We start from the raw sequence: 56,609 nt of genomic DNA on the forward strand, positions 1-56,609 counted from the left end.
GATGAACTTGGTCTGCACGACCTTCAGCCCGGTCGCCGCGTGGGTGAACGTGCTGCGCCAGTGACTGGGCGTCTGCGTACGGGAGTCGACGTCCTCGCGGAGGGTGAGCCGTTCCCCGTCCACGACCAGGTCGACCGTGTACGCGGACCGGTTGTCGATGCTCTCCCAGTACGCGACCTTGCCGCCGAAGCCGAGCGGGGCGGGGTCGTGCTCCTTCATGAACACCGCCCGGCCCCGGGTGAACAGCCAGTCCCCCGCCGGGTCCTCGCCCTCGCGGGCCAGCATCCGGTCCATCCAGAAGTCGGTGCCGTTCCCGGCCCTGCGGTCCGCGTCGTACTGGGCGCGCATCGTGCGGCGGACCGTGAAGCCGGCGGGCAACTCCGGTACGGGATCGGCCGATCCGGTGTAGACCGGGTACCCGACCGCCGGGTTGTCCGCCTCGGCCGGAACGGCGGCGGCGAGGCCGACGAGCACCCCGACGGCCAGCGCACCGGCCAGGGTCGCGCGCCACCGCCGTCTTCGGGGTCCGCGCACGGTCACCTCGCCTCCCCCGTCGGCAGCCACACCCGCATGGTGGAGGGCCCCCGTTCGGCCCAGGAGTGATAGGGCACGAGGACGATCTCGGCGGGCTCGGCGGGCTCGGCGGGGCGCTTCAGGGGTTCGTACGGCCAGGCCGCCTCGTCCCGTTCCGCGCGTGCGGCGATCTCCCCGGCGACGACGACCGTGCCGCCCGTGCCCTCGGCACCACCCGGCCCGTCCGCCGGCTCGACCGAGGTGTCCACCCGTACGGCGTCGACCTCGTGCCCCGCCGGGAGGTCGACGGACTCGGCGCAGTACACCAGCGGGCCGCGCTGGACGGCCACCGTGCCGCGTACGGCGTCGATGCGGGGGTCTGCGTGGATCCAGCGCGGGGCGACCGGGAGTTCGAGGCGTATCTCGTCGCCGGGCCGGAAGACCCGGGTGAGGGACGCCGTGCCCGGGGCGGCCGGGCGGTGGGTGCCCTCGGGGTCGGTCAGCCGGGCGGGAGCACCCGCCGCCCAGGCGGGCACGCGCAGCGACAGGGTCCAGGGGGCGGCCGGGGAGCGGACGATCCGGACGGTCACGGTCCCGTCGGACGGGTAGTCGGTGCGGATCCGCAGGGCGACGCCCCGGCCGCCGGTGAGGGTGGTGGCGATGTCGGCGTCGGCGTACTGGTGGAGCTGTACGCCCTCGTCGTCCGCCGTCGCGAGGTAGGCCGGGAGCTGGGCCAGGGTGCGGGCCACATTGGTCGGGCAGCAGGACACCGCGAACCAGGGGGCGCGCATCCCCGAGTCCGCGCGCGGGCTGTCGGCGTCCGCGCGCGGCGTGCTGCCCCGGTGCCGCCGGTGCAGGGTGTTGGCGTAGAAGAAGGACCGGCCGTCCTCGGCCGGGGAGGTGGCGACCACGTTGAACAGGGTCCGTTCGACGAGGTCGGCGAAGCGGGGTTCGCCGGTGGCCAGCAGCAGCCGCCAGGCGAGCATCACGGAGGCGACCCCGGCGCAGGTCTCCGAGTAGGCGCGGTCGGGGGGCAGGACGAAGTCGGCGCCGAAGGACTCGTCGCGGTGGTGCGAGCCCATGCCGCCGGTGAGGTGGGTGCGGCGGGCGACGGTGGCCTCCCACTGCCGTACGACGGCGGCGAGCAGTTCCTCGTCGCCGGTCTCCACGGCCACGTCGACCGCCCCGGCGGCGAGATAGAGGGCGCGGACGGCGTGGCCGCGCAGGACGGTGGCCCGGCGGACCGGGATGTCGTCCTGGAAGTAGGCGGCGCCGAACTCGCCCTCGGTGAGGGTGCCGTGGCCGCGTCGCTCGACGAACAGGGCGGCCTGTTCCAGGTAGCGCTGCCGGCCGGTGAGCCGGGCCAGTTCCACGAGGGCGGACTCGATCTGGGGATGGCCGCAGAAGGACTCGACGCCGCCGGGGCCGAAGGTGGCGCAGACTTGGTCGGCGGCCCGCTCGGCGATCTTCGCGAGTTCGCCCCCGCCCCGGGCACGGGCCTGGGCCACCCCGGCCTGGATCAGATGGCCCTGGCAGTACAGTTCGTGGCCCTCTTCGAGGTCGCTGTAGCGGGCCGGCTGCCCCGGTCGGCCGAAGGCGGTGCTCAGATAGCCGTCCGGGTCCTGGGCGGGGGCGACGAGGTCGGTGAGGGCGGTGACATCGGCGTCCAGCGCGGTGCCGTCGCCGTTCGCGGCCCCCCAGGACATGGCTTCGAGCAGCTTGTAGATCTCGGAGTCGGCGAACTCCCTTCCCCGCCGGTCCTGTTCGATCCTGCCCTCGACGGCGGCCCGGAAGTTCCCGGTCCAGCCGACCCGGTCCATCCAGTCACGGCAGTGGCCGAGCGTGGCGGTCGTGTTGGTGTGCCGTCGCCGGGCCCAGAAACCCCCGGTGATCCTGACCTCGTCGAGGCCGAGCGGCCTGAGCCGGCCACGGGTCGGCGCCACGGGCAGGACGGATGACGTCACCGCGATCTCCCTCACCTGTTCATGCCTTCGGTTCGTCCCTTCGGTCGGTGATCGGTGCAGGTCGGAGGTGCCCGGGGACACCGTGCCTCAGCCCTTGAGCGCGCCGGACATGAAGCCCCGGACGTAGTGCCGTTGCAGAAGCAGGAAGAGGAGCAGACAGGGCACGGCGAGGACCACCACGCCCGCCTCGGTCGCGCCGTAGTCGACGGCGCCCATGCTCTGCTGCCGCAGGTTGGCGACGGCCAGCGGCAGCGGCGCCTTCTCGCTGTCGGAGACGAGGATCAGCGGGGCGATGAAGTCGTTCCAGGCGGCGAGGAACGCGAACAGCCCCACGGTGATCAGTCCCGGCCGTACCGCCGGGAGGAGCACCCGGCGCAGCGCGCCCGCCGTGCCGCAGCCGTCGACGAGCGCCGACTCCTCCAGCTCACGCGGCACCGCCTCGAAGGAGATCCGCATCATGAAGGTGGCGAACGGCAGCTGGAACATGGCCAGCACCAGGCTCAGCCCGATCAGCGAGTTCTGCAGCTGCAGTCTGCCGAGCAGCACGTAGAGCGGGATGAGCAGGGTGGCGTACGGGACCATCAGGATGGCCAGGGTCAGCAGGAACAGCAGGTTCTTGCCGGGGAAGTCGAAGCGGGCGAAGGCGTAGCCGCCGAGCAGGGACACCCCGAGGGTGAGGGCGACGGTCAGTGCGGAGACGACCGTGCTGTTGAGCAGGTACTGCCACAGGCCCGCGTCGTACTCCAGCAGCGTCCGGTAGTTGCCGAGCCCGTACCCCGCTTCCTGCGCGGTGCCGGGCTGTGGGCTGACCGAGGCCCAGGTGTTCCACAGCAGCGGGAAGAGGAAGATGACGGCCAGTCCTCCGGCGACGACGTGGTACGGCGTACGGCCGAGGGCGCGGGACAGCACGGCGGATCCCCTCTCATCAGGTCTCATTGCTCGTCGGCGCGGCGCAGACCGCGGAACTGCAGGGCGTTGAGCAGGAGCAGCACGGCCAGCACGATGATCGACAGGGCGGCGGCGGTGCCGAGGTCCAGCCGCTGGAAGGCCTCGCGGTAGATCAACTGCACGACGGTGACGGTGCTGTTGTCGGGGCCGCCCTTGGTGAGGATGAAGAACTGGTCGAAGGCGAGCAGCGATCCGGTCACGCACAGGAGCAGGGTGAGCGCGAGGGACGGGCGCAGCAGGGGCAGCGTGATCGAGCGGAAGATCTGGGCGCGGCTCGCGCCGTCCATCCGCGCCGCCTCGTACACCTCGTGCGGGATTCGCTGCAGGCCCACCAGCAGGATCAGCATGTAGAACCCGGCGAACTTCCAGACGATCAGGAACACCGTGGACAGCAGCGCGGTGGTCGGCGTACCGAGGAAGGACACCTCGTCGTCGGCGAGACCGAGTGCTCGCAGGAGGTCGCCGAGCGGGCCGGTGGTCGGGCTGTACAGGCCCCAGAAGAGCAGGGAGGCGGAGGCCAGACCGAGGGCGCCGGGCAGGAAGTAGACCGTGCGGTAGAAGCCGGCGCCCGGCCGTGACTCCTGGACCAGCAGGGCGAGCAGCAGCGCCAGGCCGAGCAGGACGACGGTGACGACCCCGGTGTAGAGGAGGGTGAAGCGGACTGCGGGCCAGAACAGCGGGGCGTCGGTGATGTCGGTGTAGTTCTCGGGGGCGTTGACGCCCCGGTCCCCGGTGAGCAGCGGCCAGTCGCTGAGCGACATCTGTCCGACGAGGAGGAGGGGCAGGACGAAGAAGACGAGGACGAACACGGCGGTCGGGGCCGCGTAGGCGAGCCCCTGGACCTTGCGGGACCGCCACCGGGGCGCCGCCGCGCGCGGCGGGCGGCCGGCCCGGCCCCGGCGCTCCGGCCGGGCCGGGTGCGCGGCCGGCGCGGACTCCGCCACCTTCACCTGCATGCCTCTCCTCCGTCGACGGTCGCGGGATCCGTGCATGGGGTCTGCGCCGGCCGGTGGGACCTCAGTCGGCGAGGGACTTGCTGACGGCGTCGTTGTCCTTGTCGACGGACGTCCCGTCGCCGAAGACCGCGTCGCGCATCAGGGTCAGCCAGGGCCCGTTGGGGTCGTTGAAGGTCTGGCCGAACTTCAGCGCGTACGGGGTCCGTCCGTCGGCGACGAGTTCGTTGATGGTGACGAGCCGGGGGTCGGCGTCGGAGTACTTGTTGGACGCCAGGTCGGTGCGGGCCACGACGTCCTTGTGCGCGGCGACGACGTCGACCTGGGCCTTGTCGCCGAGGGTCCAGGCGAGGAAGTTCCAGGCCTGGTCGGCCTGCTCGCTGGTCGCGGAGATACCGATGGCGTCGCCTCCGACGAAGGTGGACCTGCCGCCGTCGGGGCCGGGGATGGGGGCGACACCGAGGTCGAGATCCTTGGGCATCAGTCCGAGCGTGGTCGACGGCATCGGCATCACCCCGACCTTGCCCTTGGGGAACACCCCGGTCCACGTCGTGCCCGTCTCGTCCTTCGCGCCGGGCGCCACGATGTCGTCGTCGACCCAGCCCCGGTAGGTGTCGTACACCTTCTTGGCGGTGGCGGAGGCGAGCAGCGCCTCGGTGCCGTCCTCGTCGAGGACCTCCTCGCCGCCGGCCCAGATGGACGGCCACCAGGTGAAGACACCGCAGCCGCCGCAGTTGCCGCCGAAGAAGGTGCCGTCGACGCCCTTGCCGAGCGCGTCCACCGCGCGGGCCTGCTGGTCCCATTCGGCGAGGGTCGTGGGCGGCTTCTCGGGGTCGAGCTTCGCCTTCCGGTACAGGTCCTTGTTGTAGAAGAGCACCGACAGGTCGAGGGTGTGCGGCACCACGTACTTCTTGTCCTCGTACGTACCGGCCTTGATGTGCGACTGGGCCAGTTTCCCGGCGAAGGGCAGGGCGTCGACGCGTTCGGTGAGGTCGGCGAAGAGGCCGCTGGAGGTGTAGTTGGGGACGAAGACCACGTCGGAGGCGAACAGGTCGGGCAGGTCCTTGGAGCCGGCGGCGGCGCCGACCTTGGCCTGGTAGTCGTCGGTGGGGACGACGGTCAGCTCGACCTTGTTCTTGTGGCTCGCGTTGTACGCCTTGACCAGGGCCTCGCTCTGCGGCCGGGTCGCGGCGCGGGTCCACATCGTGAGCGTGGCGCCGTCGTCGGCGCCGGTGGCGTTCGCCGCGCCGCCGCCTCCGCCGCCGTCCGAACCGCCGTCGCCCGAACCGCAGGCGGTGACGAGGCTCGCGGCGGCGAGCAGTGCGACGGCCCCGGTGGCGAGGCGGCCCGCGCGGCCATGTGGTCCGACCGTGCTCCCCATGTTCGATCCCCCTTGTTTCGCGGCAGGCCGTGCGGGGCCCGCCGGTCGGGACGGTGATGTGGTGGCACTGAACCGAGAGAAGGGAACGAGAAGAGCTGGAAGAACGGGAACGAAAAGAAACCGAAAAGGCTTTCTGAGACGCTAGGACGCACTCGAACACCCGTCAATCCCCTTGCAGAGAGCGGTTGTCGGCGACTCTGCCGGTGCCGCACAGAAACGCGTGGCAGCATCGTGACCGAAACGTTTCCCGTAAGCTTCGGGGTGGCGCGTGTCATCCTCGGCGAGGTCGGCACGTGTGGCGAGACAGGAGATCACCCATGGCACAGGCCACCGGCCCCTCTCGTTCGCAGCCCGCCACGCTCGGCGACGTCGCCCGGCTGGCGGGCGTCTCGATCGCCACGGCGTCCAAGGCGCTCAACGGCCGCAGCCAGGTCCGCGCGGAGACCAGGCAGCGGGTCGTCGAGGCCGCCGAGCGGCTGTCGTTCCGCCCGAACCAGGTCGCGCGCGGGCTGCTCGCCGGGCGCACCGGCACGGTCGGGCTGATCACCAGCGACCTGGAGGGCAGATTCGGCATACCGATCCTGATGGGCGCCGAGGACGCCTTCGGCGCGGGCGAGGTCGCGGTCTTCCTGTGCGACGCGCGCGGCGACGCGATCCGTGAACAGCACCATCTGCGGGCCCTGTTGGGCCGCCGCGTCGACGGTCTCATCGTGGTCGGCAGCCGCACCGACCCCCGCCCCTCCCTGGGCCGCGAACTACCGGTCCCGGTGGTCTACGCCTACGCACCCTCCGACGACCCGGAGGACTTCTCCGTGGTCCCGGACAGCATCGGCGCCGGGCGCATCGCGGTGGACCATCTCCTCGCCTGCGGCCGCACCCGGATCGCCCACATCACCGGCGACCCCGGCTATCTCGCCGCGCAGGACCGGGCCCAGGGGGCGCGGGCCGCGCTCGCCGACGCCGGGCTCTCCCTGATCGGCGAACCCCGGTTCGGGGCCTGGTCGGAGGGGTGGGGGCGGGCCGCCACCGCGATGCTCCTCGACCGCCATCCCGACATCGACGCCGTCCTGTGCGGCAGCGACCAGATCGCCCGCGGCGTGATGGAGGTTCTCCGCGAACGCGGCCACCGCGTCCCCGACGACATCGCCGTCATGGGCTTCGACAACTGGCAGATCATGACCACCGGCTCCCGCCCACCCCTGACCAGCGTCGACATGAACCTCGAACAGGTCGGCCGCGTCGCCGCCCACGCCCTCTTCACCGCCATCTCCGGCACGGCCCACACCGGGGTGGAGACCCTCCCCTGCAAGGTGGTGATCCGGGGGTCGACGGCACCGTTGTCGTGAGGAGTGGCGCGGGGCCGGGTCAGCCGCCTGCGGCGCCCCGGGCGACCGCTTCCGCGAGGACGGCCGCCACCCGGCCGGGGTGGGAGAGGTGCGGGGAGTGCCCGGAGGGGACCCGCACACGGTGCGCGGCCCGCGCCGCCCACTGTTCCTGGACCGAGGGCGGCAGCGCCCGGTCCTCGGTGGCGACGACGTACGTCACGGGGACGTCCGTCGGCGCGGCGCCCAGCTTCTCGGTGAAGGCGCGCGTGCCCTGCCAGTTGAGGCGCGCGACGGCCTCGGCGGTCAGAGCGGGATCGACGCCGCTGAAGACGGACTCCGCCGGGTCCCCCACTCTGACGGCGAGCCCGTCCGGCGAACGGGTCCAGGTGGGCGGGAAGTCGCCGCCCATCCATTCCGTCATCGAAGTGCCGGGGTCCAGGGCGAACGCGGCGATGAGGACGAGCCCGACGACCCGGTCCGTCGCGGCGGCGGCCCACGTGGCGGGGACACCGCCGTAGGAGTGGGCGGCGAGCACAACGGGCCCTTCGACGGCCTCGACGGCGGCACGGACGGCCGCCACGTCCTCGGTCAGCCCCTGGGCGGCGGCGCTGTCGGGGTCGCTGCTGGGCAGTCGCACGGCCCGGGAGGCGACGCCGAGCGCGGTGAGCCGTTCGCGCAGCGGGTCGAAGATCCACGGGGTGTGCATCGCGCCGTGCACCAGCACGACGGTGGGGTTCGTCAAGGGAAGTCCTCAGGTGCGGAAGGTGGGTGAACGGGTGGGCGGGCGAGCAGCGCCGTTCGGCCGGCCGGCGGGGCGCGACGCCACGGATTCCCACCCTTCCGCGCGGACCGCGCGCCCGCGAGGTGGAACCGCGACCGGCCATGGTCGAACGGCGACAGGCACCGCTGCTCCCCGCTGCCTCCGACGCAACGGGCGCCCCCTCACCGACGGGCGGGCGGCACGCCTCACTCCCGCCGGGACCCGGCCGTCCGGTGCGACCCGGCCGTCTCCCCCGCGACGTGCCGGGAGTCGCGGAACGCCCCTGGTGTGGTGCCGACCTGCCGGGTGAAGAACTTGCCGAAGTTCGTCGGTTCGGGGAAACCGAGACGGCGGGCGATGGTCGCCACCGGCTCGTCGGTGTGGGCGAGCAGCCGCCGCGCCTCCAGGGCGACACGGCCGTCGATGACGTGTTTCACGGGCTGCCCGGTGGCGGCCGTGCAGGCGCGGGTGAGGGTCTTGACGGTGTAGCCGAGGCGATGGGCGTAGTCGGCGGCTCGGCGGGTGCCGGCGTAGGAGCGCTCCAGCTCGGCGCGGAAGCGGGCGTAGACCTCGCCGCCGGCGCCCGGGGCGGCGCCGTCGTCGGAGTGGGGCAGCCGGTCGATCCGCAACAGCACGGTGGCCAGCAGGAGTTGGAGGATCTCCGGCGACACGGTCCCCTCCGGCCGGTCGTACTCGGCACGCAGCTGCCCCAGGAGGGTGGACAGGGCGGTGTACTCGGGCCCGGCGCCCAGTTGCCTGCAGACGGTGCCGTACCAGTCGTTCATCAGCCGGCCGGCGCCGCCGGGGCGGGGAGGGAAGGACGGGGTGAAGAGCAGGTGGGTGCCGTCGGTGGTGCCGGGATCGGTGAAGCGCTGCACCTGGCCGGGGCGGATCCACAACAGGGTGCCCGGACGGCAGGGATGGGTCACGAAGTCGACCGTGTGCTCCCCGCTGCCCCGGGTGATCAGAGTCAGGGTGTGGAAGCCCACCCGGTGGACGGCGTCGGGCCGGCCGCCGGGGCGCCGGCGTCGTCGGTGCAGGGTCGCCAGGTCGATGATCTCGAAGCCGGGGACCCGTTCCCGCGGCGGGTCGAAGTCGAGCCGGGGGATCGCGCCGCCGTGTGCGGGGTCTCCCGGGAGGCCGCCCGCCGGGGCGCGCGAGGAGGCGCCGCCGGGAAGGTCCACAGGGGTCACCGAGATCTCCAGATGTCCTCGTTCCACCATGCCGGGTCTTCAGCGTATCTCGCCCGCCTGCGGTTTTCCGAGGAGCCTTGAGGTCATCGAGGCGACGCACGGCCGCCTCCACCACAAGGAGCACTCGTATGAACGGCACGGTCACGGTCCTCGACAAGGGCGCGGTCCGCATCCACAGCTACATGTCTCCGGCGGACACCTTCCACACCACCACCCAGCTGATCGAGACCGCGGCACGGATCGTCGCGGTCGACGCCCAGCTGCTGCCGGCCTACGCGGACGAGGTGGCCGCCTACGCCCGGGGGCTCGGCAAGCCGCTGGACCGGCTGATCGTCACACACGCCCACCCGGACCACTACAACGGCGCCGCCCGCTTCGGCGTCCCCGTGCACGCCCTCGCCGAGGTCCGCGAGCAGATCCTCGCGCGCGGGGACAGCGTGCTGCCCACCGGCCCGGTCATCCCGGTCACCGACTTCACCCCGGACGTGGTCCTCGTCCCGGGCACCGAGGTCATCGACGGTGTCCCGTTCGTCTTCGAGGCCGTCTCCGGCGGCGAGGCCGCCGACGAACTCCTCGTGAGGCTGCCCGAGCAGGGCGTCCTGGTGGCCCAGGACCTCGTGTACCACGACGTCCACCTCTACCTGGGCAACAACGACATCGACGGCTGGCAGCGGGCCGTCGACGCGCTCGCCGCCGAGCCGGGGTACGACACGATCCTCGCCGGCCACGGCCTGCCCGCCGGTCCGGAGATCTACGACGGGGTACGCCGCTACCTCACGGACGCGCGGGAGCTGCTCGGCGACGACGGCGAGGCCTACAAGAAGGCCATCGTGGACCGCTACCCCGCGCACGTCGGCCCGTTCCTCATCGACATCGCCAACCGCTCCCTGTTCGGCGCCGAACACTGAACACCCGCCCCCGCCCGCCCGTTCGTCCCCTTCCCCCCTCCCTCACCTCACCGCCGGCCCGCGTCCGCACGGGCCGGCGGACGAAGCCCTGGAACGGACATGCCCGGAACATCCCGGACCGGCGCCGCCCCCGAAGGCGCGGCCCACCCACCAGCGCGGGACGACCGCCCCCGCGGACTGCCGCTCGTCCTGGTCCTGGGCCTGCTGACCGCGCTGGGCCCACTCACCGTCGACCTGTATCTGCCGGCCCTCCCCCAGGTCGGCGCGGATCTGGGCGCCTCACGGGCCGTCACCCAGCTCACCCTGACGGCCTTCATGCTCGGCATCGCCCTCGGGCAGCTGGTCGTGGGCCCGCTCAGCGACACCCTCGGCCGGCGCCGGCCCCTGCTGACCGGCCTGACGGTCTACGTGGCAGCGAGCGCCGCGTGCGCGCTCGCCCCGGATGCGGGCGTCCTCGTCGGCCTGCGGCTGGTGCAGGGGCTGGCGGGCGCCGCGGGCATCGTCATCGCCCGCGCCGTCGTCCGCGACCTGTACGACGGTCTCGGCGCCGCCCGGCTGCTGTCCTCCCTGATGCTGGTCTCCGGCACGGCACCGATCCTGGCCCCCGTACTCGGCGCCCAGTTGCTGCGGCTGACCTCCTGGCGCGGGGTGTTCGCCACCCTCACGTTGCTGGGCCTGGCCGTACTCGCCGCCACCGCCCTGTCGTCGGCCGAGACCCTGCCGGTCGCGCGGCGGCGCCCCGGCGGCCTGACCGACACCCTGCGCACCATGCGCGCGCTGCTCGGGGACGGGCCCTTCACCGGGTACCTGCTCACCGGCGCCCTCGGCTTCGCCGCGCTGTTCGCCTACATCGCGGGCTCGTCGTTCGCCCTGCAACAGGTCTACGGGGCCTCTCCGCAGACCTACAGCCTGCTCTTCGCCCTCAACTCGCTCGGCATGGCCGTCACCGGACAGCTCACCGGCAGACTGCTGCTGGGCCGCCTCCCCTCGCACCGCGTCCTCGCAGTGGGCCTGACCGTCCTGGGCGGCTCGGGTGCCGCGCTGGTCCTCCTGGTCGCCGTCGCGCACGCGGACCTGCCGTGGATCGCCGCCGCGCTCTTCCTCACCGCCTGCCCGGTCGGCATGATCCTGCCCACCACCACGGCCCTGTGCCTGCACCGCGCCCCGCACGCCGCGGGCAGCGCCTCCGCGCTGCTCGGCGCCACCCAGTTCCTCATGGGCTCCCTCGCCCCCGTACCGACCGGCCTCGGCGGACGGTCCACGGCGCTCCCCATGGCCGCGTCGGTCCTCGGCCTCGCCCTGGCGGCGGCCATCGCCTTCCTCACCCTCTGCCGCCCCTGGCACCCCGCCCCGGACCCGCTGGCGAGCTGACCGCCCCGAGGGCGGGCACGACCCGGCCGGGCCTAACGGGACTCGTCCAGATACTCCCGCGCCGCCTCGCCCGCACGTGTGAACCAGTCGACCAGCAGCGCCAGTTCGTCCGCCGAGTACCGGCCGAACAGCTCGGCGAGCCGGGTGTAGAACGGGCCGTAGACGGCCACCACGCGCTCGGCGGCGTCCGGGACGGCGACCACCCGGACCCGGCGCCCGTCGGCCGGGTCCGGCTGCCGGGTCACGAAACCCCCGCGCTCCAGGCGGTTGAGGACGCCCGTCACCGCGCCCGTGGTGACATGAGCCCGTTCGGCGAGATCACCGGCGCCGACCGGTTCGTCCCCGGCACCCAGGACGTACGCGAAACAGACGAGGTCCGTGACGCTCAGCCCGAGCCTCCGGGCGAACTCCTGCTGCCCGACGATCATCGTCGCGATCAGGCCGTCCATCGCACCGATCGCGTCCGGAACGGTGGGGCGGCGTTCGGCCTCCATTGATATCGCCTCCGGGGCACGCTAGATTCCTTACTTACTAAGACATCATAGTCCGACGCCATGGGCGTGGCCGCGGCATGCCGTGGTGCGCCACGGCGAGCGAGGGGAGCAGACACGTGAGCCTTCACGACGACGGCCACACCGTCGCCGGCTGGACCGGCACCGCCATCGGCACCGTCGGATCGACGGCACTGGGTCTGGGCGTCTGCGGCTGGGCCCCGGGGTTCGTCCTGGGCGCCGTCATCTGCGTGCTGGCGATCCTGGTCACCTGGGGTCTCCACCTCGGCGGCTGGGGCAAGCCGCCGGGCCCCCGCCCCCGTGACCAGTGGAGCCCCCGGGTCCGCGACCTCTCCGCCCGCGGCGGCCACGCCGACTGCCTCGGCTGCCGCCTGGCCGGCCGCCGCCGCGCCCCGGCACCCCTCCCGACCGCCTCCCTCGAAGCTCCCGCCACCGCCCCCGCCACCGCGCCCACGGCGGTCCCGGCGGGCGACGCGGCACCCTGAGCGACGCCGACGATCACAGTAAACGCTTACCCTCTCCCCGGGCTCAAGTTCCCGGCCCGCAGCCCGCGACCAGCCCTCCATGCAGTAACGTCGAACCGTGACGGTCAATGAAAACGGTCCCCGGAGCAGCGCCGAAGCCAGTGGGGCCAAGCGTCGGCGGAGCAGCGCCACGGGCGGCGAGCGGCCCAGCACGATCCGGGATGTCGCCGCGCGGGCCGGGGTGTCCGTAGCAACCGTTTCCCGCACCCTGGCCGGCAACTACCCGGTGTCCACGGAGACCAGGGCCAGGGTGATGGCGGCGGTCGAGTCACTGCACTATGTGGTGAACGTGCACGCCAAGGCGCTCTCCGGCCGGGTCGCGGGCCCGGTCGCGCTGGTCATCAAGGACATCACCGGCCCCTCCCTCGCCCATGTCGCGGCGGGGGTGGAGCAGGAGGCCGCCGACCGGGGCCGGCTGAGCCTGGTGTGCGCCACGCACGACGACTCGGCCCGCGAGGACGACCTGGTCCAGCTGATGCGCGAGCAGCACGCCGCCGCCGTCCTCCTCGTGGGCGGGGCCCGGCAGGACGAGGCGTACCGGCGGCGGATGGCCGAGTACGCGACGGCGCTGGACGCGGCGGGCTCCCGGCTGGTGCTGGTGGGCCGCCCGCCGCTGCCCGGCGATCTGCCGGTGACGGTGGTGCAGTACGACAACCGGGGCGGCGCCTTCCAGGCCGCCGACCATCTGCTGACCGCAGGGCACCGGCGGATCCTGTTCCTGGGCGGCGACCCCGGGCTCAGCACCTCCGACCAGCGCCGGGACGGCTTCCTGCACGCGCTGCGCGCCCACGGGGCCGCGCCCGCCGAGGAGTTGGAGCTGCCCGGGCCGTACACCCGTGTCTCGGGGTATCAGCGCACACGGGAGGCGCTGGCCGCCGGTCTGGACTTCACGGCGGTGTTCGCGGGCACCGACATGGTCGCCACGGGGGCGCTCGCCGCGCTGCGCGAGGCCGGTCTCGACGTCCCCGGTGATGTGTCCCTCGTCGGTTTCGACGACGTGCCCTTCGCCGCCGACCTCTCCCCCGCGCTCACCACGGTCCGGGTGCCGTACGAGGATCTGGGGCGTACGGCGGTCCGGCTGGCCCTGGAACGCGAGGAGCGTCTCGGGGGCGACGACCATGTGGTGCTGAGCACCCAGCTGGTGATCCGCCAGTCGGTACGCACCCTTTCGTGAGCGCGGCCACCGGCCGGTGAGGGCGGGGGAAAGCGGGGGACGGCGCGCTCGCGCGTCAACCCCCGCCTCCGCACGAGATCTTGACGAGGTGTCAATCCGACGTCAGGGCTGCCGTAGTCCCCGCGACACCATCAGGTCAACCGTCCCGGACTATTGACTCGGATCACCTCAGTGGCGATTCTCGTCACATCGCTTGTGCCAGCCATGACAATCGGACTATGGCGTCGTGGGTGTTCAACGCGTCCCGGAACGGTCTGGCCGATCGACCGTGCATCCCCCGACCGAGGACGTGAGTGATGACCAGGACTCCACGCGCCCACCGCAGACGCAGACCCCTCATGGTGCTGGCGCTGTTCCTCACCACGATGGGCATGCTGCTCAGCCCGTCGTCCAGTTCGGCCGCGACCGGTGAGTGGTGGCTGCCCACCTCCCGGCCGTCGCCCGACTCCCAGATCAATGTGACGGGCGAGCCGTTCAAGGGGACCACCTCGGCGGGCGACGTGCGCGGCTTCGTCGACGCGCACAACCACCTGTTCTCCAACGAGGCGTTCGGCGGCCGGCTCATCTGCGGCAAGGTGTTCTCGAAGTCCGGTATCGCGGACGCGCTGAAGGACTGTCCCGAGCACTACCCGGACGGCTCCCTCGCGCTCTTCGACTACATCACCCACGGCGGCGACGGCAAGCACGACCCGGTCGGCTACCCGACGTTCAAGGACTGGCCGGCGTACGACTCGATGACGCACCAGGCCAACTACTACGCCTGGATCGAGCGCGCCTGGCGCGGCGGCCAGCGGGTGCTCGTCAACGACCTGGTCACCAACGGGATGATCTGCTCGATCTACCCGTTCAAGGACCGCAGTTGTGACGAGATGACCTCGATCCGGCTGCAGGCGAAGCTGACGTACGACCTGCAGGACTACATCGACGCGCAGTACGGCGGCACGGGCAAGGGCTGGTTCCGGATCGTCACGGACAGCGCGCAGGCGCGTGAGGTGATCGCCGCGGGCAAACTCGCCGTCGTCCTGGGCGTGGAGACCTCCGAGCCGTTCGGCTGCAAGCAGATCCTCGACATCCCGCAGTGCAGCAAGCAGGACATCGACAAGGGCCTCGACGAGCTGTACGACCTGGGTGTGCGCAGCATGTTCCTGTGCCACAAGTTCGACAACGCGCTGTGCGGCGTCCGGTTCGACGAGCACGGTCTCGGTACGGCGATCAACGTCGGCCAGTTCCTGTCGACCGGCACCTTCTGGCAGACCGAGAAGTGCAAGGGCCCGCAGAAGGACAACCCGATCGGCGGCGCGGCGACGGAGGCCGAGGAGGACCTGCCGGCCGGGGCCGAGGTGCCGGAGTACGACGAGAACGCCCAGTGCAACGTACGGGGGCTGACCGATCTCGGTGAGTACGCCGTGCAGGGCATGATGCAGCGCAAGATGATGCTCGAGATCGACCACATGAGCGTCAAGGCCACCGGCCAGGTCCTGGACATGTTCGAGGCCGCGTCCTACCCGGGCGTGCTGTCCTCGCACAGCTGGATGGACCTGAACTGGACCGAGCGGGTCTACTCCCTCGGCGGTTTCGTCGCCCAGTACATGCACGGCTCCGAGGAGTTCGTCAAGGAGGCCGAGCGCACCGACGCGCTGCGGACCAAGTACGACGTGGGCTACGGCTACGGCACCGACTTCAACGGCATCGGCGACCACCCCGCCCCGCGCGGCGCGAACACCTCCAACCCGGTGAAGTACCCCTTCAAGAGCGTCGACGGCGGCTCGACCATCGACAGGCAGACCACCGGTCAGCGCACCTTCGACTACAACACCGACGGCGCGGCCCATGTCGGCATGATCCCCGACTGGATCGAGGACATCCGGCAGGTCGGCGGCCAGGGCGCCGTGGACGACCTCTTCAAGGGCGCCGAGTCCTACCTCGGCACCTGGGGCTCCTCCGAGGCCCACCAGGCGGGCGTGAACCTCGCCAAGGGGAAGACGGCGACGGCCAGTTCGTCCGAGTCGAACCCGGTCACCAGCTACCAGCCCGGCCGGGCCGTGGACGGTGACGGCGGCTCCCGCTGGGCGAGCGACTGGAGCGACTCCCAGTGGTGGAAGGTGGACCTCGGCACCTCGCGCACGGTCAAGAAGGTCACCCTCGACTGGGAGCGGGCGTACGGCAAGGCGTACCGGATCGACGTCTCCACCGACGGCTCGACGTGGAAGACCGTGTGGTCCACGACCTCGGGCGACGGTGGTCTGGACACGGCCGCCTTCACCGCCGTGACGGCGAGATATGTTCGAATGCTGGGGACCGACCGCGGCACGGACTGGGGTTACTCCCTCTACGAGGTCGGCGTGTACAGCGGCTGACCGCACCACCACGGGGGAAGAGAGATCCACATGGCACGCATGCCGTCGGCCGAGCGGCGCAGACAGCTCACCGAGGCCGCGATCCGCGCGATGACCCGGGACGGCGTCCCCAGGACGACGACCCGGTCCATCGCGGCCGAGGCAGGCGTGTCCCTGAGCGTCTTCCACTACTGCTTCGAGTCGAAGCAGGAGCTCCTCGAATCCGTGATCACCACCATCACCGGGCACTACGTGGCCTTGGTGCGGGAGGCGATCCGGCCCCAGGAGACGCTCAGGGAGACCGTCCGGGCCGGTTTCCAGGCGTACTGGGACCATGTGTCCGTCCACCCGGGCGAACACATGCTGACCTACGAACTGACCCAGTACGCCCTGCGCGAGCCCGGCTTCGAGCATCTGGCCCGGCGCCAGTACGAGATGTACTGCGCCACCTACACCGACCTCATCGAGCAGCTACGGCACTCGATGGGTTTCGAACTGGCCGTCCCCGTCCCGGTCCTGGCCCGCTACCTCGCCGCCATGACCGACGGCCTCACCCTCAACTTCCTGGTCCTCGGCGACGACGCGACCTGGACGGACATCCTCGACACGATCACCGACCATGTGGCGGGGCTGGTGCGCGAGGAGGTCCGTCCGTAGGGTCCCGGCGTCGGCCTCAGCGGGCCGACGCCGCGATCAGCCGGTCCAGGAGGGCGATCAGGACGTCGCGGGACGAGGTGCGTTCCCGGGCGTCGAAGAGGACCACGGGGGTGTTCTCGGGGAGGGCCAGGGAGTCACGGATGTCGTCGGGCTCGTAGGGGTGCTCGCCGTGGAAGCCGTTGACTCCGATGACGAACGGGATCTTGCGGCGTTCGAAGAAGTCGATGGCGGCGAAACTGGACTCGGGGCGGCGGACGTCGACGAGGACGACGGCGCCGAGGGCGCCGATCGCGAGGTCGTTCCACATGAACCAGAACCTCTGCTGTCCGGGCGTGCCGAACAGATAGAGGACGAGGTCCCGGCCGATGCTGATCCGGCCGAAGTCGAGGGCCACCGTCGTGGCGCTCTTCTCGGGAATGCCGTCGAGGTCGTCGACGCCGAGTCCGGCGGTGGTGAGGGGTTCCTCGGTGCGCAGCGGGACGATCTCGCTGACCGACCCGACCATGGTTGTCTTCCCGACGCCGAAACCGCCGGCGATGAGGATCTTCACCGTGTCGGGAGCCGAAATCCCCTGGGGGGTGGGGTCAGAGCCGGCCAAGGCCGTCCCTCACTTTCTTCAGCAGGTCCAGATCGGGGTTGCGGGAGATCAGGCGTGGCTGGCGCACGCTGATCCGGCCCGCTTCCAGCAGGTCGCAGAGCATGATGGCGACCACGCTGACCGGGAGGTCGAGGCCGGTGGCCAGCTCCGCCACCACGATCGGCTTGGCGCACAGCCTCAGGATCCGCGCGTGCTCCGGCTGCGGCCGGGTGCCCCCGGCCGGCTGCGGATCCACGGCGGTGACCATGGTGATGAGGGTGAAGTCGCCACGGGCGGGCCGGGTGCGGCCGCCCGTCAGGGTGAACGGGCGAACCAGCCGGCCCGCCGCGTCGCCTCCGTTCACCTCACTCGCCGCTGTCGGCCGCGACGACACCGGCGCGTGGGGCCGCGCTGAGGTGCTCGCCGATCTTCTTCACCAGCATGTTCATCTGGTACGCGACGACGCCGACGTCCGCGCCCTGCCGGGTCAGCACCGCGAGGTTGGCGCCGGGTCCGGCGTTGGTGAGGATCAGGAAGGCGTTGCCCATCTCGATGAGCAGCTGGCGGACGGGGCCGCCGCGGAAGTCCATGCTGACGCCCTTGCTGAGGCTCATCAGGCCCGAGGCGGTGGCGGCGAGCCGCTCGGCGTCGTCGCGCAGGAACGCGGTGGATTTGCTGACGACCAGTCCGTCCTCGGAGAGCACGACGGCGTGGTCGACCTCGGCGACCCGGTCCACCAGTCCGGTGAGCAGCTGGTCGAGCTGGCTGTGCGTGGCGGGGATGGGGCGTGTCATCTGTGTGTCCTTCAATGAGCGGTCTGCGTGGGGAGTCGGGGGGACGTCAGGTGCCGGAGGCGGGGATCCGGTCTCCTGGGTCCTGGGACGCGGATTCCTCCCCTGATGCGTACTCGGGTTCCGCGTCGTCGTCACGCGCCTGGAGGGTTCCGCGCTGGAATCCGGCGAGCGAGGAGGCGGCGCGTTCGGCCGTGAAGTCGTCGGTGTCGCCGTCCGGGCAGGGTCCCGACTCCTCCTTCAGTTCGGCGGCCAGACTGGTCTGCGGGATTCTGCGGGGCAGCGGCATCAGGCCGCCCTTCTTCGCGGCTCTGGGCTTCTTCGCGGCGGCCGGCCGGGTCCCGTTCATGTCCCCGGCGGAGTCGGCGGTCCGCGCGTGCGCGGCGGGCCGCTCCTGCGGCGTACGGTCCGGTTCCGGCTCCGGTCGGACGGGGCCGGTCTCCGGCTCCGCCGCGGCGGCGGCGACCCGGGCGGCCACGAGCGAGGTGCGTGACGGCAGCTCGGCCGCGTCGGTGACGTCCTCCTCGGGGTCGGGCGCCTCACGGACCACGATCTCGTCCGGGATCAGCACGATCGCGGTGGTGCCGCCGTACGGCGAGGCCCGCAGGGTGACGGTGATGCCGTGCCGGGTGGCGAGGCGGGCGATGACGAACATGCCGAGCCGGAGGTCGTCGGCGAGGGCGACCACGTCGAACTGCGGCGGCACCGCCAGCTGGGAGTTGAACGCGGCGTAGTCCTCCTCGGACATGCCGAGCCCGCGGTCCTCCACTTCGAGGGCGAGTCCCTTGGCGACGGTCGCGGCGCGGACGCTGACCGGGCTGGGCGCGGGCGAGTAGGTGGTGGCGTTGTCGATCAGCTCGGCGAGGAGGTGGATGACGTCGGCGACGGCGGGCGGGGCGATCCACACGTCGTCGTCGGCGTGCACCTCGACCCGCTGGTACTCGGCGACCTCGCCGACGGAGCTGCGCAGGATGTCGATCAGCGCGACGGGCTCGGTCCAGCTGCGGCCGGGGCGCTCGCCGCTGATGATGACCAGGTTCTCCTCGTAGCGGCGCAGCTGGCTCGCGGTGGAGTCCAGTTCGTACAGGCCCTTGAGGATCTCCGGGTCCTGGTGCTGGCGTTCCAGCTTGTCGAGCTTGGTGAGCTGGAGGTTGACGAGGTTCTGGCTCTGCCGGGCGATGCCGAGGATGACGCGCTGGAAGCCGCGCCGGGTGTCGGCGAGTTCGACGGCGGTGTGTACGGCGGTGCGCTGGGCGGCGTTGAACGCCTTGGCGACCTGGCCGAGTTCGTCGGTGCCGTAGTCCAGCGGGGCGGCGGCCTCGTCCACGTCGATCTTCTCGCCCCGGTCGAGGCGGGCGACGACGTCCGGCAGCCGGTGCTCGGCGAGGCTGAGGGTGGCCGTGCGCAGCCCGGTGAGCCGGCGGGACAGCGAGCGGGTGATGCGCCAGGACATCACGACGCACAGCAGCAGGGCGGCGAGCCCGCCGGCGCTCAGCGAGCCGGCCGTGATCAGCAGCCCGCGCGCCTCCTCGCCACTGCGGTCCAGCAGCGCCTCGGTCTGCTCCCGGATCAGCTGCTCGTACTGGACCGACAGCTTGGTCATCGACGCGTCCCAGCGGTCCTGGGCGTTCGGCAGTTCGACCTTGCGGGACTCGCCGGTGCCGGTGGTGCGGGCCGCGAGGACCTGGTCCTCCACGGCCTGGAGCCCCTGCCAGTCGCGGCCCTGGACGATCCGCTCGACCTGGATCTTCACCTCGCCGTCCAGGGAGGGGACGAGCTGGTTGTCGACGAGCCAGCGGCGGGCGCTGACCACCTGGGCGAAGCGTTCCCGGGTCGGCTCGTCGAGCCTGCCCGAGGGCCAGTTGAGGGTGAGGAGCGCGTCCTCCTGGGAGACCAGCTCGGCGGCCTGTGCGAGGGTGACGAGCGGGCCCGCCTGTGAGGTGAGGTCGCCGTCGTCGACCTGGGAGAGCGCCTGGAAGGCGTGGATCTGGCCGTCGATGATCGAGCTGTAGTGGTCGAGGATCTGCTCGGGCGTGATGTCGGTGGGGCTGTCCACCTGGTCGCGGTAGTACTCCAGGCTGTTGGATCCGCCCATGACCGAGTACAGCTGGTCGCCGATGCGGTCGGGGGCGTCCTCGATCTCGCTCGCGCGGCGGTCCAGCTTGGCGACCGCCCTGTCGGTCTCCCGGCGCTGGGCGTCCAGGGCGTCCATGGAGCTGCCGGGGGTCGCCATGTAGGCGGCGGACAGGGCGCGTTCACGCTGGAGCGCGAGGGTCGCGTCGGTTCCCATCGCGCCGGTGGACTTGCTCAGTCCGGTCTGTGTCCGCAGCCGCAGTCCCTCCGAGAACATCTGGGTCGTCGTCACACCCCAGCTCACGGCCAGCGTGACGCTGGGGATCAGTGCCAGGAGGATCAGCGAGAGACGTATGGAGCCGAGACGGCGCCGGGCGCCGGTCCGTGGGGGCATCGTCGTCCTTGGGCGGTTGGCGGGAGCGGAAGGGATCGGGGGCGGGGTGACAGGGGTCGGCAAAGGGTGGGCGGACACCTGTCAGTAAGGCGCACAGGGGATGCGCAGGATGTTATCCGCACAAGTGAACGCACGTCGCAGGGGTGGTCGGAAGTTTGGTGTCGCCGTTACACGACCGTTCCGGATACTTGGGTTCTGTGGTGCGGTCATGTCCGAACGGAGGGTTCCGTTTTCCTGTGCGGTTCATGTCAACGGGTGCCGTTCGCCGCGAACTCGGCGATTCCCTCGATGTTCTTCCTGGTGACGAACGCCGGGCCGGTGAGGACCGGCTCGACGCCGCCCCCGCTGGTGTTGCCGTTCGTCCGGTGGAGCCACAGCCCGTCGACCGCGAGATAGCCCTGGAGGTAGGGCTGCTGGTCCACGGCGAACTGGATGTCACCGCTCTTCACGGCCTCGACCAGGTCCTTGTTGAGGTCGAAGGTGGCGACCCGCGCCTTGCTGCGCGCGTCGTCCACCGAGTCCACGGCGGCGAGCGCGAACTGCGCCCCGAGGGTGACGACCTCGTCGACGGTCGGATCCTGGCGGAGCTTCGCGGCGATCGCGTCGGTCACGGCGTCCATGTCGGTGCCGTCGACGTAGAGGTTCTCGGTCCGTCCGGCGAAGGCCTTCCGTACACCGGCGCAGCGCGCCTCGATCGCGACGTTTCCGCGCTCGTGGATGACGCACAGGGCGTGTGCGGCGGAGCGGGCGTCGAGTTCGTCGCCGAGCGCGCGGCCCGCGACGCTCTCGTCCTGGCCGAAGAAGGCCAGCAGCCCCTGTGCCTTCCAGGCGTCGATGCCGGAGTTGAGTCCCACCACGGGTATGCCGGCGGCGCGGGCCTCGGCGACCGCGCCCCGCATCGCCTGCGGCTTGGCCAGGGTCACCGCGATGCCGTCGACCTTGTCGGCGACCGCGTCCCGCACCAGCTCGGCCTGGGCCTCGGCGTCGGGGTCGCTGACGAAGGTCAGCTCGATGCCGTCCTTTGCCGCCGCGACCTCCGCGCCCTTGCGGACCAGGTCCCAGAAGGCGTCCCCCTCGGCGCCGTGCGCGATCAGCGCGACCTTCATGCCACCGCCGGGAACCCCTGAGGTGCCCGTGTCCGAATCGCTGTCCGAGCCGCCGAACGCCGAGCAACCGGTGACCGTCAGACAGACGGCGGCGGCGAGCGCCGCGGCACGGACCGCCGTGCGGATCCCATGGGGTGCGGGGGGTGGGTTCATGGGGGTGCGGCACCTCGCTGTGCGACCGGGGTGGGAGCTCTGGAGAGAGCGAAGGGACCGTCAGCACCGCGTTGACGTGCGGCGACTGGCTGACTTTCGCTGGGCGGAGCCAATCGCGTGTGACGCCCGGTAGTCAAGTGAACAACGGAATCGATGTAGTGCTGTGACGACCCGGCAGTGACCAGCACACGTGTCAACTGCCGCTCCCGGGACCGGCGGAGGAACCTGGACCGTTCCACCAGGCGCCCCAGCGTCGGTTCTCGGCCACTTCCGGGCCTCGCACGCGGCCCCCGCCGACTGGCCGAAAACCGTAGGGGCAGGCGGCAACCTCCGTACCTCCGGCGGCGACTGCTCGGCTGACGACCATCCCCCGCACGGAACGGAAGCGACGCGTGAGCGACAACCACGGCAAGGCCCGCCACCGCAGAAGGAGCACCGTCCTCGTGGCCGGAGTCCCCCTGACCCTGGCCGCCGCCGGGACCCTGGCCTACGGCACGGTCTTCGGCGTCCTCGGCGAGGACGCCCGCCCCCGGGCAGCGGCGGCCACCACCGGCTGGGCGGCCGACACCGCCGACGGATTCGCCTCGGTGAACGCCCTGGGCCAGAACGGGACCCACGGCGGCCGGGACGGAAAGACGGTCACCGTACGGACCCTGGCCGACCTGGAGAAGTACGCCACCGCCGCCGAGCCGTACGTCATCGTCGTGGCGGCGACGATCGACATGAACCCGGTGGGCAAGGAGATCAAGGTCGCCTCCGACAAGACGATCGTCGGCTCCGGCACCTCGGGCCACATCGTGGGCGGCGGCTTCTTCCTCGGCTCGGGCGTCCACAACGTCATCATCCGCAATCTGACGATCCGGGACTCCTACCAGGGCACCTGGAACGACAAGGACCACGACTTCGACGCGATCCAGATGGACGGCGCCCACCACGTCTGGATCGACCACAACGATCTGCGGCACATGGCGGACGGCCTCATCGACAGCCGCAAGGACACCACCTACGTCACGGTGTCCTGGAACAAGCTCAGCCAGAACAACAAGACCTTCGGCATCGGCTGGACCACCAACACCACCGCCGATCTGACGATCCACCACAACTGGTTCCGCGAGACCGAACAGCGCAACCCCTCCACCGACAACGTGGCCCACGCCCACCTCTACAACAACTTCCTGGAGGACGTGTCCGGCACCGACATCACCTCCTCGTACGGCAACTACGCGCGCGGCAGGACCAAGATGGTCCTGGAGAACAGCTACTTCCAGGGCATGCGCAACCCGGTCACCAAGGACGCCACGGCCGCCCTGGTCCAGCGCGGCAACGTCTTCTCCGGCACCTCCGGCCGCAACGAGAGCGGCGGCACGGCCTTCGACCCGAAGACGTACTACCCGTACACGCTCGACAAGGCCACCGACGTGCCCGCGCTCCTCAAGTCCGGTGCGGGGCCGCGCGGTTCGATCGGCACGACGGGAACGACCGGGACGGGGACGGGCACGACGGGGACGGGGACCAAGGCCGCCGCGGCCACCACGCTCACCGTCGCCAAGGACGGCAGCGGCCGGTTCACCAGCGTGCAGAAGGCCGTCGACGCCGTGCCCGCGAACAACGCCTCGCGCGTGGTGATCTCGGTCGCGCCGGGCACGTACCGCGAGGTCGTCAAGGTCCCGTCCAACAAGCCGCACGTCACCATCCAGGGCTCGGGCGGCAGCCGCAAGGACACCACGATCGTCCACGGCAACGCCGCCGGGATGCAGAAGCCGGACGGCTCCGGCACCTACGGCACCCCCGGCAGCGCCACCCTGTCCGTCCAGTCCGACGACTCCCAGGTCCGCAACCTCACCGTCACCAACGACTTCGACGAGGGCGCGAACCAGTCCCTGAACGGCCACCAGGCCGTCGCGCTGCTCACCCAGGCCGACCGGATCGTCCTCGACGGCGTCATCGTCAACGGCGACCAGGACACCCTGGAGCTGGAGACCGCCGCCAAGGACAAGCTCGGCCGGGTCTACATCGCCAACTCCTATGTCACGGGCAATGTCGACTTCATCTTCGGCCGGGCCACGGTGGTCGTCGACAAGTCGGTCATCACCCTCAAGAAGCGCTGGAACGGGACCTCGGCCGGCTACATCACCGCGCCCAGCACCCCCGCGAACCGCAAGGGCATCCTGATCAACCGCTCCACCGTCAACGGTGACGTGTCCGCCGCGAGCTTCTTCCTCGGCCGCAACTGGCATCCCGGCGGCGACACCACCGTCGACCCGCAGACCACGGTCCGCAACTCCACCCTCGGCGCCGCGGTCAAGTCCACGCCCTGGTCCGACATGGGCGGCTTCTCCTGGAAGGACGACCGCTTCGCCGAGTACAGGAACACCGGCGCGGGCTCGGGGAGCGCGAGCGCCGACCGGCCGCAGCTGACCGACGCGCAGGCCGCCGACCAGGAGGTAGCGGACTGGCTGGGCGGCTGGACGCCGGGCACCTGAACCCGGCACGACGGCAACACCACGACGCACCGCCCCGGTTTCTGTTATCTCCCCGGGGCCGGTGCGTCTCCTGTTCGCGGGCATGCGCATGTGCTCACCTCCAGGCGCATGCCCGCCCCAGGCAGCCGTACCGAGATCCGAGGACCCCCCCGTGACAGCAGAGATCAGCCGCCGGAGCACGCTGAAGTTCGCCGGTGTCGCCGGCGCCGCCGCCAGTGCGGCGGGCCTGGGCATCGGCACGGGACTGACGGCGACGCCCGCCTCGGCGGCGGGCGGCGCCTTCGCCCACCCCGGTCTGCTCCACACCGGCACCGACCTCACGCGGATGGCGTCCAAGGTGAGGGCGGGCGCGCAGCCGTACACGCGGGGCTTCGCCCGGCTGACCGCCAACCGGCACGCGCAGAGCGGCTGGAAGGCCAACCCGCAGGCGACCGTGGTCCGGGGCGGCACCGGCCAGAACTACGTGACCCTCTACCGCGACATCCACGCCGCCTACCAGAACGGCCTGCGCCACCACATCACCGGCGAGGCCGAGTACGCGGACACCGCCGTGGCGATCCTCAACGACTGGTCGGCGAAGCTCACCTCGCTGGCGGGCAACGCCGACCGCTTCCTGGCCGCGGGCCTGTACGGCTACCAGTTCGCCAACGCCGCCGAACTCGTCCGCGACCACGACGACTTCGCGCTGGACCGCTTCCAGACCATGCTGAGCAAGGTCTTCGCCCCGCTCAGCGACGACTTCCTGGTGAACCACAACGGCGCGGTCGTCACCAACTACTGGCCCAACTGGGACCTCGCCAACATGGCCTGTGTCCTCGCCACCGGCATCTTCTGCGACGACCGCGCCCAGGTGGCCCGCGCCGTCGACTACTTCAAGAACGGCGACGGACTCGGCGCGGTCAGGAAGGCCGTCCCGGTCGTCCACGACGACGGACTCGCCGAGTGGCTGGAGGCCGGCCGCGACCAGGGCCACGCGCTGCTGGGCGTCGGCCTGATGGGCACCTTCTGCGAGATGGCCTGGAACCAGGGCATCGACCTCTACGGCTTCGACGACAACCGCTTCCTCAAGGGTGCCCAGTACGTGGCCAAGTGGACCATGGGCGGCCAGGTCTCCTACACGGAGAACACTCGCGCGAAGGGCGCGGTCAACGGCTGGTCCGGCCAGGAGACGGCCTCCGAGGCGGCCGGAATCGACCCGAACATGACCCGCCCCATCTGGGCCATGATCGCCAACCACTACACCAGGCGCCGGGGCCTCGACGCCTCCTACCTCACCCGTGCCGCGGCCAGGTCGGCGCCCGAGGGAGGTGGCGGCGACTACGGCCCCAACAGCGGCGGCTACGACCAACTGGGCTTCGGCACGCTGGCCTTCACCCGCGACAAGGCCACACCCGCCGAGGCGAGCGCGCCCCCGTCGGCGTCCACGAACGCGGACTCCGGCTCCGGCTCCGGCTCCGGCTCCGGCTCCGGCTCCGGCTCCGGCACGAAGAAGAGCGCGTCGTCCGCCTCCCCCTCCGCGAGCGCGCAGGGCGGCCGGGGCGAGGACCTGGCCGCGACGGGCACCTCCGACTTCCCGGCCTGGACCGCCGCGGGCGGCATCGCGGCCCTCGCGGGCGGCCTCCTCCTGCTGCGCCGCCGCAACCGCCCGGCCGCCGCCTCCCCCGCCTCAGGCGACGGGCGACAGGACTGAGGGACACGCAACGTCCTCGCAACCTGGCGAGGCGTTCACTGCGCCCATGGATGTCGTCCCGCGCGTAGAGCTGACCCCCGCAGCCGCCGATCTCGTCCGGCGGCTGCGGGCGGCCCACGGCCCGTTGATGTTCCACCAGTCGGGCGGCTGCTGCGACGGCAGCGCCCCCATGTGCTATCCCGACGGCGAGTTCCGCACGGGGAACTCCGACGTCCTCCTCGCGGAGCTGAGCGTCGACGGGATCGACGAGACCGTCGGGTTCTGGATGTCCCGCGGCCAGTACGAGGCCTGGGGGCCACACCCGGCTGATCGTGGACGTCGTACCGGGCCGGGGCAGCGGTTTCTCCCTGGAGGCACCCGAAGGAGTGCGTTTTCTGATCCGTTCCCGCGTCGTCGACGCCGGGCAACCGCCGGGCCGGTAGTCGTCTGGTGCACTTCCCCTGAGTCCTGGGACGGTTGACGAGACATCAGGGGGCACCGTGGCACGTCGTGCTGGACGGCTCAGAACGGTACTGACGGTTCTCTCGGCGTGGAGTGTGCTGGCCGGTGCGGCCCTCGTGGGGGCGGCACCGGCCAGTGGCGCGCCCGGGGCCGTCGCCGTCGCGCCCGGTGTCGAGTACACCCACTTCGACATCAAGGCGGCCAAGGGCACGGCCCACGCCCATGTGCTCACCGTCGACCTGCGCAACCCCAAGGCGAGTGTCGGACTGCTGTACCCGGGCAAGGTGGCCGCGCGGGCGACCGTGTCCCGGCTGGCGACGTCCGCGGGCGCGGTGGCCGGGGTCAACGGCGACTTCTTCAACATCACCGAGACCCAGCACCCCGGGGTCGCGGCCACGGGAGCGCCGGTCGGCCCGGCGATCGCGGGCGGACACGCGCTCAAGGCCGCCGTGCCGAAGGGCCAGCGCTTCGGCCCGGCCCTGCCGCCCGGCACGAGCACCAGGGACGTGCTCGGCGTCACGACCGACGGCACGGCCCGCCTCGACAGCATCGCCCTCGACGGTACCGTCACCACCGCCGAGGGCGATCTCCCGCTGCGCGGCCTCAACCAGTACGCCCTGCCCGTCGGTTCCGTCGGGGCGTTCACCTCGGACTGGGGCAGCGTCTCCCGGATGCGCGCGGTCTGCGGCACGGACACCGACCGGGCCGCGCCGTGCAGCACCGACACGCACGAGGTGCTGGTCGAGGACGGCCGTGTGGTCGGTTCGGTCGGCACCCCCGGCAGCGGTGCGATCGCCGCCGGGGCGACGGTCCTGGTGGGCCGCGAGGCGGGCGCCCAACAGCTGCGCAAGCTCGCCCCCGGCGACACCGTGGAGGTACGGCACCTCCTCGTCGCCTCGACCGGCACCCCGTACGCCTTCGCGCTCGGCGGCTACCCGGTCCTGCGGGGCGGTCAGCCGCTGCCGGGCCTCGACGGCACCACCTCGGCGGTACGCACCGCCGCGGGCATCGCCGACAGCGGCCACCGTCTGCTGCTCCTCGCCCTGGACGGCGGGGCGGCCTACCGCACGGGGCTCACGATCGCCGAAGTCGCCTCCACGATGCGGGGGTTGGGCGCGGTGGACGCGTTCAGCCTCGACGGTGGGGGCTCCTCCACGCTGGTCGCCCGCGCGCCCGGGGCCACCGCGGTCACCGTCCGCAATCACCCCAGCGACGGCACGGAGCGCGCCGTCCCGAACGGCATCGGCGTCTTCACCACGGCGTGAGGGTGCGTGGTCGGGTGCGGGTCCGGTGGGGGCTGGTCCTTTAGGGGCGCGGGGAACTGCGCGACCAGCCCCCACCCGCCCGCACCCGACCACGCACCCTCACGGATTCAGACCGCTCACGATGTCCGCCGTGGCCGTCAGGCCGTTGTGGATCGTCGGCGCCAGACTCGTGCTCGCCATGTAGAACCCCAGCAGCACACACACCGCCGCATGCGAGAACTTCAGCGCGCCGTTGCGCAGGAAGACCACCGTCAGGATCACGAGCAGCACCACCACAGAGATGGAAACGGCCATCGAAAACCTCCTCCGCCACGCCCACTTCGCGGCATTCGGCCGCAAGTGTGGTGTAGCGGAGGGTTCGTCCGCACGGCGGAGCCGTCCGCCGAACGAGTGGTGTCGACCGTCGCGCCTAGGCCGACCGGTGGGTATCCAGAAACGCCTCAAGACCGGCAAGGTCATCCGTGTTGAGGAGATCCACACCGGCCGCGACCAGCTCGCCCCACAGCGCCTCCCGGGTCGGTCCGGCCGCATCCGGCGTCGCCCAGAACCGCACCGCCTGCCCCCGCCCGTGCGCCGTGGAGACGATCTGCCGGAGCTTCGCGCGCTCGGCCTCCGGGAACGGACCGACGCCCTGCCAGGTGAAGTTGAGCGACCAGTTGTCGGAGATCAGCGGGATGAAGGAGGCGGGCGCGGGCGCCGTGCTCAGGAGGTCCGCGAGCCGGCCGTCGTAGAAGGCGCGCCGCACGGTCTGCGCCTCCATGGGCGCCCGGGCGGCCCGGTCCCCGGAGATCACGGCCGTGACCGCGCCCGGGTGCGCACGGCCGTGCGCGTACGTCGTGAACAGCTGCCGGTACCGCCGCAGACGGCGGTCGAGTGCGAGGTAGGTGGAGGCGCCCTCGGTCTTGATGTCGACGAGGAGCCGCAGCGGCCTTCGGTACCCCCGGTACACCGAGCCGTGGTGGGCGCGGACGCGGGCGGCGAGCGGGTCCAGGTAGAGGGATTCGAGGGTGCGGGTGGGGTCGAGGTCGGCGGCGTCATGGGCGACGAGGAGCTGGTCGCCGACGAGGAAGATGTCGGCCTCGACGCTGCCGAAGCGGTGGTCGAGGGCGTCGAGGAGGGGGCGCGGGTGCTCGTAGTCGTTGTGCGCGTGGGCACGCCACAACGGGCGCGGACGGCGCCGCTGTTCGCCGGCGAGCGCGCTGGTGGCGGGCAGGGCGACGGCGCCCGCGAGGGTGGTGAGGGCTCTGCGACGGGTGGTGAGGGCCATGCGCTGCCTCCCGGGTGGGACCGGTGGTGGACCCAGCGAGTATCCGAGCCGGAGGGGGTGGATGAGCAGTCCCCTGCGGGGAGTTGGCCGGACCGCCACCGCTGGTTCATCCGGGCCGCCGTGCGCACACGAGGAAGCCCGCCCCTGGTGGGACGGGCTTCCTCCGCTGTTCGCCGGTGGTGCCTCAGGGTGCCTGGAGGTCGACCAGTTCGGCCAGCGCCGCCTGGTGGGCGCCCGCCGTGCCGTACGCGATCGAGTCGGCCTTGGCCCGCTTCAGGTACAGGTGAACCGGGTGCTCCCAGGTCATGCCGATCCCGCCGTGCAGTTGCAGCGCCTCCTCGGCCGCGTGGACGGCCACGGGTGCCGCGAAGGCCTGGGCGACGGCCACCGCGAGGTCCGCGTCGGCGCCGCCGGTGGCGAGCTGGTCGGCCGCGTTCCGGGCGGTGGCCCGCAGGTTGACGACCTCCAGCCACAGCTGCGCGAGCCGGTGCTTGAGTGCCTGGAAGCCGCCGACGGGCCGGTTGAACTGCTTGCGTTCCTTCAGGTAGCGGACCGTCTCGGTCAACGTCCACTCAGCGAGCCCGAGTTGCTCGGAGGCCAGCAGCCCGGCCCCGGCCCGCAGCGCACGGCGTACGGCGGGTTCGGCGTCGCCGAGCAGCCGGCCCGGGGCGCCGTCGAGCGTGACCTTGGCCAGCGGCCGGGTCAGGTCCAGGGAGACCTGCGGGGTGACGGTCACGGCGGTGGCGTCGACCGCGTACAGGCCCCCGTCGTCGGCGGGCACCAGCAGCACATCGGCGACGGCCGCGTCCGCGATCCCGGTCAGCTCCCCGTGCAGGGCGCCGTCCTCGAACCGTACGACCTGGTAGGCGCTGCCGGCGGAGACGTTCAGGGCGACGGCGAGCGCGCCGATCCTGCGCCCCGACGCCAGGACGGCGAGCAGGTCACCCGCGTCACCGGCGAGCAACGCCTCGGTGGCGACGACGGCGCTCGTGAGGTACGGCACCGGGGCGACGAACCGCCCCAGCTCCTCCAGGACCACGGCGACTTCGCGGTGCGTGGCACCCTGGCCGCCCTGGTCCTCGGGGACGAGCAGTCCGGCGAGGCCCATGCCGTCGGCGAGCAGCTTCCACAGCTCGCGGTCGTGCGGGGCGTCCGTCTCGGCGCGGGCGATGACACCCGCGGCGTCGCAGTGGTCGGTCAGCAGATCGCGGACGGCCGCGCGGAGGGCCTCCTCGTCCTCCGAGTACAGCAGGTCGGGCTGGGCGGGCTGCGTGCTCATCGGGCGAGGTCCTTCCACGCGACGTCCTTGTCGGTGCGCGGTTCGCCGGGCAGGCCCAGGACGCGCTCGGCGACGATGTTCAGCAGGACCTCGGTGGTCCCGCCCTCGATGCTGTTGCCCTTGGAGCGGAGGTAGCGGTAACCGGCGTCGCGGCCGACGAAGTCGACCAGTTCGGGACGGCGCATGGTCCAGTCGTCGTACAACAGGCCTTCCTCGCCGCGGAGTTCGACCTCCAGGCCGCTGATCTCCTGGTTGAGGCGGGCGAAGGCGAGCTTCATGCCGGCGCCCTCGGGGCCGGGCTGTCCGGCGACGAGCTGCTGGCGCAGCCGTTCGGCGGTGAGCCGGGCGGCCTCGGCCTCGACCCAGAGCTTCAGCAGCCGCTGGTGGAGGTCGTGGGTGCGCAGCCCGGGGCGCTCGCGCCAGGTCCTGGCGACCGGGCCGATCATGCCGCCCTCGCGGGGCAGCCGCATGCCGCCGATGGCGACGCGTTCGTTGTTGAGGGTGGTCTGCGCGACCCTCCAGCCGTCGCCGACCTCACCGAGACGCCGGGCATCCGGAATCCGTACGCCGGTGATGAACACCTCGTTGAACTCGGCCTCGCCGGTGACCTGCCGCAGCGGCCGGACCTCGATGCCCGGGTCGGTCATGTCGCAGATGAAGTAGGTGATGCCCCGGTGCTTGGGCACGTCCGGGTCGGTGCGGGCGATGAGGATGGCCCAGCGGGCGATGTGGGCGCTGGACGTCCACACCTTCTGCCCGTCGACCACCCAGTCTCCCCCGTCCTCCCGTACGGCACGGGTGCCGAGCGCGGCGAGGTCGGACCCGGCGCCGGGCTCGCTGAAGAGCTGGCACCAGACCTCCTCGCCGGTCCACAGCGGGCGCAGGAACTGCCGCTTCTGCTCCTCGGTGCCGTAGGCGAGGATCGTCGGCGCGGCCATGCCGAGGCCGATGCCGATACGCCGGGGGTCGTTGTCGGGGGCGCCCTCCGCCTCCAGGTCGGCGTCCACGACGACCTGGAGGGAGCGCGGGGCGCCGAGTCCGCCGAGGCCCTCGGGGTAGTGCACCCAGGCGAGCCCGGCGTCGAAGCGGGCCCGCAGGAAGTCCAGCTTGCCGGTGGTGGCGGGCGGATACGCGGCCAGCAACTCGGCTGTGCGGCGCCTGAGGTCGGCTGCGTCGGTCATACGGCGGCTCCGTTCTCCAGGGAGGGCACCACGACGACCCGGCCCGTGGTGACACCGTCCGCGACACGCTGCACGGCGGCGCCCGCCCCGTCGAGCGGCGCCCGCTCGCTCACCAGCGGCTTGACGACGCCCCGGGCCGCCAGGTCGGTGAGCTGTTCGTGGCAGTGCTGGACCAGCTTGGGGTTCTTGGTGTTGTACAGGCCCCAGTGCAGGCCGAGGATCGAGTAGTTCTTGACGAGGGCGTGGTTGAGGCCGGGGCTGGGGATCGTCCCGCCGGCGAAGCCGACGACCACGATGCGTCCCTCGAAGGCGACGACCTTGGTCGACTGCGTGTAGGCCTCGCCGCCCACGGGGTCGTAGATCACGTCCGCGCCCCGGCCCGAGGTGGCTTCCTTCACGGCGGAGACGACGTCCTCGCTCCGCCGGTCGATCACCACGTCACAGCCCAGCTCACGGGCGACGGCGGCCTTGTCGGCGCCGCCGACGACGCCGATGACCGTCGCGCCGGCCGCCTTGCCGAGCTGCACCGCCGCGCTGCCGACCCCTCCGGCGGCAGCGTGGACGAGCAGGGTCTCCCCCGCTTCGAGGCGGGCCCGGCGGTGGAGGCCGAACCAGCCCGTCTGATAGCCGATGTGCAGGGCCGCGGCCTCGGCGTCGTCCAGCGACTCGGGCGCGGGCAGCAGGGCCGCCGCGTCGGCGACGGCGTACTCGGCGAGACCGCCGTACGGCAGCGCCGGGTTGGCGATGACCCGGCGGCCGTCCTCCGTCTCCCCGCAGATCTCCACACCGGGGGTGAACGGCAGCGGCGGCCTGACCTGGTAGTGGCCCCGGCACATCAGCACATCGGGGAAGTTGATGTTCGCGGCGCGTACCTTCAGCAGGACCTGGCCGTCACCGGGCGTGGGCCGCTCCACGTCCTGGAGCCGCATCACCTCGCCGGGCTCGCCGTTCTCGTGCACTTGCCATGCCTGCATGCGGTGCCTCCACGAACTGCTTCGGACTGTCGCATGCATACTAAGCGGTCGCTTGCCCTTCGGGGAACAGTACGGACCCCCTCAGGACCCCTCAGGACCCGTCGCGTACGTCACGACCGCGCCGGCCTGGCCCGTACGTGCATCCGCTCCCCCTGCGGCCCGAAGAGACTCAGGAACTCCACCGGCCCCTCCCCCGTCGACCCGAACCAGTGCGGGACGCGGGTGTCGAACTCGGCGGCCTCCCCGGCCACCATCACCACATCATGTTCGCCGAGCACGACGCGGAGTTTCCCGGACATCACATACAGCCACTCGTAGCCCTCGTGGGTGCGCGGCTCCGGCTCCTGCTTCGACTGGGGCACGAGCACCTTGAAGGCCTGCAGGCCGCCCGGCTGGCGGGTGAGCGGCCAGTACGTCCGCCCGTGCCGCTGGATCGGCTTGGACCGCACCCGTGGATCGCCGACCGGCGGCTCCCCGATCAGCTCGTCCAGCGGCACCTGATGGGCCCGCGCGATCGGCAGCAGCAGCTCCAGACTGGGCTTGCGCAGCCCCGACTCCAGCCGCGACAGCGTGCTCACCGAGATCCCGGTCGCCTCCGACAGCCCGGCGAGCGTGGCCTCCCGCTCCTTGCGGATCCGCCGCAGTCGCGGCCCGACCCCGGCGAGCACCTCGTCCGTACCGCCCGCCGTCTCGCCCACGTCGCTCGTCTCACTCATACCGCTATTGCAGTTTCGGCAAAGACATTTGTCAATGCGGCAGTGTTGGCGCGACCGTCGGACGTGGAGGTGGTCACCATGACCCAGCGGCACGAAACGCCCGAGCAGTACGAAGTGATCGTCGTCGGCGGCGGCGCGGCGGGACTCTCCGCCGCCCTGGTCCTCGGCCGGGCCCGGCGCCACACCCTGGTCGTCGACGCGGGCGAACCCCGCAACGCGCCCGCCGCGCACATGCAGGGCTATCTGTCGCGGGACGGGATGCCACCGGCGGAGTTCCTGGCGATCGGCCGGGAGGAGATCGCCCGGTACGGCGTGGAGCTGCTCCGGGGCGACGTGGTGGACGTGACCCGCGACGACGACGGCCGGGGCTTCACCGTGACTCTCGCGGGCGGCCGGACCGTCCACGCCCGGCGCCTGGTGGTCGCCACCGGCCTGAAGGACGAGCTCCCGGCCGTCCCCGGCGTCGCCGAACGCTTCGGCCGGGACGTCCTGCACTGCCCCTACTGCCACGGCTGGGAGGTCCGCGACCGTCCCTTCGGCGTCCTCGCCACGACCCCGCTGAGCGTCCATCAGGCCCTGATGGTCTCCCAGTGGTCCAAGGACGTGACCCTGTTCCTGCACCAGGTCCCCGAGAGCGACCTCTCCGACGACGACCTGCGCCGCCTCGCCGCCGCCGGGGTCAGGGTGGTCCCCGGCGAGGTCGCGGGCCTGGTCGTGGAGGACGACCGCCTCACCGGCGTCGGGCTCGCCGACGGCACGACCCACGCCCGCTCGGTCCTCTTCACCGCGCCGCGCCCGATCCCGCGGACGAGCCTCCTGGAAAAACTGGGCGCCCGGTTGCACGAGACCCCCTTCGGCTCCTACCCGGTGATCGACCCGACCGGCCTGACCACGGTCCCCGGCGTCTGGGCGGCGGGCAACGCGATGGGCTTCTCCGAACAGGTCGTCAACGCGGCCTCCTCGGGCTACCGAGCAGGCGCGACAATCAACGGAGACCTCCTGATGACGGACCTGGACGCGGGTTGATCGATCGGCCCGAAGGGCCATCGCTTTTAGGGGCGCGGGGCTGTGCTGAACATGCGGCTACCGCCGCGTGGGCGCGAGAAGCCCCACTCACCCGCACCCGCCGACGGACCCCGCATCCCAGTAGGCGCCCGGCGAAACTCCGTAGGACCATGGCCCCATGCTCTTCGCCCGGCTCGCCCGCGTGTCGCAAGAGATCGCCGCCACCTCGGCCCGGTCCCGCAAGACCACCCTGCTCGCCGACCTCTTCCGGGACGCCGCCCCGGAGGAGGTACCGATCGTCATCCCCTACCTCGCGGGCCGCCTCCCCCAGGGCAGGCTCGGCATCGGCTGGAAGCTCCTGAGCCGGCGGATTCCCCCGGCCGCCGACGCCGCCCTCACGGTCCACGAGGTCGACGCCCGTCTGACGGCGATCGGCCGCACCACCGGCCCCGGCTCACAGGTGCAACGCACCCGCCTGGTCGGCGAGTTGCTGGCCGCGGCCACCGAGGACGAGCAGCGCTATCTCGTCGGTCTGCTCACGGGTGAGGTCCGCCAGGGCGCCCTGGAGGCCGTGGCCGTGGAGGGCCTGGCCGGCGCCACCGGGGCGCCCGCCGCCGACGTACGGCGGGCGGTGATGCTGGCGGGCTCGCTCCAGACCGTCGCACAGGCCCTGCTGGCACAGGGGCCGTCGGCCCTCGGCGGGTTCCGGCTCACCGTCGGCCGGCCGGTCCTGCCGATGCTGGCGCACAGCGCCCCCTCCGTCGCCGAGGCCGTGGCGAAACTGGGCGGCTGCGCGGTCGAGGAGAAACTCGACGGCATCCGTGTCCAGGTCCACCGCGACGGCGACGACGTACGCCTCTACACCCGCACCCTGGACGACATCACCGACCGGCTACCCGAACTCACCGCTGCCGCACGGGAGTTGCCGGGCGAGCGGTTCATCCTGGACGGCGAGGTGATCGCGTTCGACGGGACCGGCCGCCCACGCTCCTTCCAGGAGACCGCCGGACGGGTCGGTTCACGGCTGGACGTGACGACGGCGGCCGAGCAGGTGCCCGTCTCCCCCGTCTTCTTCGACGCGCTGTCCGTGGACGGCCAGGACCTCCTGGACCTGCCCCTCACCGACCGTCACACCGCGCTGGCCGGTCTCGTCCCCGAGCCGATGCGGGTCCGCCGCACCCTGGTGACCGGCCCCGACGACCTGCCCGCCGCGGAACGCTTCCTCGCCGACACCCTGGAACGCGGCCACGAGGGCGTCGTGCTCAAGGCCCTCGACGCCCCCTACAGCGCGGGCCGGCGCGGGGCGTCCTGGCTGAAGGTCAAGCCCGTGCACACCCTCGATCTGGTGGTCCTGGCCGCCGAGTGGGGCCACGGCCGCCGCACGGGCAGGCTCTCCAATCTCCACCTAGGCGCCCGCACCGCCGACGGTTCCTTCGCCATGCTCGGCAAGACGTTCAAGGGGCTGACGGACGCCCTGCTGGCCTGGCAGACCGAACGGCTGACGGCGCTGGCCGTGGAGGAGCACGGCTGGGGCGTGACCGTACGCCCCGAACTCGTCGTCGAGATCGCCTACGACGGTCTGCAGCGCTCCACCCGCTACCCGGCCGGTGTCACCCTCCGCTTCGCCCGCGTGATCCGCTATCGGGAGGACAAGACCCCCGCCGAAGCCGATACGGTCGAGACCCTGCTCGCCGCACACCCCGAGGTGACGCGTTGACCACCCCCAAGCGCAGTGCCGGTCTGCTGCTGCACCGCCGCACCGAGCACGGCGTCGAGGTGCTGCTCGGCCATATGGGCGGCCCGTTCTTCGCGCACAAGGACGCGGGCGCGTGGAGCGTGCCCAAGGGCGAGTACGAGCCGGACGAACCGGCGTGGGACGCCGCCCGCCGGGAGTTCCAGGAGGAGCTGGGGCTGGCGCCGCCCGACGGGGAGGCCGTACCGCTGGGCGAGGTGCGGCAGAAGAACGGCAAGCTCGTCACGGCCTGGGCGATCGAGGCGGACCTCGACCCGGCGACCGTCGTGCCGGGCACCTTCCGTATGGAGTGGCCGCCGAGGTCGGGACAGATCCAGGAGTTCCCGGAGCTGGACCGCGTGGAGTGGCTCACCGTGGAGCGGGCGCGGGCCGTGATCGTGCCGGCGCAGGCGGAGTTTCTCGACCGTCTCCTGGAGCACTCGGCCTGAGTCCGCGTTGCGGCGTGCGCCGTCGCGCGGGAAGGTCGAAGGACAGCCCACGCAGGAGGCCCCCCATGCCCATCGCCACGGTCAACCCGGCGAACGGCGAGACGCTCAAGACCTACGACGCCCTGGGCGAGGAGGAGATCGAGCGCCGCCTCGCCACCGCCGACACCACGTTCCGCGCGTACCGGACCACGTCCTTCGCGGAGCGTGCCCGGCTGATGCGCCGGGCCGCCGAACTCCTCGACGCGGACGCCGGGGACATCGCCCGGGTGATGACCACCGAGATGGGCAAGCCGGTGAAGCAGGCCCGCGCCGAGGCCGCCAAGTGCGCGAAGGCGATGCGCTGGTACGCCGACCACGCCGAGGTGCTGCTCACCGACGTGGAGCCGTCCGCCGCGGACGTGCGGGACTCGGGCGCGTCCCGTGCCCTGGTGCGCTACCGGCCGCTCGGCCCGGTGCTCGCCGTGATGCCGTGGAACTTCCCGCTCTGGCAGGTGATCCGCTTCGCCGCGCCCGCCCTGATGGCCGGCAACGTGGGCCTGCTGAAGCACGCCTCCAACGTCCCGCAGACCGCCCTCTACCTGGAGGACCTCTTCCTCCGGGCGGGCTTCCCCGAGGGCTGCTTCCAGACCCTGCTGGTCGGCTCCGGCGCCGTCGAGGACATCCTGCGCGACCCGCGGGTCAAGGCCGCCACCCTCACCGGCAGCGAGCCCGCCGGCCGGGCCGTCGCCTCGGTCGCCGGGGACGAGGTCAAGAAGACGGTCCTGGAACTGGGCGGCAGCGACCCGTACGTGGTGATGCCGTCCGCCGACGTCGACCGGGCGGCGGAGATCGCGGTGACGGCACGGACGCAGAACAACGGGCAGTCCTGCATCGCCGCCAAGCGGTTCATCGTGCACGCCGACGTGTACGACGCGTTCGCCGAGCGGTTCGTGGCGGGCATGAAGGCGCTGAGGGTCGGCGACCCGCTGAAGGAGGAGACGGACATCGGCCCGCTCTCCACCGAGCGGGGCCGCGCCGATCTGGAGGAACTCGTCGACGAGGCCGTGGAGAGCGGCGCCACGGTGCTGTGCGGCGCCGAACGCCCCGACGGGCCGGGCTGGTTCTACCCGCCGACCGTCCTCGCCGACATCACCCCCGAGATGCGTGTCCACCACGAGGAGGCGTTCGGCCCGGTCGCCACGCTGTACCGGGTGGCCGACCTCGACGAAGCGGTCGCGATCGCCAACGACACGCCCTTCGGGCTCAGCTCCAACGTATGGACGCGGGACGCCGCCGAGGTCGACCGTTTCGTCCGGGACCTCGACGCCGGCGCGGTCTACGTCAACGGGATGACCGCCTCCCACCCGGCGTTCCCGTTCGGCGGGGTCAAACGATCCGGTTACGGGCGTGAGCTGTCCGGACACGGAATCCGGGAGTTCTGCAACATCACCACCGTGTGGCACGGGGCGTGAGCGTTCCGCGGCTACCATCCCCGTTGTGAACCGCGAAGTGACTCTGCCTCTGATCGTCGACGACCGCGGGACCTTGCAGGTGTCCGCCGCCGAAGTGAGCAAGCTGCTGCGGACGGTGGGCGGGCGGTGGCTGCACCTGGTGGAGGCGGGCGAGGAACTCGACGAGGACACGGTCGCGACGCTGACGATCGAGCTGGCGAAGCTGGCGGACCGGATCGATGTGGCGTGCATCGCGCACAGCAGTGGGAGTGCCTCCGGCTAGTGCCGCGGCAGGCAACGTTTGCCCGTCAAGGAGCGGCGTCCGGTGCGTGCTCTCGGCGTGCCGGGTGCGAGCCCTCGTACTGGATGTACTTGGGCTTGTGCCCGGTGCGGCGGTGGGGGCCCCTCCCGCTCGAGCGAAGCCGAGAGTGGGGGGAGCGTGCCGGGCGTCGCGACGGGGCGAACGTTGCCTGTCGCGGCACTAGGGGCCGCTTCCAGGTCGTCGGCCGGCTGCGGGTCGTTCGTGGTCGCTCGCGCAGTTCCCCGCGCCCCCGACGGGGCGCGTCCTCAGAGGCGCGCCAAAGTGGTCCAGAACATCGACTCGTAGCTCTCGAGCAGTCGGCCGTGGCCGTCGGCCACGTCCTCGTCGATGCGGTCGGCGTCCAGGGCGGCCTGTAACGCCGCCCTCGCCCGCTCCGCCAGTTCCGGTGCCGGCTCGGCGAAGAAGTCGAAGAAGCCGCAGGCCTCGTCGGTGAAGCCGTACCGGTCGCGCAGGGCCCGGGCGATCGTCGCGCAATAGCCGCCCCAGGAAGCGAAGTTGGCGCTCAGGGCGAGCACCACGTCGGCCGGGGCCGCGCCCAGGGCGAGCCGGGCGACGTACGACGGATACGCCTGGCAGCCCGGCAGCGGCTCGTAGGCCGCCGCCCGCTTCTCGTCCACCCCGCACGCCTCCGCGAGCGCCCCGAGCCGCCCCGCCGCCACCGCCTCCCCCTCCGCGAGCATCTCGAAGAAGGGGGCGCTCGCCGGTTCCCCGGCCGCCGACCGCACGGCCAGATGGCGGAAGGAGAGCAGATCCGCGGCGATCACCAGCCGCTGCTCCATCGCGAGCGCGGCGAGCGTGTCGAGCCCGGCCGCGCCGGAGGCGATGAGGGGCAGCAGTGGATTGGCACCGGGTCCCGGGGCGAGCCGTGCGGCGGTGGCTTCCAGCACTTCTCCGGCCGTACGTGTCATCGAGCACTCCCGTCGGGTTCACCTGTCGTCACCGCTGGTCAGCGGCCCGTGGCCCGGCCGGACAGCCGCCCCTCGGCGCTACCGGATCGGCATCCCCGACAGGGTCCGGGCGATCACCAGCCGCTGCACCTCACTCGTACCCTCGAAGATGGTGTAGATAGCCGCGTCCCGGTGCATCCGCTCGACCGGGTACTCCCGGGTGTATCCGTTGCCGCCCAGTATCTGGATGGCCTGCGCGGTCACCTTCTTCGCCGTCTCGCTCGCGAACAGCTTCGACTGGGAGCCCTCGGCCGCGGTGAACGGCCGGCCGTTGATCGCCATCCAGGACGCCCGCCACACCAGGAGCCGCGCCGCGTCGACGGAGGTCCGCATGTCGGCGAGCTGGAAGGCGACGCCCTGGTTGTCGATGATGGGGCGGCCGAACTGCTCACGGGTCTTGGCGTAGTCGAGGGCCACCTCGTACGCGGCACGGGCGGTGCCCACCGCCATGGCGCCCACGGCCGGGCGGGACGCCTCGAACGTGGCCATCGCCGCGTTCTTCACGCGCTCGCCACCGCTCTTCGCCCGCTCATGGGCCCGCGCCAGGCGCTCGTCGAGCTTCTCCTTGCCGCCGAGGAGGCAGGAGCCGGGGACGCGGGCGTCCTCCAGGACGACCTCGGCGGTGTGGGAGGCGCGGATGCCGTGCTTCTTGAACTTCTGGCCCTGGGACAGGCCGGGCGTGTTCGGCGGGACGATGAAGGACGCGTGGCCCTTGGAGCCCAGTTCGGGGTCGACCACGGCGACGACGACATGGACGTTGGCGATGCCGCCGTTGGTCGCCCAGGTCTTGGTGCCGTTGAGGACCCACTCGTCCTTGGCCTCGTCGTACACCGCGCGCGTGCGCATGGAGGCCACGTCGGAGCCGGCGTCGGGCTCGGAGGAGCAGAACGCGGCGACCTTGACGTCGTTGGCGTCGCCGTACATCTGGGGGATCCAGGTGCCGATCTGCTCCTCGGTGCCGTTGGCGAGGACGCCCACGGCGGCGAGGCCGGTGCCGACGATGGACAGGGCGATGCCCGCGTCGCCCCAGAAGAGCTCCTCCATGGCCATGGGGATGCCGAGGCCGGTGGGGTCGAAGTACTGCTGGGCGTAGAAGTCCAGGGAGTAGATGCCGACCTTGGCGGCCTCCTGGATCACCGGCCAGGGGGTCTCCTCGCGCTCGTCCCACTCGGCGGCCGCGGGGCGAATGACATCGGCGGCGAATCCGTGGAGCCAGTCGCGGACCTCTCGCTGTTCCTCGTTGAGTTCCATGGTGAACTCGGCCATGACGCGCCTCCAGCACTGCACTAAGATGTTACCTGCGGTAACTGCGAGTCTGTTACCGGTCGGTAGGAAAAGTCAACTCCCGGGGCGCACCCGGTAGCCCGTTCGACCCGTTCGATCGGGTCGTGCCAATCAGTGTTAGTTTGCGCAAGGCGTCACCGTCATCAGTATTTGGGGGAGAGACTCATGGACACCACGCAGCGGACCGACCAGGAGCGGTCCGCCGACCGCCGTCGGCGCGAGCTGCTGGAGGCCGCGGACCGGGTCGTGCTCCGTGACGGCCCCGGAGCGTCGATGAACGCCATCGCCGCCGAGGCCGGCATCACCAAGCCGATCCTCTACCGCCATTTCGGTGACAAGGGCGGACTGTACGCCGCCCTCGCCCAGCGCCACACGGACGCCCTCCTCGACTCGCTGCGGGCCGCGCTGGACGCCCCGGCGGAGCGCCGCGAGCGCGTCGAGGCGACCCTCGACACCTATCTGGCGGCCATCGAGGCCCGCCCCCAGGTGTACCGCTTCCTGATGCACCCGGCGGAGGGCGGCCAGCCCGCCGACCAGGGCTTCGACGTCGGCAGGCACTCGGCCCCCCTGCTGCGCCGCATGGGCGAGGAACTCGGCAAGGTCATAGAGGACCGCCTCGACCTCGGCCCCGACAGCCGTCTGCTGTCACGTGTATGGGGCCACGGCATCGTCGGCATGATGCACGCGGCCGGCGACTGGTGGCTCAACGAACGCCCCCTCTCCAGGGCCGAGTTGGTCCGCAGCCTCGCCGACCTCCTCTGGGGCCGTCTGGCAGCGGCGGGCGACAAGGTGGGCAGCCCGGGCTTCTAGAGGGTTCCTTGTCGCAGGGGCCGGGGACAAGCGCCCCTGAAAGGGGCGCGGGGCTGTATCGATATGCGGCTCCGCCGCGTGGGCGCGAGAACCCCCACCGCACGCGCACCCGCCGACGGACTCACGCCCCCCACGACGCCCGGGCGACCTTCCGCATCAGCCGAGACCGCCGCCACCCCGACAGCCGGTCCGCATACACCCGGCCCTCAAGGTGATCGCACTCGTGCTGAAGACACCGCGCGAAGAACCCGCTCCCCGACACCCGCACCCGGTCCCCGTCCACCGTGAACCCCTCCACCACGGCCTCGTCGTACCGCTCCACCCCCGCCTCCAGGCCGGGCAGGGACAGACAACCCTCGGGCCCGCGCAGTACGATCCCCTCGGTCGAGACCAGCCGGGGATTGACCACATGCCCGAGATGACGGACGTCCTCGTCGTCCGGACAGTCGTACACGAACACCCGGAGCCCCCGGCCCACCTGGTTCGCGGCCAGCCCCACCCCCCGCGCGTCGTACATCGTCGCGAACATGTCCTCCACAAGCCGCACCAGTTCGGGCCCGAACTCCGTCACGTCTTCACAAGGCGCCTGCAATACGGGGTCCCCGAGCAGTGTCATGGGGAGAACGCGCCCTCGGGCGCCGGGAATCGAGCCGTTTCGCATGGCCGCAAGAGTACGTTCCCACCCGATTTGGCCGGGCCGGCGGGTGCAACGCACCCGTCGAGATTCGGGCGCGTGAGTGGATCTCGATAGGCTTTGGTCCACACGTTGCCGGGACTGGGCGCGGCGCTGTACGCAAGGAGGATCGAGAACTGATGGCAGGCAACTCGGACCCGCTCACGCCGCGGGCCAAGCTGGCCGTGACGGCGGGCAAGGCGGTCGCGGCGGCATCGCGTGCCGCTGGACGCGGTAGCGGATCTGTGATCGGTGGCCGGGTGGCACTGAAACTCGACCCCGACCTCCTCGCCCGGCTCGCACAGAGCCTGGACGTCGTCCTGGTCTCCGCCACCAACGGCAAGACCACCACGACCCGGCTGATCGCCGAGGCACTGCGCGCGGCGGGCGAGGTCGTCTCGAACGCGCTCGGCGCCAACATGCCCGCGGGCATCACCTCGGCGCTCGCCGGGAACTCGGACGCCAAGTTCGCGGTCATCGAGGTCGACGAGAAGTACCTCGCCGGTGTCGCGCGGGACACCGACCCCAAGTGCATCGCACTGCTCAACCTCTCCCGCGACCAGCTCGACCGTGCCGCCGAGACCCGCATGATGGCGGAGGCGTGGCGGGAGGGCCTGGCCGGCACCAAGGCCGTCGTGGTGGCCAACTGCGACGACCCGCTGATCGTGTGGGCGGCCTCGTCGTCGCCGAACGTGATCTGGGTCGCGGTCGGCCAGATGTGGAAGGACGACGCCTGGTCCTGCCCGTCCTGCGGCGGTGTGATGCAGCGCCCCGGCGACGACTGGTTCTGCGGCGAGTGCGGTTTCCGCCGCCCGACGCCGAGCTGGGCGCTCTCCGGCGACCACGTCCTCGACCCGCACGGCTCGGCCTGGCCGATCCACCTCCAGCTGCCGGGCCGCGCCAACAAGGCGAACGCCGCCTCGTCGGCCGCCACCGCCGCCGTCTTCGGGGTGCCCCCGCAGGTCGCCCTGGAACGGATGTACCAGGTGCAGGCGGTGGCCGGGCGGTACGACGTGGTGCAGTTCATGCAGCGCGATCTGCGGCTGCTGCTCGCCAAGAACCCGGCGGGCTGGCTGGAGACGTTCTCGCTGATCGACCCGCCGCCGTCGCCGGTGATCCTGTCGGTGAACGCGCGCGGCGCCGACGGCACGGACACCTCGTGGCTGTGGGACGTGGACTACACCCGGCTGACCGGCCACCCGATCTTCGTGCTGGGCGACCGCAAGCTCGACCTCGCGGTACGTCTGGAGGTGGCGAACCAGCACTTCCAGGTCTGCGACACCCTCGACCAGGCGGTGCAGATGTGCCCGCCCGGCCGGATCGAGGTCATCGCCAACTACACCGCGTTCCAGGACCTGCGCCGCCGCGTGGGCAACTGAGCACCCGGCCACGAACGACCATGAACGACTCTGAGGGGCACTGACTTCATGAGCGACAACAGTCTGCGGGTCGTCTGGGTCTACCCGGACCTGCTCAGCACCTACGGCGACCAGGGCAACGTCCTCGTCGTCGAGCGCCGGGCGCGCCAGCGCGGCCTGGACGTGGCCCGGCTGGACGTGCGCAGCGACCAGCCGATCCCGACCTCCGGCGACATCTATCTGATCGGCGGCGGCGAGGACCGGCCGCAGCGGCTGGCGGCCGAGCGGCTGCGCCGGGACCGGCATCTGTACCAGGCGGTGAACAACGGGGCGATCGTCTTCGCGGTCTGCGCCGGGTACCAGATCCTCGGCCACGAGTTCGTCAACGACCTCGGTCAGCGTGAGCCGGGCCTCGGTCTGCTCGACGTGACGACGACCCGTGGCGAGGGCGAGCGGTGTGTCGGCGACGTCCTCGCGGACATCGACCCGCGCCTCGGGCTGCCCCAGCTGACCGGGTTCGAGAACCACCAGGGCGTCACCCACCTCGGCCCCACCGCCCGCCCGCTGGCGAACGTACGGCTCGGCAAGGGCAACGGCACGGGCGACGGCACGGAGGGCGCGTACAACGACACCGTGTTCGGTACGTACATGCACGGGCCGGTGCTGGCGCGGAACCCGCAGATCGCGGACCTGCTGCTGAAGCTGGCGCTGGATGTGAACGCGCTGCCGCCGACCGACGACCGCTGGTTCGAGGCGCTGCGCGACGAGCGCATCTCGGCGGCGACACAGCCCGCGTAACGCGCCGCGCGAGCCGGGCCGGGGAGCCTGAGAAACGGTTCCTCAGTGCCCGGACGAAAGCCCGTACGACACCGCCCCCGCTCATGTGTGACAGCCCGTCTGACCAGGGCTCCGCTCACCTGTGCGGGGGCGTCCAGCAGGCGGACGCCCGCTACGGGAGGGGCCCCCGCCGCCGGTAGGGTGGCGGCGTTTCCAGCCGGACAGAGCGGTCCGGTCCCCGGCCCACGTCGAGAAGGTATTCGGGCTATGCGCATTGGTGTCCTCACGTCCGGCGGCGACTGCCCCGGGCTGAACGCCGTCATCCGGTCCGTCGTGCACCGCGCCGTCGTCGACCACGGCGACGAGGTCATCGGCTTCCGGGACGGCTGGAAGGGTCTCCTGGAGGGCGACTACCTCAAGCTCGACCTGGACGCGGTGGCGGGCATCCTGGCCCGCGGCGGCACGATCCTCGGCTCCTCCCGCGTCCAGCCCTCGCATCTGCGCGACGGGGTGGCGCGGGCCAAGGGCCATGTCGAGGAGCTGGGTCTCGACGCGATCATCCCCATCGGCGGTGAGGGCACGCTCAAGGCGGCCCGGCTGATGTCCGACAGCGGCCTGCCGGTCGTCGGTGTGCCGAAGACCATCGACAACGACATCGCGGTCACGGACGTCACCTTCGGCTTCGACACGGCCGTGGGTGTCGCCACCGAGGCCCTGGACCGGCTGAAGACCACCGCCGAGTCCCACCAGCGGGTCCTGGTCGTGGAGGTCATGGGCCGCCACACCGGCTGGATCGCGCTCCACTCCGGCATGGCGGCCGGCGCGCACGCCATCGTCGTCCCCGAACGGCCCTTCGACATCGAGGAGCTGGCCGCGCGGGTCGGCGAGCGGTTCGCGGCGGGCAAGCGGTTCGCGATCGTCGTCGCGGCGGAGGGGGCCAAGCCGAAGGCCGGGTCGATGGAGTTCGACGAGGGCGGCAAGGACATCTACGGGCACGAGCGGTTCGCCGGGATCGCCCGGCAGCTCTCCATCGAGCTGGAGCAGCGCCTCGGGAAGGAGGCGCGGCCGGTGATCCTCGGGCATGTGCAGCGGGGCGGTACGCCGACCGCGTACGACCGGGTGCTGGCGACGCGGTTCGGGTGGCACGCGGTGGAGGCCGTGCACCGGGGTGAGTTCGGCAACATGACCGCGCTGCGGGGGACGGACATCGTGATGGTGCCGCTCGCGGAGGCGGTGGAGACGCTGAAGACGGTGCCTTCGGAGAGGTATGCCGAGGCGGAGTGTGTGCTGTGAGTTGCGACTAGGAGCTCGGTCCAGCGGGTGGGTCGTCGGCTGCGGGTGGGTCGTGGCTTGTCGCGCAGTTCCCCGCGCCCCTTCGTGCTTGCCCCCGGTCATGATCGTGGCCGGGGGCGGTTCTAGTCTGGGGGCGGACGTACAGCGCTCAACCCCCATGAAACAGGAGCCGGCGGATGGATCACAGCGGGCACGGGACGGGGCTCTTGCCCTTCACTCTCGGGCGAGGGCTCTCGTGGTCGGCGGATCCGTTCTTCCTGATCGCCTGCCTGCTGGGCCTCGGGCTCTACGCCTGGGGCGTCGTGCGGCTGGTGCGGCGCGGCGACAAGTGGCCCGTCGGGCGGACCGTCGCGTTCGTCGTGGGTGTGCTGCTGGTGATGCTGGTGACATGCACCGGGCTGAACGACTACGGCATGGTCATGTTCAGCGTGCACATGGTGCAGCACATGGTGATCAGCATGCTGGCGCCGATCGTGCTGCTCCTCGGGGCGCCGGTCACCCTGGCGTTGCGGGCGCTGCCGGTGGCGGGGAAGGGGCGGAAGGGGCCGCGTGAGCTGCTGATGATGTTCCTGCACAGCTGGTACATGAAGATCGTCACGCATCCGGCGTTCACGATCCCGATGTTCATCGCGAGCCTGTACGGGCTGTACTTCACGCCGTTGTTCGACTTCCTGATGGGGTCGACGCCGGGGCACATCGTGATGATGACGCACTTCCTGCTGGTCGGACTGTTCTTCTTCTGGCCGATCATGGGCGTCGACCCGGGTCCGCACCGCCCCGGCTATCTGATGCGGATGCTGGAACTGTTCGCGGGCATGCCGTTCCACGCGTTCTTCGGCATCGCGCTGATGATGGCGTCCGCGCCGATGGTCAGGACGTACGAGAACCCGCCCGCCTCCCTCGGCATCGACGCGCTCGCCGACCAGAACGCGGCCGGCGGCATCGCCTGGGCGTTCAGCGAGATCCCCTCGGTGCTCGTCCTGCTCGCACTGCTCTTCCAGTGGTACGGCTCCGAGCAGCGGCAGGCCAAGCGCCAGGACCGCGCGGCCGACCGGGACGGCGACAAGGAACTGGAGGCGTACAACGCCTATCTCGCCTCACTCGACGCACGCAGCCGCTGAGCCTCATTCCCTTTCCCTCTTTCCCCCTTTCTCTTTTTCTTTTTCCTTGGCCGCGAGGCTTTGCCCTTAAGTAGCATGTCGGGTGAGCCCCGCTTCGGCGCCGCGGGGTGACGGGGAAAACCGCTGGGGGGAGCGGTCATGACAATTCATACAGGCTTGCGAACATGCCTGCTTCTGGTGGGCGTGCTGCTTCTCGGCGGGTGCGGCGACTCGGCCCCCTCACTGCTCGCGGTGAAGGCGGTGGCGGCGGGGGTTCCGTCCCTCGCCCCCTTCTTCGACGAGGGGGAACGGCTGGGCAGGGACGAGACCGACCTCCGTTCCCTGCGGCCGCACAGCGGTCTCCAGCAGGGCAACACCCCTGGTCTGTATGGGGGCACACAGAAACCGAAGATCTGTGACGTGGGCAAGCTGGAGGATTTCCTCACCGCCCACGAAAACAAGAAAAAGGCTCAGGAATGGGCCCGGATCGTCGGTATCGAGGTCGACGGCATCGAACGTTATCTTGACGAACTCACACCCGTTCTCCTGCGTCACGACACCCTCGTGAAGAACCACGACTACAAGAAGGGCAGGGCCGTCCCCTTCGACGCGTTGCTGGAAGCCGGTATCGCGGTTCTGGTCGACGATCAGGGCTTGCCCGCCGTGAAGTGCAGCTGCGGAAATCCGCTGCGCGCGTTCGACGAGAACCCCGAGCGCATCAAGGTGGAATTCGCCGGCGATCACAAGAGGTGGAGGGGCTACGCCGAGTCCCGGGTGATCGTCGTCAAGCCCGCTCCGGAGCGGCTGAAGGAGATCAAGCTCATCGATGTCGAGGACCCGGACCAGGGCATCAGCCGGGAGGTCGGCACCACGGGCGAGTCCGACTCGACGTTCGACACCCGGGTACGGCAGGCCGTCCCGCAGGTGCGCGGGATGACCTTCGACGAGGCGAGCGCGGCCATGGCGGACCAGGGTCTGGCGGTGACCGTCGCCGGAGACCGGCTGCCACCGGGTGACGCCCAGGTGACCGGGTCGAGCCCCGGGGCGGGTGCCGAGCTGGACTTCGGGGCGGCGGTGGCACTGCGTGTGGAGTGGCCGGGCGAGATCTCGGAGCCGTCCGAACCGTCCGAACCGTCGGATCCGGGGGACGGCACCGGCGGCTCGGGGGCCGGATCAGGGCCCGGTTCGCCTTCGGAGACGGAGGGTTCACCGAACGGCGGCTCCTCGTCCGGAGCATCGTCGCCTTCCAAGCCGTCCGAACCGTCCAAGCCGTCCGAGCCGCCCCAGGGGTCCGGGCCGTCCGAGCCGTCCGGGAGCGACTCGGCGCCGGCGGACCGTGACCCGCCCCCGTCCGGCGGGGGCTCCTCCCCGGCGGACGACGGGTCGTCACCCACCGAGGCGGCCCCTCCCCCGTCGACAGGCGGCACCTCCCTCGCGCCGACACCGTCCAAGTCCTCCGAGCGGCCGTCGCCGGACCCCGACCCCACCCCGCCGGGCGACAGCGGTCCGCCCGCCGGCACCCCGACGACGAGCGCTCCCCCGAGTGAACCCGTCGAGGAACCGCCCCAGTTCATGTGGATCTGATGGATCCGACACATCTGATGAACCCGACGGATCCGGAATCCGGGAGTGACCGATGCAGTCAGGAGCACCGCGTTCGGGAGTCGGCCGGGTCATCGCCGACCGCTATCTCCTGCTGAACCGGCTGGGCAGCGGCGGTATGGGCCATGTCTGGCTGGCCCATGACCGGCAGCTGGACTGCGAGGTGGCGCTCAAGGAGATCGTGTTCCGCGATCCGGGCGAGGCCGAGCGGGAGCGCACGGCCCGGGTGGCCCGCGCCCGAGCCGAGGCCCGGCACGCCGCCGGACTGCGCCACCATCCGCACGTGGTCACCGTGCACGACGTCCTGGAGCACGACGAACTGCCGTGGATCGTCATGGAGTACGTGCCCGGCGCCCTCGATCTGAAGGCCCTCGTCACGCGGCGGGGCGCCCTCGCGCCCGCCGAGTGCGCCCGGATCGGGCTCTGTGTACTGGACGCGCTGACCGCCGGGCACGAGCGCGGCGTCATGCACCGGGACGTCAAGCCGGCCAACATCCTGCTCGCCCCGGACCGCACCGGATCGCCGTACGCGCGGGTGCTCCTCACCGACTACGGCATCTCGGTCCAGCCCGACACCCAGGAGACCCGGTACACCCGGACGCACGTCCTGGTCGGCACCGCCGGATATCTGGCGCCCGAGCGGGCGCAGGGCGGGCCGCCGACCGCCGCGTCCGACCTGTTCTCGCTGGGCTGCACGCTCTACCACGCCGTCGAGGGGTACGGGCCCTTCGACCGTGACACGGAGATCGCCGCGCTGACCGCCGCCGTCCTGGAGGAGCCGCGGCCCATGCTGCGCGCGGGCGCGCTGGAGCCCGTCCTGGCGACCATGCTCGCCAAGGACCCCGTACGCCGGATCACCGCCGCCGGGACCGAGGCGGCGCTCTCCGCGATCGTCACCCCCCAGGCCCACCCCCGCACCGAACCGGACCTGGGGTCGCAGCCGCACTGGGCGAGCGAGCCCACGCACACGGCGGAGCGCGAGTTCCTCGCCGCGCGGGCGCCCCACGGGACACCGTGGCAGGCGCCGACGCCCGCGCCGGAGCCCGCCCCGGCCCGGCCGGTGCCCGCGACCGGTGTGCGCCCCCGCCGGCATCGCGGCCGGGCCCTGCTCGCCGGTATGGCCACCACCCTCGGGCTCGCCCTGGTGGTCGGCGGGATCTGGTGGGCCATGGGGAACATCAGGGAACTGCCGAGGGGTCTGGGCGGCAGCGGCGACACCCTGAGCACGGAGCTGCCGTACGGGCGGACCGTGGGGCTGACCGAGCCGCTGCGGGACGGCGACTGTGTGGACGTGACCTGGACCGGCGCTCCCTTCACGGACGCCGCCGAGCTGCGGATCGTGCCCGGGTGCGAGGGGCCCGCGATGGACGGACAGGTGATGACCTCCTTCGAGGTGCCGTCCGCCGAGGACGCCCGGACGGCCGGTGCCGCCCGCTGCGAGCAGCTCACGGTCGAGGCCCGCGAGAAGCTCGCGGACGTCCGGACCTACGCCGTCCTGCCGACCGACGACGGCTTCGACACCGCCGGCCGTCGGGTCGCCTGTCTGCTGCTGGGCACCCGCAGGCCGGTGTACGGGCCGATCGGCGACTACCGGACGACGGGCTCCACGGTGCTCGTCGACGTGGCCACCCTGCAGAAACAGGACTGCCTCGACCCGGTCTCCGGCAACAGGATCAGGCTGGTCTCCTGCCGGGACCGCCACCGGCAGAAGGTGCTCGGTTTCCACCGGATGAGCCCCGGGACGACGTACGAGGAAGCCCAGGACCAGGCGCTCGACGCCTGCCGGGAGAACCTGCCGCCGCAGCAGTACGGCTATGAGCCCTCACTGACCGGGTCCGGTTTCTGGATCAGCGAGGACGGCTGGAAAAAAGGCGCACATTTTGTCGTCTGCACTGTCATTTCCGGTAGTGGAGGCACCATGGAGGGAGAAGAAGCCTGAGAAGGGGTGTTGCGATGCCCGGTTCGACGAAGGCCATGGGGGTGCTCACCGTCGGTGGGCTGGTCGCGGTGACGGCCTACTCGGTGGCGCTAGGCAGCAATGGCTGGCTGTGGTTCGGATGGGTCGTCCTGGGTCTGCTGACCCTGGGGATGGTGGCGGCGCGTACCTGAGGCCCGTGCCCGGCGCCCCTCAGGCCCGCGGAATTCCCCCGTCCGGGTGTACGCCCGGCTGGTACTTCGGCAGCCGGGCGGTGATCTTCATGCCCGCGCCGACCGCGGTCTCGATGACGAGGCCGTGGTCGTCGCCGTACACCTGGCGCAGCCGCTCGTCGACATTGCTCAGGCCGATGCCGCCCGAGGGGCTGGTCTCGCCGGAGAGGATACGGCGCAGCACCTCGGGCTCCATGCCGACGCCGTCGTCCTCGATGACGACGAGTGCCTCGGCGCCCGCGTCCTGGGCGGTGATGCTGATGTGGCTCTTGGCCGCGGCGTGCACCGTACGGCCTTCGAGGCCGTGCTTCACCGCGTTCTCCACGAGGGGCTGGAGGCAGAGGAAGGGCAGGGTGACCGGCAGGACCTCGGGGGCTATCTGGAGTGTGACCGAGAGCCGGTCGCCGAAGCGGGCCCGGACCAGCGCCAAGTAGTGGTCGATGGCGTGCAGTTCGTCGGCGAGGGTGGTGAAGTCGCCGTGCTTGCGGAACGAGTAGCGGGTGAAGTCGGCGAACTCCAGGAGGAGTTCACGGGCGCGCTCGGGGTCGGTGCGGACGAACGAGGCGATCACCGCGAGCGAGTTGAAGATGAAGTGCGGGGAGATCTGGGCGCGCAGGGCCTTGATCTCGGCCTCTATCAGGCGGGTGCGGGACTGGTCGAGGTCGGCCAGTTCGAGCTGGACCGAGACCCAGCGGGCGACCTCGCCGGCGGCCCGGACGAGGACGGCGGACTCCCGGGGTGCGCAGGCGACGAGCGCGCCGTGCACGCGGTCGTCGACCGTGAGGGGCGCGACGACGGCCCAGCGCACCGGGCAGTCGAGGATGTCGCAGGTCAGCGGGAAGGCCTCGCCGCGGCCGGTCTCCAGGGGGCCCGCCAGCCGTCCCATGATCTCGGCGCGATGGTGCTCCGCCACGCCCTCCCAGGCGAGGACCGACTCGTGGTCGGTGAGGCAGAGGGCGTCCGTGCCGAGCAGGGTGCGCAGCCGTTTGGCGGATCTGCGGGCCGTCTCCTCGGTGAGTCCGGCGCGCAGCGGGGGCGCGGCGAGGGTGGCGGTGTGCAGGGTCTGGAAGGTGGCGTGCTCGACGGGGGTGCCGAGGCCGCCCAGGCTGTTGCGCGGGCGGGCGGTACGTCGGCCGAGCCAGAATCCGGCGGCGAGCAGCGGCAGTACGGCCACGAAGACCCCCGCGAGGAAGCCGGTCACCTCGGCGCTCATCGCTCACCTCTCGCCATGGGCACACCACTCGCGGCCCGGGGGTTGTCGTGCTCCGCCCCTGTCGTTCCGGTCCTCACCGCCGCCACAGTTCGACCTCCTTGGTCGCCTCGCGGGTCCGGCCGCCGACGAGTTCCTCGGGGAGGTGGAAGCGGGCCAGGATCGCCGGAGTGTCGGGCGGGACCTTGCCGGGGGTGGCCAGGGACACCAGGACCATCGTGAGGAAGCCGAGCGGTACGGACCAGAGGGCGGGCCAGGCCAGCAGGGCGTGCAGGGTGCCGGTGCCGGGGTATCCGGCCATGGTCGCGGCGACCGCGAGGAGGGCCGCTCCGCCGCCGACGATCATGCCGGCGGCGGCGCCCGGCGGGGTCAGGCGCCGCCACCAGATGCCGAGGACGAGCAGCGGGCAGAACGAGGAGGCGGACACGGCGAAGGCGAGGCCGACCGCGTCGGCGACGGGCAGCCCGCCGACCAGGCCGCTCGCGGCGAGCGGTACGGCCATGGCGAGGACCGTGCCGAGCCGGAAGTGCCGTACGCCCCGGGCGGGCAGCACGTCCTGGGTGAGGACGCCCGCGACCGCCATGGTCAGCCCCGACGCGGTGGACAGGAACGCGGCGAAGGCACCGCCCGCGACCAGCGCGCCGAGCAGGTCGCCGCCGAGGCCGCCGATCATGCGGTCCGGGAGGAGCAGGACGGCCGCGTCGGCGTCTCCGGTGAGGGTGAGGTCGGGGGCGTAGATCCTGCCGAGGGCCCCGTAGAGCGGGGGCAGGAGGTAGAAGAGGCCGATCATGCCGAGGACGACGACGGTGGTGCGGCGGGCGGCGACGCCGTGCGGGCTGGTGTAGAAGCGGACGACGACGTGGGGCAGGCCCATGGTGCCGAGGAAGGTGGCGAGGATCAGCCCGTAGGTGGCGTACAGGGGGCGTTCCTCGCGGCCCGCGGCGAGGGAGGTGGACATGCCGCCGTTGGTGCCGCGGTCGGCGACGGGGACGGTGTCGCCCTCGGTGAAGGTCAGCCGGGTGCCCCGGTCGATGCGGTGGGTGCCGGTGGGCAGGTCGACGCGCCGGTCGTCGTAGCGGCGGCCGTCGATGGTGCCGGAGGCGGTGACGGTCAGGGGGCTCTCCAGCTTCAGGTCGAGGGTCTCGTCGACGCGGACGACGCGTTGTTCGCGGAACCGGGCGGGTTCGTCGAAGGCGTGGCGCGGGGCGCCGTCGCCCTGCCAGGCGAGGACGAGGAAGAGCGCGGGGACGAGCAGGGCGGTGAGTTTGAGCCAGTACTGGAAGGCCTGGACGAAGGTGATGCTGCGCATGCCGCCGGCGGCCACCGTGGCGGCGACCACGACGGCGACGATGACCCCGCCCAGCCACTCGGGGGCGTCGGTGAGGACGTTCAGCGTCAGTCCCGCGCCCTGGAGCTGGGGCAGCAGATAGAGCCAGCCCACGCCGACGACGAAGGCCCCCGCGAGCCGTCGTACGGTCTTGGAGGCGAGCCGGGCCTCCGCGAAGTCCGGCAGGGTGTAGGCGCCGGAGCGGCGCAGCGGGGCGGCGACGAACAGCAGGAGGACGAGGTAGCCGGCGGTGTAGCCGACCGGGTACCAGAGCATGTCGGGGCCCTGGACGAGGACGAGGCCGGCGATGCCGAGGAAGGAGGCGGCGGAGAGGTACTCGCCGCTGATCGCGGCGGCGTTGAGGCGGGGGCCCACCGTGCGGGAGGCCACGTAGAAGTCGGAGGTGGTGCGGGAGATGCGCAGGCCGAAGGCGCCGACGAAGACGGTCGCCACGACGACGAGGGCGACGGCGGGGACGGCGTAGTTCTCGTTCACGGGTTCTCTGCTTCCGTCGCCTCAGCGGTCCTCGACGAGGCGGACGAGGTCCTGCTCGTTGCGCTCGGCGCGGCGTACGTGCCAGTAGGCGAGGAGCACCAGGGGCGGGTAGACGCCGAAGCCGAGGAGGGCCCATTCCAGGCCGGCGCCGTCCGGCATCGCGGCGAAGACCAGGGGCAGCGGGGCGACCAGCAGCACCAGGACCGTGAACACGGCGAGGGCGGCGCGGAGTTGGCTGCGCATCAGGGAGCGGACGTAGGTGTGGCCGAGGGTGGTCTGTTCGTCGATCTCGGTGCGGGGGCGCTGGTGGTGGCCGGTGGTGCGGCGGGTGCGCCGGGGCACCCCGGTGACGACGACGCGGCGTTCGGCACGGCGTTCGGTGGCACGGTCGGTGGGGTCGTTCGGCATGGCGCTCCTCAGCCCGTGGTCCGGCGCATCAGCAGATCGCGCAGTTCACGGGCGTGACGGCGGCTGACCTGGAGTTCCACGGGGCCGACGAGGACGCTGACCGTGCCCGCGTCCAGGCGGAGTTCACCGACGTGCCGCAGGGCGACGAGATGGCGGCGGTGGATGCGGACGAACCCGCGTGCGCGCCAGCGCTCTTCGAGGGTGGACAGCGGGATGCGGACGAGGTGGCTGCCCTGGGGGGTGTGCAGTCGGGCGTAGTCGCCCTGGGCCTCGACGTGGGTGATGTCGTCGACGGCGACGAAGCGGGTCACCCCGCCGAGCTCGACGGGGATGTGGTCGGGGTCGGGTTCGTGGACCGGTATCGGCGGGGCCGGGGCGGTGGGGGCCTCGCGGAGCTGGGCGGCCCGGCGTATCGCCTCGGCGAGGCGTTCGCGGCGGACGGGCTTGAGGACGTAGTCGACGGCCTTGAGGTCGAAGGCCTGGACGGCGAAGCCCTCGTGCGCGGTGACGAAGACGACGAGCGGGGGCCGGGCGAAGCCGGTGAGGAGACGGGCGAGGTCGAGGCCGTCGAGTCCGGCCATGTGGATGTCGAGGAAGACGACGTCGATCGCCTCGGGCCCGTCGGGGCCGGACTCCAGGGCACGGTTGATCCGCCGCAGCGCCTCGGTGGCGTCGTTGGCGCCCTCGGCGCTGCCGACCCGTGGATCCGCGTTCAGCAGGTACAGCAGTTCCTCCAGGGAGGGTTTCTCGTCATCGACGGCGAGCGCGCGCAGCATGAACGTGGAGTGTAGGAGCAATTCGTACGCCTGCACACGGGCGCGCGCCGGAGGCTTCGCGCCAGGGGCCGTGAGCCCCCTCGCTGGATACAGTGCCCGCATGAGCAGCAAGTCCGCGGCGTTCGACGAACTCGACCGCAAGATCATCACGGCGTTGATGGCGAACGCGAGGACCAGCTTCGCCGAGATCGGCTCGGACATCGGTCTTTCGGCCACCGCGGTCAAGAGACGGGTGGACCGGCTGCGGGAGACCGAGGTCATCACCGGCTTCACGGCCACGGTGCAGCCGGCCGCGCTCGGCTGGCGCACCGAGGCGTACGTGGAGGTGTACTGCGAGGGCGCGGCGCCGCCCCGGCGGCTGGCGGAGGTGGTGCGCAACCATCCGGAGATCACCGCGGCGATGACGGTGACCGGCGGCGCGGACGCGCTGCTGCATGTGCGGGCGGTCGACGTGGAGCATTTCGAGGAGGTGCTGGAGCGGATCCGCACCGAGCCGTTCATCCGGAAGACGATCAGTTACATGGTGCTGTCGCATCTGCTGCCGGAGGCTCCGGAGGCCGGAGCGACACAGGACGCAGCGAACGTGCGTTGAGCCGGATTTATACGCAGCATTACTGCGCGAACACGCAACGTTTGTTTCTTGTCGTGCGCCTGGCTTGATTCCTACCGTGGTGTCATCCCAGCCGACACTCGCAGGAAGCGGAGAAACCCTCTGTGCCCGACAGCCGTGTGCCGCGCCTTCGGCGCTTTCTCGTCTGTGAACCCAGACACTTCGCCGTGCAGTACTCGATCAACCCCTGGATGCATCCGGACGCCCCCGTGGACGTCGATCTGGCCCAGGACCAGTGGCAGGAGCTGATCCGCGCCTACCGGACCCACGGCCACACCGTGGACAGCGTGGAGCCGGTGGCGGCGCTGCCCGACATGGTGTTCGCGGCCAACTGCGCGCTCGTCCTCGGCGGCCGGGTCCTCGGCTCGCTGTTCCACGCGCCCGAGCGGCGCCCCGAGTCCACCGCCTACGACGCCTGGTTCAAGACAGCCGGGTACGAGGTGCTGCGCTCCGAGTCGGTGTGCGAGGGAGAGGGCGACCTGGTGCCCACCGGCCGCTATCTGCTCGCCGGGACCGGCTTCCGCACCACCCGTGAGGCCCATCGCCAGGCGCAGGAGTTCTTCGGCGTCCCCGTGATCAGCCTCCAGCTGGTGGACCCGCGCTTCTACCATCTGGACACCGCGCTGTTCGTCCTCGACGACGGCGGCGACGGCTCCCCCGGGAACATCGCGTACTACCCGGAGGCCTTCTCCCCCGGCAGCCGCGCGGTCCTCGCCCGGCTCTACCCGGACGCGGTGATCGCGACCCGCGAGGACGCCATGGCCTTCGGTCTGAACTCGGTGTCCGACGGCCGCCATGTGTTCATCTCGCCCCGCGCCAAGGAACTCGCCGACCAGCTCGACCGGCAGGGCTACGTCCCCGTCCCCGTCGACCTGTCGGAGTTCCAGAAGGCCGGCGGCGGCATCAAGTGCGTCACCCAGGAGATCCGCCCGTGACCCGCACGACCTCGGAGGTCCACTCATGACCGCCCCCGTCCACACGCGTTCGTCGGCCGACCTCATCCGCGCCGAGGAGCCCGTCCTCGCGCACAACTACCACCCGCTGCCCGTGGTCGTCGCCCGCGCCGAGGGCGCGTGGGTCGAGGACGTCGAGGGCCGCCGCTATCTGGACATGCTGGCCGGCTACTCCGCCCTCAACTTCGGCCACCGCCACCCGGCCCTGATCGAGGCCGCGCACCGCCAGCTGGACACGCTCACCCTGACCTCGCGGGCCTTCCACAACGACCGCCTCGCCGAGTTCGCCGAGTCCCTGGCCGCGCTGACCGGCCTCGACATGGTGCTGCCGATGAACACGGGCGCCGAGGCCGTGGAGAGCGCCATCAAGGTGGCCCGCAAGTGGGCGTACGAGGTGAAGGGCGTCCCCGCCGACCGGGCCACCGTCGTCGTCGCCGCCGACAACTTCCACGGCCGTACGACGACGATCGTCAGCTTCTCCACGGACCCGGTGGCCCGGGACGGCTTCGGCCCGTTCACGCCCGGCTTCCGGGTGGTGCCGTACAACGACCTCGCCGCGCTGGAGGCGGCGATCGACGAGACCACGGCCGCGGTGCTGATCGAGCCCATCCAGGGCGAGGCGGGGGTGCTGATCCCGGACGACGGCTATCTGCGCGGGGTCCGTGAGCTGACCCGCCGCACGGGCTGTCTGTTCATCGCGGACGAGATCCAGTCGGGCCTCGGCCGCACCGGCCGCACCCTGGCCGTCGAGCACGAGGACGTCCTGCCCGACGCCGTGCTGCTCGGCAAGGCGCTCGGCGGCGGCATCGTGCCGGTGTCCGCGGTGGTGGCCCGCCGCGAGGTGCTGTCGGTCCTGCGGCCCGGCGAGCACGGGTCGACGTTCGGCGGCAACCCCCTCGCGGCGGCGGTCGGCTCGGCGGTGGTCGAGCTGCTGCGCACCGGGGAGTTCCAGCGCCGGGCCACCGACCTGGGCGGCACCCTGCGCGACGGG

Annotated in this window: 52 protein-coding genes and 1 pseudogene (2 of these 53 running past the window's edge); 27 read left to right on the plus strand and 26 right to left on the minus strand. The window is 71.7% G+C overall.

The window, feature by feature from the left end; genetic code table 11:
• The 5 genes from J8M51_RS10320 to J8M51_RS10340 form a co-directional block, all read right to left on the minus strand.
• Nucleotides 1-564 carry the start of an Ig-like domain-containing protein gene (locus tag J8M51_RS10320; protein WP_267299127.1) on the minus strand. It extends 3,636 nt beyond the left edge of the window, so 564 of the gene's 4,200 nt are visible here — the first part of the coding sequence; its start codon is at nt 562-564; the stop codon falls past the left edge of the window.
• On the minus strand, nt 537-2,477 hold the full coding sequence (locus J8M51_RS10325; protein ID WP_086759923.1) for a glycoside hydrolase family 127 protein: 1,941 nt from the start codon (nt 2,475-2,477) through the stop codon (nt 537-539). Before J8M51_RS10325 ends, J8M51_RS10320 begins: the two co-directional genes overlap by 28 nt.
• An 87-nt stretch (nt 2,478-2,564) precedes the next feature.
• Nucleotides 2,565-3,386, minus strand: a complete 822-nt coding sequence (locus tag J8M51_RS10330) for a carbohydrate ABC transporter permease (protein ID WP_086759917.1) — start codon at nt 3,384-3,386, stop codon at nt 2,565-2,567.
• 23 nt (nt 3,387-3,409) lie between these two features.
• Complete coding sequence (locus J8M51_RS10335) at nt 3,410-4,381, minus strand: carbohydrate ABC transporter permease (RefSeq protein ID WP_216591096.1); 972 nt, start codon at nt 4,379-4,381, stop codon at nt 3,410-3,412.
• A gap of 61 nt (nt 4,382-4,442) precedes the next feature.
• Entirely contained in the window at nt 4,443-5,759 is a 1,317-nt protein-coding gene (locus J8M51_RS10340) for an ABC transporter substrate-binding protein (RefSeq protein WP_086763327.1), read from the minus strand.
• Nucleotides 5,760-6,076: 317 nt separating this feature from the next.
• Here J8M51_RS10340 and J8M51_RS10345 point away from each other — a divergent pair, with 317 nt between their 5' ends.
• Nucleotides 6,077-7,105, plus strand: a complete 1,029-nt coding sequence (locus tag J8M51_RS10345) for a LacI family DNA-binding transcriptional regulator (RefSeq protein ID WP_086763325.1) — start codon at nt 6,077-6,079, stop codon at nt 7,103-7,105.
• 19 nt (nt 7,106-7,124) lie between these two features.
• Here the strand turns inward: J8M51_RS10345 and J8M51_RS10350 are convergent, their stop codons facing one another.
• Both J8M51_RS10350 and J8M51_RS10355 read right to left on the minus strand, forming a co-directional pair.
• Nucleotides 7,125-7,826, minus strand: a complete 702-nt coding sequence (locus J8M51_RS10350; protein ID WP_236067980.1) for an alpha/beta fold hydrolase — start codon at nt 7,824-7,826, stop codon at nt 7,125-7,127.
• A 224-nt stretch (nt 7,827-8,050) separates the two neighbouring features.
• The gene (locus tag J8M51_RS10355; protein WP_086763323.1) at nt 8,051-9,067 is read right to left on the minus strand and encodes an AraC family transcriptional regulator; all 1,017 of its coding nucleotides are present in this window, start codon (nt 9,065-9,067) and stop codon (nt 8,051-8,053) included.
• Nucleotides 9,068-9,165: 98 nt separating this feature from the next.
• Between J8M51_RS10355 and J8M51_RS10360 the strand changes: the two genes are divergently transcribed.
• Both J8M51_RS10360 and J8M51_RS10365 read left to right on the plus strand, forming a co-directional pair.
• Nucleotides 9,166-9,945, plus strand: a complete 780-nt coding sequence (locus J8M51_RS10360) for an MBL fold metallo-hydrolase (RefSeq protein WP_086763321.1) — start codon at nt 9,166-9,168, stop codon at nt 9,943-9,945.
• A 99-nt stretch (nt 9,946-10,044) separates the two neighbouring features.
• On the plus strand, nt 10,045-11,316 hold the full coding sequence (locus J8M51_RS10365) for a multidrug effflux MFS transporter (RefSeq protein ID WP_267299128.1): 1,272 nt from the start codon (nt 10,045-10,047) through the stop codon (nt 11,314-11,316).
• A 32-nt stretch (nt 11,317-11,348) separates the two neighbouring features.
• Here J8M51_RS10365 and J8M51_RS10370 read toward each other — a convergent pair whose 3' ends face one another.
• Nucleotides 11,349-11,810 carry a MarR family winged helix-turn-helix transcriptional regulator gene (locus tag J8M51_RS10370; protein WP_086754931.1) on the minus strand — a complete coding sequence of 154 codons (462 nt, stop codon included), beginning with the start codon at nt 11,808-11,810 and terminating at the stop codon, nt 11,349-11,351.
• A 116-nt stretch (nt 11,811-11,926) separates the two neighbouring features.
• Here J8M51_RS10370 and J8M51_RS10375 point away from each other — a divergent pair, with 116 nt between their 5' ends.
• The 4 genes from J8M51_RS10375 (at nt 11,927) to J8M51_RS10390 (ending at nt 16,519) form a co-directional block, all read left to right on the plus strand.
• On the plus strand, nt 11,927-12,313 hold the full coding sequence (locus J8M51_RS10375) for an HGxxPAAW family protein (RefSeq protein ID WP_267299129.1): 387 nt from the start codon (nt 11,927-11,929) through the stop codon (nt 12,311-12,313).
• A 97-nt stretch (nt 12,314-12,410) separates the two neighbouring features.
• On the plus strand, nt 12,411-13,526 hold the full coding sequence (locus J8M51_RS10380; protein ID WP_086754739.1) for a LacI family DNA-binding transcriptional regulator: 1,116 nt from the start codon (nt 12,411-12,413) through the stop codon (nt 13,524-13,526).
• A gap of 296 nt (nt 13,527-13,822) precedes the next feature.
• Nucleotides 13,823-15,883, plus strand: a complete 2,061-nt coding sequence (locus J8M51_RS10385; protein WP_179202998.1) for a galactose-binding domain-containing protein — start codon at nt 13,823-13,825, stop codon at nt 15,881-15,883.
• A gap of 30 nt (nt 15,884-15,913) precedes the next feature.
• Complete coding sequence (locus J8M51_RS10390; RefSeq protein WP_086754737.1) at nt 15,914-16,519, plus strand: TetR/AcrR family transcriptional regulator; 606 nt, start codon at nt 15,914-15,916, stop codon at nt 16,517-16,519.
• A gap of 16 nt (nt 16,520-16,535) precedes the next feature.
• On the opposite strand, the gene J8M51_RS10395 is transcribed toward J8M51_RS10390, so the two are convergent.
• The 5 genes from J8M51_RS10395 to J8M51_RS10415 form a co-directional block, all read right to left on the minus strand.
• Nucleotides 16,536-17,117: a GTP-binding protein gene (locus J8M51_RS10395; protein ID WP_086754736.1), complete on the minus strand. Its 582-nt coding sequence runs from the start codon at nt 17,115-17,117 to the stop codon at nt 16,536-16,538.
• A complete protein-coding gene (locus J8M51_RS10400; RefSeq protein ID WP_086754735.1) occupies nt 17,104-17,460 on the minus strand; it encodes a DUF742 domain-containing protein in 357 nt (118 codons plus the stop codon). Before J8M51_RS10400 ends, J8M51_RS10395 begins: the two co-directional genes overlap by 14 nt.
• 1 nt (nt 17,461) lies before the next feature.
• A complete protein-coding gene (locus J8M51_RS10405; RefSeq protein ID WP_020114533.1) occupies nt 17,462-17,890 on the minus strand; it encodes a roadblock/LC7 domain-containing protein in 429 nt (142 codons plus the stop codon).
• 46 nt (nt 17,891-17,936) lie between these two features.
• Nucleotides 17,937-20,354 (minus strand): sensor histidine kinase, encoded by a 2,418-nt coding sequence (locus J8M51_RS10410; RefSeq protein ID WP_086754734.1) that lies wholly within the window; start codon nt 20,352-20,354, stop codon nt 17,937-17,939.
• Between the two features lie 248 nt (nt 20,355-20,602).
• Nucleotides 20,603-21,613, minus strand: a complete 1,011-nt coding sequence (locus tag J8M51_RS10415; RefSeq protein ID WP_086754733.1) for a substrate-binding domain-containing protein — start codon at nt 21,611-21,613, stop codon at nt 20,603-20,605.
• 392 nt (nt 21,614-22,005) lie between these two features.
• Here J8M51_RS10415 and J8M51_RS10420 point away from each other — a divergent pair, with 392 nt between their 5' ends.
• The 4 genes and pseudogenes from J8M51_RS10420 (at nt 22,006) to J8M51_RS10435 (ending at nt 27,492) form a co-directional block, all read left to right on the plus strand.
• The gene (locus J8M51_RS10420) at nt 22,006-24,096 is read left to right on the plus strand and encodes a pectinesterase family protein (protein WP_086754732.1); all 2,091 of its coding nucleotides are present in this window, start codon (nt 22,006-22,008) and stop codon (nt 24,094-24,096) included.
• Nucleotides 24,097-24,247: 151 nt separating this feature from the next.
• Nucleotides 24,248-25,786: an alginate lyase family protein gene (locus J8M51_RS10425; protein WP_256964192.1), complete on the plus strand. Its 1,539-nt coding sequence runs from the start codon at nt 24,248-24,250 to the stop codon at nt 25,784-25,786.
• Nucleotides 25,787-25,832: 46 nt separating this feature from the next.
• A pseudogene (locus J8M51_RS10430) lies at nt 25,833-26,208 on the plus strand (DUF779 domain-containing protein).
• 114 nt (nt 26,209-26,322) lie between these two features.
• Nucleotides 26,323-27,492, plus strand: a complete 1,170-nt coding sequence (locus J8M51_RS10435; protein WP_086754731.1) for a phosphodiester glycosidase family protein — start codon at nt 26,323-26,325, stop codon at nt 27,490-27,492.
• 99 nt (nt 27,493-27,591) lie between these two features.
• Here J8M51_RS10435 and J8M51_RS10440 read toward each other — a convergent pair whose 3' ends face one another.
• The 6 genes from J8M51_RS10440 to J8M51_RS10465 form a co-directional block, all read right to left on the minus strand.
• Nucleotides 27,592-27,786: a hypothetical protein gene (locus tag J8M51_RS10440; RefSeq protein WP_086754730.1), complete on the minus strand. Its 195-nt coding sequence runs from the start codon at nt 27,784-27,786 to the stop codon at nt 27,592-27,594.
• 115 nt (nt 27,787-27,901) lie between these two features.
• Nucleotides 27,902-28,759 (minus strand): phosphatidylinositol-specific phospholipase C/glycerophosphodiester phosphodiesterase family protein, encoded by an 858-nt coding sequence (locus tag J8M51_RS10445; RefSeq protein WP_086754729.1) that lies wholly within the window; start codon nt 28,757-28,759, stop codon nt 27,902-27,904.
• Between the two features lie 184 nt (nt 28,760-28,943).
• A complete protein-coding gene (locus tag J8M51_RS10450; protein WP_086754728.1) occupies nt 28,944-30,038 on the minus strand; it encodes an acyl-CoA dehydrogenase family protein in 1,095 nt (364 codons plus the stop codon).
• Complete coding sequence (locus tag J8M51_RS10455; RefSeq protein WP_086754727.1) at nt 30,035-31,219, minus strand: acyl-CoA dehydrogenase family protein; 1,185 nt, start codon at nt 31,217-31,219, stop codon at nt 30,035-30,037. Before J8M51_RS10455 ends, J8M51_RS10450 begins: the two co-directional genes overlap by 4 nt.
• Nucleotides 31,216-32,193, minus strand: coding sequence for an NADPH:quinone oxidoreductase family protein (locus J8M51_RS10460; protein ID WP_086754726.1), 978 nt, complete (start codon nt 32,191-32,193; stop codon nt 31,216-31,218). The genes J8M51_RS10455 and J8M51_RS10460 overlap by 4 nt, the downstream gene beginning before the upstream one ends.
• A gap of 110 nt (nt 32,194-32,303) precedes the next feature.
• Nucleotides 32,304-32,909 carry a helix-turn-helix domain-containing protein gene (locus tag J8M51_RS10465; RefSeq protein WP_086754725.1) on the minus strand — a complete coding sequence of 202 codons (606 nt, stop codon included), beginning with the start codon at nt 32,907-32,909 and terminating at the stop codon, nt 32,304-32,306.
• A gap of 78 nt (nt 32,910-32,987) precedes the next feature.
• On the opposite strand from J8M51_RS10465, the gene J8M51_RS10470 reads away from it, so the two are divergent.
• The 5 genes from J8M51_RS10470 (at nt 32,988) to J8M51_RS10490 (ending at nt 37,808) form a co-directional block, all read left to right on the plus strand.
• Nucleotides 32,988-33,935 (plus strand): NAD(P)/FAD-dependent oxidoreductase, encoded by a 948-nt coding sequence (locus tag J8M51_RS10470; RefSeq protein WP_086754740.1) that lies wholly within the window; start codon nt 32,988-32,990, stop codon nt 33,933-33,935.
• Nucleotides 33,936-34,092: 157 nt separating this feature from the next.
• Complete coding sequence (locus tag J8M51_RS10475; RefSeq protein WP_267299130.1) at nt 34,093-35,631, plus strand: ATP-dependent DNA ligase; 1,539 nt, start codon at nt 34,093-34,095, stop codon at nt 35,629-35,631.
• Complete coding sequence (locus J8M51_RS10480) at nt 35,628-36,095, plus strand: NUDIX domain-containing protein (protein ID WP_086761885.1); 468 nt, start codon at nt 35,628-35,630, stop codon at nt 36,093-36,095. Before J8M51_RS10475 ends, J8M51_RS10480 begins: the two co-directional genes overlap by 4 nt.
• 65 nt (nt 36,096-36,160) lie before the next feature.
• On the plus strand, nt 36,161-37,546 hold the full coding sequence (locus J8M51_RS10485; RefSeq protein ID WP_086761887.1) for an NADP-dependent succinic semialdehyde dehydrogenase: 1,386 nt from the start codon (nt 36,161-36,163) through the stop codon (nt 37,544-37,546).
• A gap of 25 nt (nt 37,547-37,571) precedes the next feature.
• Nucleotides 37,572-37,808, plus strand: coding sequence for a DUF6213 family protein (locus J8M51_RS10490; protein WP_086761889.1), 237 nt, complete (start codon nt 37,572-37,574; stop codon nt 37,806-37,808).
• Nucleotides 37,809-38,092: 284 nt separating this feature from the next.
• Here the strand turns inward: J8M51_RS10490 and J8M51_RS10495 are convergent, their stop codons facing one another.
• Both J8M51_RS10495 and J8M51_RS10500 read right to left on the minus strand, forming a co-directional pair.
• Nucleotides 38,093-38,755: a transcriptional regulator gene (locus J8M51_RS10495; RefSeq protein WP_267299131.1), complete on the minus strand. Its 663-nt coding sequence runs from the start codon at nt 38,753-38,755 to the stop codon at nt 38,093-38,095.
• A gap of 78 nt (nt 38,756-38,833) precedes the next feature.
• Complete coding sequence (locus tag J8M51_RS10500) at nt 38,834-40,060, minus strand: acyl-CoA dehydrogenase family protein (protein WP_086762206.1); 1,227 nt, start codon at nt 40,058-40,060, stop codon at nt 38,834-38,836.
• Between the two features lie 183 nt (nt 40,061-40,243).
• Here J8M51_RS10500 and J8M51_RS10505 point away from each other — a divergent pair, with 183 nt between their 5' ends.
• Nucleotides 40,244-40,888 carry a TetR family transcriptional regulator gene (locus J8M51_RS10505; protein ID WP_086762204.1) on the plus strand — a complete coding sequence of 215 codons (645 nt, stop codon included), beginning with the start codon at nt 40,244-40,246 and terminating at the stop codon, nt 40,886-40,888.
• A gap of 121 nt (nt 40,889-41,009) precedes the next feature.
• Here the strand turns inward: J8M51_RS10505 and def are convergent, their stop codons facing one another.
• Complete coding sequence (gene def, locus J8M51_RS10510) at nt 41,010-41,549, minus strand: peptide deformylase (RefSeq protein WP_179202901.1); 540 nt, start codon at nt 41,547-41,549, stop codon at nt 41,010-41,012.
• A 152-nt stretch (nt 41,550-41,701) separates the two neighbouring features.
• Between def and J8M51_RS10515 the strand changes: the two genes are divergently transcribed.
• The 7 genes from J8M51_RS10515 (at nt 41,702) to J8M51_RS10545 (ending at nt 49,800) form a co-directional block, all read left to right on the plus strand.
• On the plus strand, nt 41,702-42,940 hold the full coding sequence (locus tag J8M51_RS10515) for a Mur ligase family protein (protein WP_045562346.1): 1,239 nt from the start codon (nt 41,702-41,704) through the stop codon (nt 42,938-42,940).
• A 48-nt stretch (nt 42,941-42,988) separates the two neighbouring features.
• On the plus strand, nt 42,989-43,717 hold the full coding sequence (locus J8M51_RS10520) for a type 1 glutamine amidotransferase (RefSeq protein WP_086752819.1): 729 nt from the start codon (nt 42,989-42,991) through the stop codon (nt 43,715-43,717).
• Nucleotides 43,718-43,963: 246 nt separating this feature from the next.
• A complete protein-coding gene (locus tag J8M51_RS10525; protein WP_086752821.1) occupies nt 43,964-44,989 on the plus strand; it encodes a 6-phosphofructokinase in 1,026 nt (341 codons plus the stop codon).
• A gap of 176 nt (nt 44,990-45,165) precedes the next feature.
• Nucleotides 45,166-46,110, plus strand: a complete 945-nt coding sequence (locus J8M51_RS10530; RefSeq protein ID WP_086752824.1) for a cytochrome c oxidase assembly protein — start codon at nt 45,166-45,168, stop codon at nt 46,108-46,110.
• Between the two features lie 156 nt (nt 46,111-46,266).
• On the plus strand, nt 46,267-47,673 hold the full coding sequence (locus tag J8M51_RS10535; RefSeq protein ID WP_267299132.1) for a PASTA domain-containing protein: 1,407 nt from the start codon (nt 46,267-46,269) through the stop codon (nt 47,671-47,673).
• 52 nt (nt 47,674-47,725) lie between these two features.
• A complete protein-coding gene (locus tag J8M51_RS10540) occupies nt 47,726-49,630 on the plus strand; it encodes a protein kinase domain-containing protein (protein ID WP_267299133.1) in 1,905 nt (634 codons plus the stop codon).
• 14 nt (nt 49,631-49,644) lie between these two features.
• Nucleotides 49,645-49,800, plus strand: a complete 156-nt coding sequence (locus tag J8M51_RS10545) for a hypothetical protein (protein ID WP_107473834.1) — start codon at nt 49,645-49,647, stop codon at nt 49,798-49,800.
• Between the two features lie 19 nt (nt 49,801-49,819).
• On the opposite strand, the gene J8M51_RS10550 is transcribed toward J8M51_RS10545, so the two are convergent.
• From J8M51_RS10550 to J8M51_RS10565, 4 genes are all read right to left on the minus strand, one after another.
• Nucleotides 49,820-51,040, minus strand: a complete 1,221-nt coding sequence (locus tag J8M51_RS10550; protein ID WP_086761664.1) for a sensor histidine kinase — start codon at nt 51,038-51,040, stop codon at nt 49,820-49,822.
• A gap of 85 nt (nt 51,041-51,125) precedes the next feature.
• On the minus strand, nt 51,126-52,871 hold the full coding sequence (locus J8M51_RS10555) for a sodium/solute symporter (RefSeq protein ID WP_086761659.1): 1,746 nt from the start codon (nt 52,869-52,871) through the stop codon (nt 51,126-51,128).
• A gap of 21 nt (nt 52,872-52,892) precedes the next feature.
• Nucleotides 52,893-53,279 (minus strand): hypothetical protein, encoded by a 387-nt coding sequence (locus J8M51_RS10560; RefSeq protein ID WP_086761657.1) that lies wholly within the window; start codon nt 53,277-53,279, stop codon nt 52,893-52,895.
• Between the two features lie 8 nt (nt 53,280-53,287).
• A complete protein-coding gene (locus tag J8M51_RS10565; RefSeq protein WP_086761656.1) occupies nt 53,288-54,055 on the minus strand; it encodes a LytR/AlgR family response regulator transcription factor in 768 nt (255 codons plus the stop codon).
• Between the two features lie 100 nt (nt 54,056-54,155).
• Between J8M51_RS10565 and J8M51_RS10570 the strand changes: the two genes are divergently transcribed.
• The 3 genes from J8M51_RS10570 to rocD all read left to right on the plus strand — a co-directional run.
• Nucleotides 54,156-54,647 carry an Lrp/AsnC family transcriptional regulator gene (locus J8M51_RS10570; RefSeq protein ID WP_086761655.1) on the plus strand — a complete coding sequence of 164 codons (492 nt, stop codon included), beginning with the start codon at nt 54,156-54,158 and terminating at the stop codon, nt 54,645-54,647.
• Nucleotides 54,648-54,769: 122 nt separating this feature from the next.
• Nucleotides 54,770-55,600, plus strand: coding sequence for a dimethylargininase (ddaH, locus tag J8M51_RS10575; RefSeq protein WP_086761653.1), 831 nt, complete (start codon nt 54,770-54,772; stop codon nt 55,598-55,600).
• A gap of 25 nt (nt 55,601-55,625) precedes the next feature.
• Nucleotides 55,626-56,609, plus strand: partial view of an ornithine--oxo-acid transaminase gene (gene rocD, locus J8M51_RS10580; protein WP_086761651.1) — the 5' portion only. 243 nt of this gene lie beyond the right edge of the window; only the first 984 of its 1,227 coding nucleotides appear in the window; it begins with the start codon at nt 55,626-55,628; the stop codon falls past the right edge of the window.

The sequence above is a fragment of the Streptomyces griseiscabiei genome (assembly GCF_020010925.1).
GTDB lineage: Bacteria > Actinomycetota > Actinomycetes > Streptomycetales > Streptomycetaceae > Streptomyces > Streptomyces griseiscabiei.

What these genes read in the sequence shown, in the direction of transcription:
- J8M51_RS10335 (WP_216591096.1), bottom strand. Translation starts at nt 4,381, where the DNA reads ATGCAGGTGAAGGTGGCGGAGTCCGCGCCGGCCGCGCACCCGGCCCGG.
- J8M51_RS10340 (WP_086763327.1), bottom strand. Translation starts at nt 5,759, where the DNA reads ATGGGGAGCACGGTCGGACCACATGGCCGCGCGGGCCGCCTCGCCACC.
- J8M51_RS10345 (WP_086763325.1), top strand. Translation starts at nt 6,077, where the DNA reads ATGGCACAGGCCACCGGCCCCTCTCGTTCGCAGCCCGCCACGCTCGGC.
- J8M51_RS10355 (WP_086763323.1), bottom strand. Translation starts at nt 9,067, where the DNA reads ATGGTGGAACGAGGACATCTGGAGATCTCGGTGACCCCTGTGGACCTT.
- J8M51_RS10360 (WP_086763321.1), top strand. Translation starts at nt 9,166, where the DNA reads ATGAACGGCACGGTCACGGTCCTCGACAAGGGCGCGGTCCGCATCCAC.
- J8M51_RS10365 (WP_267299128.1), top strand. Translation starts at nt 10,045, where the DNA reads ATGCCCGGAACATCCCGGACCGGCGCCGCCCCCGAAGGCGCGGCCCAC.
- J8M51_RS10370 (WP_086754931.1), bottom strand. Translation starts at nt 11,810, where the DNA reads ATGGAGGCCGAACGCCGCCCCACCGTTCCGGACGCGATCGGTGCGATG.
- J8M51_RS10385 (WP_179202998.1), top strand. Translation starts at nt 13,823, where the DNA reads ATGACCAGGACTCCACGCGCCCACCGCAGACGCAGACCCCTCATGGTG.
- J8M51_RS10390 (WP_086754737.1), top strand. Translation starts at nt 15,914, where the DNA reads ATGGCACGCATGCCGTCGGCCGAGCGGCGCAGACAGCTCACCGAGGCC.
- J8M51_RS10405 (WP_020114533.1), bottom strand. Translation starts at nt 17,890, where the DNA reads ATGACACGCCCCATCCCCGCCACGCACAGCCAGCTCGACCAGCTGCTC.
- J8M51_RS10410 (WP_086754734.1), bottom strand. Translation starts at nt 20,354, where the DNA reads ATGCCCCCACGGACCGGCGCCCGGCGCCGTCTCGGCTCCATACGTCTC.
- J8M51_RS10415 (WP_086754733.1), bottom strand. Translation starts at nt 21,613, where the DNA reads ATGAACCCACCCCCCGCACCCCATGGGATCCGCACGGCGGTCCGTGCC.
- J8M51_RS10440 (WP_086754730.1), bottom strand. Translation starts at nt 27,786, where the DNA reads ATGGCCGTTTCCATCTCTGTGGTGGTGCTGCTCGTGATCCTGACGGTG.
- J8M51_RS10445 (WP_086754729.1), bottom strand. Translation starts at nt 28,759, where the DNA reads ATGGCCCTCACCACCCGTCGCAGAGCCCTCACCACCCTCGCGGGCGCC.
- J8M51_RS10450 (WP_086754728.1), bottom strand. Translation starts at nt 30,038, where the DNA reads ATGAGCACGCAGCCCGCCCAGCCCGACCTGCTGTACTCGGAGGACGAG.
- J8M51_RS10455 (WP_086754727.1), bottom strand. Translation starts at nt 31,219, where the DNA reads ATGACCGACGCAGCCGACCTCAGGCGCCGCACAGCCGAGTTGCTGGCC.
- J8M51_RS10460 (WP_086754726.1), bottom strand. Translation starts at nt 32,193, where the DNA reads ATGCAGGCATGGCAAGTGCACGAGAACGGCGAGCCCGGCGAGGTGATG.
- J8M51_RS10465 (WP_086754725.1), bottom strand. Translation starts at nt 32,909, where the DNA reads ATGAGTGAGACGAGCGACGTGGGCGAGACGGCGGGCGGTACGGACGAG.
- J8M51_RS10470 (WP_086754740.1), top strand. Translation starts at nt 32,988, where the DNA reads ATGACCCAGCGGCACGAAACGCCCGAGCAGTACGAAGTGATCGTCGTC.
- J8M51_RS10475 (WP_267299130.1), top strand. Translation starts at nt 34,093, where the DNA reads ATGCTCTTCGCCCGGCTCGCCCGCGTGTCGCAAGAGATCGCCGCCACC.
- J8M51_RS10485 (WP_086761887.1), top strand. Translation starts at nt 36,161, where the DNA reads ATGCCCATCGCCACGGTCAACCCGGCGAACGGCGAGACGCTCAAGACC.
- J8M51_RS10495 (WP_267299131.1), bottom strand. Translation starts at nt 38,755, where the DNA reads ATGACACGTACGGCCGGAGAAGTGCTGGAAGCCACCGCCGCACGGCTC.
- J8M51_RS10500 (WP_086762206.1), bottom strand. Translation starts at nt 40,060, where the DNA reads ATGGCCGAGTTCACCATGGAACTCAACGAGGAACAGCGAGAGGTCCGC.
- J8M51_RS10505 (WP_086762204.1), top strand. Translation starts at nt 40,244, where the DNA reads ATGGACACCACGCAGCGGACCGACCAGGAGCGGTCCGCCGACCGCCGT.
- def (WP_179202901.1), bottom strand. Translation starts at nt 41,549, where the DNA reads ATGCGAAACGGCTCGATTCCCGGCGCCCGAGGGCGCGTTCTCCCCATG.
- J8M51_RS10515 (WP_045562346.1), top strand. Translation starts at nt 41,702, where the DNA reads ATGGCAGGCAACTCGGACCCGCTCACGCCGCGGGCCAAGCTGGCCGTG.
- J8M51_RS10520 (WP_086752819.1), top strand. Translation starts at nt 42,989, where the DNA reads ATGAGCGACAACAGTCTGCGGGTCGTCTGGGTCTACCCGGACCTGCTC.
- J8M51_RS10525 (WP_086752821.1), top strand. Translation starts at nt 43,964, where the DNA reads ATGCGCATTGGTGTCCTCACGTCCGGCGGCGACTGCCCCGGGCTGAAC.
- J8M51_RS10530 (WP_086752824.1), top strand. Translation starts at nt 45,166, where the DNA reads ATGGATCACAGCGGGCACGGGACGGGGCTCTTGCCCTTCACTCTCGGG.
- J8M51_RS10540 (WP_267299133.1), top strand. Translation starts at nt 47,726, where the DNA reads ATGCAGTCAGGAGCACCGCGTTCGGGAGTCGGCCGGGTCATCGCCGAC.
- J8M51_RS10545 (WP_107473834.1), top strand. Translation starts at nt 49,645, where the DNA reads ATGCCCGGTTCGACGAAGGCCATGGGGGTGCTCACCGTCGGTGGGCTG.
- J8M51_RS10560 (WP_086761657.1), bottom strand. Translation starts at nt 53,279, where the DNA reads ATGCCGAACGACCCCACCGACCGTGCCACCGAACGCCGTGCCGAACGC.
- J8M51_RS10565 (WP_086761656.1), bottom strand. Translation starts at nt 54,055, where the DNA reads ATGCTGCGCGCGCTCGCCGTCGATGACGAGAAACCCTCCCTGGAGGAA.
- J8M51_RS10570 (WP_086761655.1), top strand. Translation starts at nt 54,156, where the DNA reads ATGAGCAGCAAGTCCGCGGCGTTCGACGAACTCGACCGCAAGATCATC.